Genomic DNA, 49,263 nt, shown 5'->3' with positions numbered 1-49,263 from the left:
GGATTCGAACCTCCGACCGCCTGGTTCGTAGCCAGGTACTCTATCCAGCTGAGCTACGCGTCCGGAATATCATGTTTTAGCACTTGAACAGTGCCTCTTTATTTAACCACTTAGAGAAAGTGGCGGACGCGGGAGGATTCGAACCTCCGACCGCCTGGTTCGTAGCCAGGTACTCTATCCAGCTGAGCTACGCGTCCGCGATATCATGTTTACACACCTGATCAGTGCCTCTTTATTTAACCACTTAGAGAAAGTGGCGGACGCGGGAGGATTCGAACCTCCGACCGCCTGGTTCGTAGCCAGGTACTCTATCCAGCTGAGCTACGCGTCCGGAATATCATGTTTAACACCTGATAAGTGTCTCTATATTTAACCACTTAGAGAAAGTGGCGGACGCGGGAGGATTCGAACCTCCGACCGCCTGGTTCGTAGCCAGGTACTCTATCCAGCTGAGCTACGCGTCCGGAATATCATGTTTTAACACCTGATAAGTGTCTCTTTATTTAACCACTTAGAGAAAGTGGCGGACGCGGGAGGATTCGAACCTCCGACCGCCTGGTTCGTAGCCAGGTACTCTATCCAGCTGAGCTACGCGTCCGGATTATCATGTTTTAGCACTTGAACAGTGCCTCTATATTTAACCACTTAGAGAAAGTGGCGGACGCGGGAGGATTCGAACCTCCGACCGCCTGGTTCGTAGCCAGGTACTCTATCCAGCTGAGCTACGCGTCCATACAAAGAAAACCATTAAATAATGGCGGAGGGGGAGGGATTCGAACCCTCGATAGGGCTACAAACCCTATACTCCCTTAGCAGGGGAGCGCCTTCAGCCACTCGGCCACCTCTCCGTCTTTGTGGGGCGTATAATATAGAACAGAAAAAATAAGTCAAACACTTTTCTTGTAAAAAATGACTATATGGTGACAGATTGAACACACTGTCTTTTTTTCTTACAAATTGCTCTATTCCTAGTCATTTCTGTAAGTTGTAGGGGTGGAAAACTTGCTCATTAGACGTTGTTTACGGTCAAATACCTCTTCAAGGTAGGAGTCCAAATAACCCAACTTTTGAAATTCGACAATACACTGTCTGCAGTATTCCCTTCTGGCAGCTTCATGCTTAATTTGTTCTTCATCTAATTCCGGCATAATTGTATGTTTTCTGATGATTTATTTAACAGATGTGTCGTAAATGCCCCGTCAGTATAGGAATGGGCCAAGAAATTGCCAACAAGCCTGATTAGAATATTTTGTATTTATTACGGATACATAAATGATAAGAGCCTGTTTTTGCATAAAAACAGAGATATTATTGAGAAATACCAAATTATTTTTGAGATATATCTCACATGGATAAAAGAAAAGCGCCTAATGGCGCTTTTCTTTCAATATGTTGTTAGTCCGCTTGCGGGCGCATATGCGGGAACAAAATAACATCTTTGATTGTTGGCGAGTCTGTGAACAGCATCACCAAACGGTCAATACCGATACCTTCACCTGCTGTTGGCGGTAAACCATACTCAAGCGCTTGAATGTAGTCAGCATCATAGTGCATCGCTTCGTCATCACCAGCATCTTTCTCTTCAACCTGACGAGTAAAACGCTCAGCTTGATCTTGAGCATCGTTTAACTCTGAGAAGCCATTCGCAAGTTCACGCCCACCTACGAAAAATTCGAAACGATCTGTAATGAATGGATTTTCATCATTACGACGTGCTAATGGAGATACTTCCCACGGATATTCAGTGATGAAAGTTGGCTGAATTAGTTTGTGTTCTGCAGTCTCTTCAAAGATCTCACACAAGAATTTACCAGCACCCCATACACACTTCTCAGGGATCTTAACATGCACTTTCTTCGCGTATGCTACTAGCTCATCAAAGTGGTTTTCAGGATCTTTAAAGATGTGAGCACTTTCTTCTGCATCTGGACCATACTTAATGATCGCATCTGCCATTGATAAACGCTCAAATTGCTTACCAAAGTCATATTCGATAGTTTCAACGACTTCACCTTCTGCATTCTTAACAGTGTTAGTAACTGTTGTCGTGCCAAGTACGTCTTGAGCAACCGTGCGTAACATATCTTCAGTTAAGTTCATGAGGTCTTTGTAATCAGCATAAGCTTGGTAGAACTCAATCATTGTGAATTCAGGATTGTGGCGTGTTGAAAGGCCTTCGTTACGGAAGTTACGGTTGATCTCAAATACACGGTCAAACCCACCTACAACCAAACGCTTAAGGTAAAGCTCAGGTGCGATACGCAGATACATATCAATGTCTAATGCATTGTGGTGCGTCACAAATGGGCGCGCTGTTGCACCACCAGGAATAACCTGAAGCATTGGTGTTTCAACTTCCATAAAGTCACGCTCAGCAAGGAAACGGCGAATACCTTCAATCACTTTTGAGCGAATACGGAATGTTTCACGCGTATCCATGTTGGTGATTAAGTCAACGTAACGCTGACGATACTTGGCTTCTTGATCAGTCAGACCATGAAACTTTTCAGGTAATGGACGAAGTGATTTGGTCAACAGTTCATACTGAACCATATCTACATATAGATCACCTTTGCCTGACTTGTGAAGTGGACCAGATACACCGATGATGTCGCCAATATCTAGTTGACCATACTTCTCTTTAAGTGCTTTCTGTACGTCCTTTGATGCATATGCTTGAATGCGACCTTTCATGTCTTGTAGAACAAGGAAAGGGCCACGCTTAGCAAGGATACGACCAGCTACCGATACCTGATGGTCTAATTCAACAAGCTCTTCTTTCGATTTATCACCAAACTTAGCCTGTAGATCAGCCGTATAGTCTTCACGGCGGAAGGTGTTCGGATGGCCATTGGCATCACAATTCTCGCGAATTGAGTCCAATTTTGCGCGACGCTCAGCAATGAGTTTGTTTTCGTCTTGGATTTGATCTGTCATTTTTTAGCTCTTAGTTTAGCTTGTTGATTAAAGGCCTGATTTCAGGCTAGCTTCGATAAATTTGTCTAGGTCACCGTCTAATACAGCTTGTGTATTGCGGTTTTCCACGCCAGTTCTTAAATCTTTGATTCTAGAATCATCTAGTACATAAGATCGGATCTGACTACCCCACCCGATGTCTGATTTTGCATCTTCCTGAGATTGTTTTTCAGCGTTTTGTTTTTTCATTTCAAGTTCAAACAACTTAGCTTTCAACTGCTTCATCGCTTGCGCTTTGTTTTTATGCTGAGAACGGTCGTTTTGGCACTGCACAACGGTATTCGTTGGTAAGTGAGTAATACGTACCGCAGATTCCGTACGGTTTACGTGCTGACCACCAGCCCCGGACGCGCGATATACGTCAATTCGTAAGTCTGCTGGGTTAATCTCAATTTCAATATTGTCGTCAATTTCAGGGTAAATAAATGCAGAGGCAAAAGAAGTGTGACGGCGGCCCGTCGAGTCAAATGGGCTCTTACGAACTAAACGGTGAACACCTGTTTCAGTGCGTAACCAGCCATAAGCATATTCACCAGAAACTCGCACTGTCGCGCCTTTGATACCGGCTACATCGCCATCGGTTGCCTCAACGATTTCGACCTTGAAGCCTTTCGCTTCCGCCCAGCGCAAATACATGCGTAGTAACATGTTACACCAATCTTGTGCTTCAGTACCGCCAGAGCCAGACTGTAAATCTATATAGGCATCGTTGGCATCTTGCTCACCTGAGAACATACGGCGGAATTCTAGTTTTTCTAGCTGCGCGACTAAACCTTCAACTTCCCCTTGTGCTTCAACAAAAGTGTCTTCATCTTCTGCTTCTACCGCAAGTTCTACTAGGCCTTCTGCGTCATCCGCACCAGCAACTAGGTTATCTATGGTTTCGACAATCACCTCAAGAGATGACTTTTCACGACCTAAAGCCTGTGCTTTTTCTGGCTCATTCCATACTGCTGGATCTTCAAGTTCGGCATTGACTTCCTCTAAACGCTCTTGTTTTAGAGCATAGTCAAAGATACCCCCGAAGAAGCTCAGTACGTTCGCGAATTTCCTTGATTTGATTAATCACAGGATTCACTTCAAACATCTACATTACTCCAATTTATGCCTTTACTACCTAGCCTGCACCCACTATTTTAATAGTCAATTTACGATGCGTGTTTAGGCAGGCTATCTAAACGGCCAATACTAACAAAATTTGCCGTCAGATATCAGCCCCAAAACAAGTTAATTTTGGGGTTTAACCGGATATCTTTCACTGTTTGTGCAAATGAACTGAATTACTCTTTGACAGCCTGAATTTCACGCACAATAAGTTGCAACGAAAACTTGCCCCTGAACTCATTGATATCCAATTGATATGCTACCTCAGCAAACTGTGCTGACATATTCGGCCAAGCCCTGAGGTCAACATTAAATGCAATGGCATCGACCAGTTTTCCCGTCGGGTGTTTTAATACAAGTTTTAAATGTTTTTCCGCGACGAGTCGCTGCTGCACTAGCTCAAAACGTTCACTGAATATCGGCTCAGGAAATTGTTGCCCCCACGGCCCAGCCGCTTGAAGCTGATTGGCAAATTCCATGTTAAAACACTCGCTAGGTAGTGCCCCATCTGTTAGCAAAACACTTTGTTTTAACTCTTCTGTGAGCTGTTTTTCGACTTCAGTTTCAAATGCGACTTTAAACTCTGCAAATTGAGCTTCATTGATGCTAAGGCCAGCAGCCATCGCATGACCACCAAACTTTAAAATTAACCCCGGTGATTGGGTATTAATACGCTCCAACAGATCTCGCATATGAATACCTTCTATTGACCGACAAGAGCCTTTTATTTGCCCCTCATCCCCTTGCGCAAATATCACTGCTGGTCGGTGATACTTTTCTTTTAGCCGACCCGCTAAGATCCCTATGACACCTTGGTGCCAGTCATCTTGAAACAAACATACGGCTGTTGGGATAGTTTGGGTCTTATAACTCAACCGCTCTAATACAGCTTGTGCTTCTTGTTGCATGCCCTGCTCAATCTCACGCCTTTCATGATTTAAACTATCTAATTCATTGGCAATTCGCCGGGCTTGATACTCATCTTTGGCCAATAAACACGCAATGCCCAAGCTCATATCATCTAATCGTCCGGCTGCATTCAATCGCGGCGCAAGCGAAAAACCAAAATCGCTGGCTGTTAAACGATTCATATTGCGATTGGATACCTCAATCAGCGCTTTAATACCTGGGCGCGTTTGGCCATTTTTAATGCGCGCTAAACCTTGGAATACCAAAGTACGATTGTTTGCATCTAAAGCAACAACATCTGCAACCGTACCCAAGGCGACTATATCGAGTAGGGAAGCTAAATTAGGTTCTTGTCGCTGTGTGTTTTGGAAGTACGATGTAGCCCTCAGATGATGGCGTAATGCGATCAACAAATAAAACGCCACACCCACTCCAGCTATTGATTTAGACGGAAACTCACAGTCATGGCGATTGGGGTTAATGATAGCGTCCGCATTTGGCAACTGCTCACCTTGCAAGTGGTGATCAGTCACAATCACAGCGATCCCCGCAGCTTTGACTATCTCAATCCCTGCAATACATGAAATACCATTGTCCACAGTAATGACGAGATCTGGCCCCAATTGCACAATTTGCTCCGCCAGTGCCGGACTCAAGCCATAGCCTAAACTAAACCTATCTGGCACCAAATAATCTACGTTGGCAAAACCAAACTCTGGCAATCCCTGCATCAGTACCGCGGTACTGGTCGCCCCATCCGCATCAAAATCACCGACAATAAGAATACGCTGCTGCGCATTGAGGGCAGAGGCCAGTATCTCACAAGCAACGGATATGTCTTTAAACAACTTAAAATCTAACAAGGTTGCTGCGCTGTTATTCAACTCATTGGCAGATTGCACACCTCGTGCAGCATAGAGCTGTTTGATTACTGGGTGGAGGCTATCAGGTAAGTAGCTGTCTTCAACGCGCGCCCGGGGCTGGATCTTGGTTTGCATAGAACTCTTCATTTAACTTTCTAATATATCAATGTACCGTTGCAAAGCGTTTTTGTAGCGTAAAACTTGCAGGCACAAAAAAAGGCCGAACGGCCTTTTTTTCGTAATGTGTCTATTATACGTAAAGCTTAAGACTTTGCATTTCTTTCTAAAGACGCTGCTAGCTCTGCTGCTGGCTGATAACCAGGAATGATTGTACCATCTTCAAGAATAATCGCTGGTGTGCCAGAAACACCGAACTTTTGACCTAACTGATAGTGTTCAGCAACAGGTGCACTACAGCCTTTTACATCCGCAACTGGGTTACCGGCTTTCGCCTCTGTCATTGCCGTTGCTGCATCTTTTGCACACCAAACATTCATTAAATCTTCATAACCTTGGCTTTGGATACCGCCACGTGGGAAAGCAAGATATTTAACCGTGATCCCAGCTTCTAGGTAGTCTTCTAGTTCGCGGTGAAGTTTACGACAGTAACCACAAGTGATATCTGTAAAAATCGTTACCTGATGCTTTTCATTTTCAGCTTTGTAGACAATCATTGAGTCTTCATATTGCTTTAAGCCTTCTTTGCGAACGCCACTCAATGCGTCTTCAGTCAGGTTTTTTCTGTTTGGAATGTCAATTAATGCGCCTTGCATTAAATAACGACCGTCAGGGCTTGAGTAAAAAACACCTCGGTCTGTGATCACGGTTTTTAACCCAGGGATCGGACTATCCGAAATGTCATTTACTGACAACCCTAATCCAGCTAACGACTGCTGAATTGGATTGATTGAAAAAACTCCCTCTTTTTCAGGTGCTTCATTTGCATACGCAGATGCACCAACCGCAAGCGCGGCTGCTAATAATAACTTTTTCATCTTTGTTCTCGTAAATTCGTTCTTCATTCACCAATAAGACCGTAAAACTGCAAAAAAATTCCATCAAGCCCTTGGATGGTGTTGTTCGTGCAGTGATTTTAATCGCTCACTAGCAACATGGGTATATATTTGTGTCGTTGACAAGTCACTATGACCCAACATCATTTGCACAACGCGTAAGTCCGCTCCATGATTCAGCAAATGTGTTGCAAATGCATGACGTAACGTATGTGGCGATAACGGAGACTTAACATCAGCCAACATAGCATAGTGTTTGATTCTATGCCAAAAAGTTTGCCGTGTCATACCTATGCCACGCTTTGAGGGAAACACAAAATCATTGGCATGCTTGACCATTTGTGGCCGACCAACTTTCAAAAACTGTTCAACCCAACGCAATGACTCTTGGCCCATCGGGACCATACGCTCCTTACCGCCTTTGCCTTTCACTAACACCACAGCTTGGCGTAAATTGATTTGCTCAATTCTCAGGCCAACCAGCTCTGTTACACGTAACCCCGTAGCATAAAGTAATTCCAGCATTGCTTTATCTCTCAGCCCCATGGCATCTTCCACATCCGGTGCAGCGAGCAATGCTTCCACTTCTTGTTCTGTGAGCGTTTTTGGCAAAGACTGTACTGTTTTAGGTTGTGCAATATTCACCAATGGGCTTTGGGCGATTTTTTTATGGTTCACCCAATATAAATAAAACCTTTTTAATGCGCTTATTGAGCGCGCAGTGCTCCTAGGTTTCAGCCCTAAATCAACCCGGTGGGCCAAGTATGCTTCAATATCTGCCACACTGACCGCCAAGATCTCTTGTCCATTGAGTTGTTTTTGTACAAAATCAGAAAACTTCTCTAGGTCATTCCTGTACGCAGCAATTGTATTATCACTCAACCCTTGCTCTAAAAATAGCGCATCTAAGAATAGTTCTATGGGATCAAAATGGTCATCTTCAAATTCGAGTATGGTTTCTTGTTCGTTCACGGGCTGCCTGTATCAATTGATTAAGCCTTAATGTAGACTGCCCCCATATAGTAACAGCCATTCGAGTGAAGAATAAAATGCAAATCGGGTTATTTTACGGTTCAACAACCTGTTATACAGAAATGGCCGCCGAAAAAATGCAAGACATCATAGGTAAAGACATGGTGTCACTGCACAATATCAAAGATGAACCATTGAAAAATGCAGAGCAATTCGACTTTTTGATTTTTGGTATCTCCACCTGGGACTTTGGTGAACTTCAAGAAGATTGGGAGTCTCAGTGGGATGATATCGAGAATGTCGAGCTAAGTGGCAAAACCATCGCGCTATTTGGCATGGGTGATCAACAAGGGTATGGCCAATGGTTTCAAGATGCGCTAGGCATGCTACATGATAAAATTTCACCTCAAGGTGTTAATTTTATTGGATATTGGCCAAATTCTGATGACTATGAATTTGAGGCATCTAAAGCTCTAACGGAGGATGGCAAACACTTTGTTGGACTCGCGCTGGACGAAGACAGTCAATATGATAAAAGTGACGAGCGCATTGCCACTTGGATTGAACAAGTGATGACAGAATACGCCAATACTCTTTAAATTATTGTTGAGCGGCAAAGCCCGCTCATTATATCTGCGGTAACCTAGCTGTTTTTACAGCTAACCTACAAAACATTGTACCGGCCAATACGCCGAGTAAATTTGCTAAAAAATCTAGTGGATCAAATGAACGGCTAGGGATAAATAGTTGGCTAGACTCCTCTACCACAACAAACAACAAGACAAATAAACTCCCTTGATAAACTCTCCAACCCAAAAATTGCCGAGTTTTAAACTTCCAAGCGGCACTCACTAATGAACTTAGTACCATAAATAAAACAAAGTGCCCTATTTTGTCTCCGTAGGGTAATCTTTGCACGAGTTCAAAAAAGATACTGTGGCCGCCAGTATTAGCCAAATAGACCATATAACAAATAAATGCTAAGAAACTTGTCGCAGCTATGACAACACAACGATATAGCACTCATTACTCCTTATTGGTTCCAAGACACGGTTCTTATCCACATTTTCATAGTCGGAAATCCCTTATCTGGACAACTCATTTGATATGCGTTTAACAGCGGATGTCCAATCCCACCACCGTGCTCAAAAGCGGTGATAAGACTTTCACTGGCTCCTCGGTACCCAGCTTCATGGAACACTATGTCCAACGAAAAGCCTAAATACTTCGCCGCCGCTACAGACCAAGCAGTGGCAGCCATTTCTTCACCCATCATTTGTTGCTTAGGACGACTATGCTGTAATCCCGTCTTATAAATATCACCATCTAGCAGGTGGCGTTCGGTAGGCTCACATACCGCGTAATGACCGGCTTCATGTAAAATATCTCCTGGGTAAGTCAGTTTATTAAGATCAATTTCTAGCCGGCCTTGCCGATGCTGCAATCCAGGCAAAAAAGTATCATCGCCTAAATTAGACAGTTTATATGGCAGGCCGATTTCGGTTAAAAAGCTCAGAATTACCTTTAGCTGTTGTGTACGCTCCATCTCACTCCTTATTTTTTAAACAGCTTGTTCGTATGCCTACTCCCTGCACTGCTTTACATTTTCAAATAAAAATCTCGACACAACTTTGTGTATAACTCACTGTACTGATTACTCATATCATAAATACACAGAGACTCTGTTTTTAGCGGCTCTGCATATTTTGACAGTTCGAACATCAAACGAGAGACCGGTTTTGTTGGCGTGGTATTTACCTCGCATTGACGAACTAAATATAAACCCTGACATTGCGCTTGTTCAATAAAAACCTGCGCACCATCATAGGGTAAGATAATCGCCAATCTCGCAGTTTCTGACGAAAGACGAAGAAAAGCCTCTATCAACTCTGAAAAACTTAAACTGTCGGTATGGCGTGCTGTATTTCTTTGTGTATTATTCCCTTTCAGGCTGTCTTGAAAATAGGGCGGATTGCTGATTATTAGGTCAAACTTCTTGCCATTTTCAAACCCCTGAACCGCCTGATGATATAACTTTATATCGGACCATGGTGACTGTTCAAAGTTGTGACGTGCATCTTTGATTGCGAGATCATCAATTTCAATCGCACTTACAGCCAAGCTTGGAGCTCGCTGTTTCACCATCAAACTCAACAGCCCAGTGCCGGCTCCGATATCTAATACCCTTTTTGTGCCACGAAGCGACACCCACGCGCCAAACATTATCCCGTCAGTTGAAACCTTCATTGCAGCATGGTTTTGGTCAATTTTAAATTGTTTAAATGCAAAGCTTGTCATATTGCACCTTTTAGAAAACGCCAAGCACAAGTATAATTCCGCTATTGTCCTTTATTTGTGATGCATTATGCAATTTTCTGAATTCGATCTTGATGGCAAGGTACTCTCTGCCATAAAAAAAATTGGTTATACAACCGCCACGAGCATTCAACAGTTGGCGATACCTGAAGCGCTCCTTGGACGTGATATTCTTGCATCGGCACCGACCGGAACGGGAAAAACCGCCGCATTTCTTATCCCAGCGATTCAGTATTTACTGGATTTTCCAAGAAAAGACCCAGGATTTGCACGCGTCCTAATTATGACGCCCACTCGAGAATTAGCCTATCAGGTTCATGATCAGTGCCAATCTCTTGCTGAAAACACCCATTTGCGAATTGGTGTTGTTACCGGTGGAATTAACTACGGCAGCCATAAAGAAATCTTTGAAAAGAACAATGATATTCTAATCGCTACACCAGGTCGGTTAATGGAATATTTAGAGACTGAAAACTTCCATGCGGACAATGTTGAACTGTTGGTGCTTGATGAAGCGGATCGTATGCTTGATATGGGCTTCAAAAAAGAAATGCTAAGGATCTGTGACGAAGCAAAGAACCGCCGTCAAAGCTTTTTATTCTCCGCAACCCTCGAGGGCGATAGCGTCGAACTTTTTGCCGAACGTATGCTTAACGATCCTGCACTCCTAGAAGCTGAGCCATCAAGAAAAGAAAAAGGTAAGATCCATCAATGGGCACACCTTGCCGATGACTACAAACATAAACTTGCCCTACTGACTCATTTACTAAAAAGTGAAGAAGTAGAAAAAGCCATCGTATTTGTCAAAACCCGTGAGCGTTTGGAACAGCTTATTGGTGAGCTATATGCAAATGAAGTCAAAACAACTTGGCTGCGTGGAGAAATGCCACAGGATAAGCGTATGACAGCCATGGCTAGTTTTCACAGTGGCAGAACCAATATTTTGGTTGCAACGGATGTCGCTGCCCGTGGTATTGACGTGGCTGATATTACCCACGTAATTAACTTTGATATGCCGCGCACTGCCGACATATACGTACATCGCATTGGCAGAACAGGCCGTGCTGGTAAAAAAGGTACTGCCATCTCACTTGTTGAAGCCCATGACGTCGAAATGCTTGGTAAAGTGGAGCGCTATACGGATCAGAAACTTAAGCGAAGAACGATTGAAGGGCTGGAGCCAAAGCACAAAGAAGCCAAGCCACCGAAAAAGAAAAAAGACGCAGCAAAAATAAAAGCAAAGAAAAAAGCCGCTAAAGCAAAAAGTAAAAAGAAGAAATAAAACATAAGCCCCGTATCACCGGGGCTTTTTATTTCTAACAATCATTACGCTAGCAATGCGTTATACAACTTAGCCTCGGATATGGGCAAAAGATAAGGTTGGGAAACCTGAAACACACGAAGAGCTGTCATCCGGTACCCAAATTGATACTTTCTTTTGTGTCGCCTGAGCGGCTAACAATATAGCGAGAATAGCGTCTGCATTTTTTATTTTTGATGTATCCCAGCGAATTGAGTCCAAATGCCTGCTAGGGCAATTGTTTGAACTAGGAATTGCAGAGCTATTATTTACCTTTGGAATATAGATATAGCAAATATTATTATTTACGTGACATCCAACATGAGTAACTTGAGTATCAATTTGTTTTGCAAACGTGATTTTAGAAAATAAGACAACAAGTAAAAAAAGACTAACTCTAAACATTTTTTATCCTTCGTTAATTTAAAGCGCGCATTATATTAAATAATAAAGAAGCAGCAAGTAGCCTACCCTCTTTGATGGCGTCATTTGTACAATATCTAGATCAAAACTATAATTTAATGAGTTTATTTATATAATTAAGCAGCAACATGGAAGAAAATCAGAAAATAGCCCTTGAACAATATTTAGCTGAGTTACGTTTAATTGTAGATCTTCGCCTAACAGCACAATATCCGTACTTTTCAGATAAGCCCTACCCGCTTGGTCGCTGTAAAGAGATCCGAAATGCAATGTTGGAACTACTTCAATCGCGTCTCGCGATGCCATCTTTATCGGCCCCCCTGCAAATATTGAAAAATGAATTAAACCTTGGGCAAACATTAAAACCAGCTTGGGGATCCCTCAGAGATGAGTATTTTCAAAACGCTATTTTGCTAGGTGATTGGTATATTGATACAGCCAATGATACCGTGAACCCAAACAAGCCCCGTGTTGAAATCGTCAAACTTGAACACAGTGGATTCAGCGCCATTTCAAGCTTTGAGCAATTTTGCCTAATTGCGAGAAAATACTGGCAAGTTACGATTTATAAAAACGACATCTATCCGGCTTTAGCTCCGTATATACCACTGGTATGCGTAAACAGTTTAGGGACCAGTTGGCTCGCGGCTGCCAATGACGACATGATTGCATTGGCGAGAAAGTCTTGTTTTGTACTGAGTGAACGTATACTAAATGAATTACCCAGCACACCGATATCCTTAAAACAGCATTGGTATCAGCGGTATTCTGACAAAACAGCGCATCTATTGAGTGACACGGCGCACAGTGCCGCTGAATTTTGCCAGCTGTACAGGGAGCGACACAAAGAGAGTGACTTGCTCTTCCGGGATGAGGTAGTTAAAGCCTATTTGCTAGTGGCACAGGGGGTGTATGTCGCTTAAACCAAATTGACACCATCAGCGCCAATATCAAAATCGGTGCAGACCCTATATTGAGTGCTTGCCATCCAATAGTACTCTCGATCCACCCGGCAAACAAAGATGACAACGCAACCATACTAAATACGAAAAATTCGTTTGCTGCTTGTGACTTAGCGCGCTCATGTGGAAAATATGTTTGGCTAACTAGCGATGTAGCACTGATAAACATAAAATTCCAACCGACACCTAAGAGCAACATTGCAACTAAAAAGTGCCACTGACTCTCTCCTGTTAAGTTAATCAAGGTACACGTAAACATCAAAATACAGCCGCCAATGATCATTGTGATAGAACCGTAGCGTTCAATAAGTTTGCCAGTAAAAAAAGACGGCAAAAACATGCCTAAAACATGCCACTCAATAACCATAGCCAGCTCAGCCAGATCGAAACCATGACGGTGCATGGCTAGTGGTGTCGCTGTCATTAACAAATTCATGACAGAGTAACTCACCATACCGATAAATGCAGCTACAGCGAACTGAGGCTGAGTAATGATACTCTTAATTGCTCTTGGCTTTTGTTGAGTGTGTTGTGTTGACACCTCGTCAAAGCTCACGAGTTGTAACAAAACTAGCGCGATAACATAAATGCCACTCAAAGCCAGAAATGAATTTGCATAGTTAATTTCAGGTAGATAATTATTTACCCAAACAGCTAAATTTGGTCCTAGTACTGCTGCAATCGCGCCACTTGCCATAATCATCGAGATTGCCCGGGCAGGTTTATCGCTAGCTTCGATCGCAGCAAAACGATACAAAGTCGCAAAGCCAATACCGATGCCAATCAAGAAAGTTGCTAAACAAAAGAGATAAAACTGACTACTCAAGAGGGCCCCAAATCCCATCACAGCCCCAGATATACCGATAAGATTGCCAATGCTGAAACCTAACTTTCGGCCAGTTTTAGCCATTACCAAAGATGCTGGTACAGTTGTGAGCAACAACCCAAACATTTGCGTTGCAACTGGCAGGGTTGTCAATGACGCTGACGAGCTTAACATTTGGCCCACTAAAGCACAGATGGTGACTAACAAAATATTCCCAGTCGTCATCAGTCCTTGGCAGCAAGCTAGTAAGAAAACATTTTTGTTCAAGGCATACTGCCTGTGAACTTTATAAATCGGACCAAATTACTAATATACTTCTACGTCGGGGTGCGGAGTAACTTCACAGATTGATTCTGCTTGGCATTGCTGTGCACATGGTTGTGTAAGTCCATCTTCTTTACATATGCTAAGGCACTCTTGCTGTTTATGTTGACATGAAATTTCACCACTGGAGTTTAAAATTGACACTCGTGTACCACATCCTTGTAATAATATAAAAAGCCCAATAGCTACTATTTTTTTCATGCCTGCTCTTCTCTTAAAAATACCGGCTCATTGGCTTTAGTTGTCGCTTCTTCGCTAAAGTAATAACCGGAAGTGTTAAATTCCTTTAATGACTCGATATCATTTATTTTATTTTCCATAATATATCTTGCCATCATTCCTCGTGCTTTTTTAGCATAAAAACTGATCACTTTATACTGACCATTCTTGCAGTCTTTAAATACTGGCGTGATAATATCTGCTTTCAGCGCCTTTTTATCAACTGCTTTAAAATACTCATTAGAAGCAAGGTTAACAAGCTGCTTTGAATCTGACTCTGCCAGAGCTTCATTAAGCTTATCTGCAATAATGCTGCCCCAAAACTCATAGAGGTTTTTCCCTCGTGAATTGGCAAGCTTAGTACCCATTTCTAAACGGTATGCTTGCATAAGATCCAAAGGTCTCAACAGCCCATACAAGCCAGATAAAATCCGTAAATGCTGCTGCGTATGCTCCAAAACATTTTGCGGTAAGCTGGTGGCATCTAAACCTGCGTATACATCACCATTAAATGCAAAAATGGCTTGTCTTGCATTATCAATGGTAAAAGGCTGTGACCACTCGGCAAATCTCGCCGCATTTAAACCAGCCAGTTTATCGCTGATTTTCATTAAACTGCCGATTTCTTGAGGACTTAAATCACGACATACTGAAATTAATGCTTCTGAATGCGTCAATAACTCAGGTAGGGTGTGTTGCGTTGTTGGCACGCTAGAGTCGTAATCGAGATTTTTTGCGGGTGAAATTACCGTGATCATTGATAGCCTATTGACTTAAATATTGATTAATGTCAATTTCAACACTATCCACAGTTGATCGCAAGCGTAAAATCTTCCGCCTTCAGTTGCTCAGTCACGTAACCACTAGGTAATAGACAGCACCTTACTGTGGGTAAACATAACTCGCCTTATTATAAAAATGACCAAAACCGGCTAGGACAAAACCATATGATATAAGTCATGCGGACATTTGACCTATAAAAGCTGATCACGGTATTGCAACATAAGGTGTGTAATTTTATTTATAGCTGCAAATATAGGAATGAGGACAGCATGACTTCAGCATTAGATAGGCTAAAACAGCATTCGTCGATTGTTGCCGATACTGGCGACATCGAAGCGATCCGTAAACACCAACCGGAAGACGCAACAACTAATCCATCACTTTTACTTAAAGCAGCACAAACGCCTGCCTATCAGCCGTTTCTAAAACAAGCGTTAGATTACGCAAAATCTCATGAGCAAGACGAGCAAAAGCAAGTTGAGTTGGCCTGTGATTATTTCGCTGTATTAATTGGCAAAGAAATCGCAAGCATTGTTCCGGGTTATATTTCAACAGAGGTTGATGCTCGTTTGTCATTCGATACACAGGCAACCATTGCAAAGGCACAACAACTGCTAGCACTATATGAAGAGCAAGGTGTAAGCAAAGACAAAATCCTCATCAAGATAGCTTCAACTTGGGAAGGTATTAAAGCAGCTGAAGAGTTAGAAAAGCAGGGCGTTAAATGTAACTTAACACTGCTATTTAGCCAAGCTCAGGCACGCGCATGCGCGGACGCAAATGTATTTCTTATCTCACCATTTGTTGGCCGTATTCTTGACTGGCACGTTGCCCATGGTGTTGATAAGCCAACTGATCCGCTAGACGACCCAGGTGTACAATCTGTTCGTACCATTTACGATTTCTACAAACGCCACGGTTATAAAACAGTCGTAATGGGTGCAAGCTTCCGTAACACTGGAGAAATCGTTGCACTGACTGGGTGTGATAAACTGACAATCAGCCCAGCTCTATTAGAAGAGCTTGGTGAATTACCTGCAACCGAAGACTACTTGCTGGAAAATGCCCAAGCTAGCGCTGAGAAGCCAGCTCCATTAACTGAGAGTGAGTTCCGCTGGTTACATAACCAAGATGCAATGGCTACTGAAAAACTCGCAGAGGGTATAAGAGCATTTGCGCATGCTCAGGAAATTTTAGAGTCAGAAGTGACCAAATTATAATTTGGTTAAAATGTAAAAAAGCGCCAAAGGCGCTTTTTTTATTGCTCTACAGCATGCCGCAGATTATCGACGCATGCTTAAGTTTGTAATCTTAGTCACATCGTTACCACACCACCTGATTGTACCACCAGAAGTGAATACACTCCCCGCAGCTTTGCCTGTCGTTACCATGGTCATTGCCATGCTATACAAACGGTTGTACTGGGCTTCAGAAAAGGCTGTGCTGTCTAGTAGGTATAGCTTACCACCAGCTGAAATCGCAAAGTTTTCACCACAGTGAAAAACAAGATCTATTGACTTGCCAGATGGGTTAGCCATAGCGTTAAGAGAAGCGAACAAAAGAGAAGAGGCTAGTATTGCTTTTTTCATAAATATTTCCATTACTTATTTATTTTTGAGGCACTATAGTACCCTAACCAGAGCCACGTTTCATTCAAAAACTGCAATATTTCCTCAATCGATTTCTGTAATTAAACTGTCACCTTGTTTTCACTTTAAATACATATTAGTGTTTTATTTTTCTACTGTCTGTGGTATACCAGCATTACTCAAGTGTGTTTTTCGTGCAAATGGGGTAATGCTAAAACACATGTTTTGAGGTTAGTACATCAATAGGAGATATTCATGGATAGCCTAGACGATATGATAGAAGTAATAGAAAGTCCGGAACCAAAAAAGAAAGCCTCATCGAAGGGGAAAAAAAGAAAGTGGCGTGAAATAGAAGCGCTTAAAGACCGACAACGCCTTCGTAAGGAATTGGAAGAACTAGACATATTCGCAGACAGCGTCGATTTAGACGAACTCGATTTTATATAACAAAAAGGCTCTATAAATTAGAGCCTTTTGTTTGTCTGACCGTATGCACTGGCATGCGAAAGCATGCCAGTAACTTGATTATACTTGCCAGTTAATGGGGCTTTTACCCATTGACTCTAGTAGTTTGTTGGTTTTAGAGAAATGTTGACAACCAAAGAATCCTCTGTGAGCGGATAGAGGAGATGGATGTGGCGCATGCAATACATGATGGCGCGACTCATCAATTGCCTTTCCTTTTTTCTGGGCATGTGCGCCCCATAAAAGAAATACAACGCCTTCACAATGCTCATTAAGCTGTGCTATCACCACATCGGTAAAGCGCTCCCACCCTAAATGTTTATGCGAATGTGCTTGACCCTGCTCTACGGTCAATACCGTATTTAGCAACAATACCCCTTGCTTTGCCCAAGGCAATAAATAGCCGTGATCGGGTATCGTAAACCCAGTGATATCTGTTGCCAACTCTTTGTACATGTTAGCAAGAGAAGGCGGTGCCTTAACACCGGGCAATACTGAAAAACATAACCCGTGAGCTTGGTTGGGGCCATGGTAAGGGTCTTGGCCCAGTATTACCACTTTAACCTCATTGAGTTCTGTCACTTTAAAAGCTTCAAACACCTGCGCTTGTGGCGGATAGACAACAACACCTTCGTTGCGTCTTTGTGCAACATAGGTCATCGTATCTTGAAAATAAGGCTGCTGTTTTTCTGCTCCCAACAATTCTTGCCATGTTGTCATGTTCGTTTTCCGTAGTAAGTTCGTGATGCGTGCAGTTTATCACACATATCTTTCACTCCTGTCAGCATTCGAGTGCTAAAGCGGTGCAGCAAATCTGCATCGACTTCAATATACTGCTTGTGCTTAACCGCTGGAATTTCAGTCCATAGCTGCCAGTCGACTTTTTGTGGCTGCTTTTTTGCCCGCTCATTTGGAATGATAATGACTTGTGGATGCTTCGCGATGACATTCTCAAGACTTATTTGAGGGTACTCTGTTGTCGCATTAGCAAAGACATTACGCACCTTACATGTTGATAACGTTTGGTGTATCCACGTATTACCATTGATCGTCATCATAGGTGACGGCCATAATTGATAAAAGACGTCCAGTGACGACATGTTTTTGTACTTTTCAACAAGAGTATGATAATCGGAAAGAAACTTATCGGCTTTCAACTTAGCTTGCGCCTCTCGCCCTGTCAGTTTTCCTAACTTCATTAACTCCCTCGGAACCTGATGAATATCTTTTGCCACACTATAAACAACTGGGATGCCTAGTGATTTTAGTTTCTCGATATCCCCTTCTTTGTTGCCACTTTGCCATACAATCACCAGATCAGGCTTAAGCGCCAAGACTTTTTCTAGCTGAATACCATGAAACCCACCAATGCGAGGGATTTTTTTTGCAGCCTCTGGATAATCTGCATATTCAACAGTACCCACTATTTTACTTCCAGCACCGATTGCATAGAGGTTTTCAACGATATGCGGTGCCAATGCGACTATACGGTTAAACACTTTTTCCGATTGTGCCTGCGTATTATTTGAGTACAGCAGCACAAATATAGATAGCATAAAAACCTGTTTGAGCATCAGTAGTCGAACCCTTTTTGTGCTTGAATTCCCGCTTCAAAAGCATGCTTAACATTCCTGACTTCACTTACCGTATCGGCCAATTCGGTCAAGCGGCGGTGTGCTCCTCTACCCGTAATGATCACTGATTGCATTTTAGGCCTGTTATTCAATGCCTCAATCACTTCATCCAAGTCTAAGTAGTCATAGCTCACCATATAAGTTAGCTCATCTAATAATACCAAGTTAATTTCATCATCCTGAAGCCAAGCCTTCGCTTGTTGCCACGTCGCTTGCGCAGCTTGCGTATCTGTATCTCTATTTTGAGTCTCCCAAGTAAAGCCTGTTTTCATAACAGCAAACGGCACGCCTGCACTTTCCAATAAATTGCGTTCACCACATTCCCAAGTACCCTTGATAAATTGTACTACCGCTGCTTTCATTCCGTGGCCGACACAACGCGCCACTGTACCAAAGCCAGATGTCGACTTACCTTTCCCGTTCCCGGTGATCACTTGAAGAATACCTTGCTCAATTGTGGCCTGTGCGACTTTTTGATCAACTTGCTCTTTAACTTTTTGTTGTCTCTCTTTGTGCTTTTCTTGTTTTTTGTCTGTCATACTTGACTCCTATACGTCGAGTGCAAAAATCTTGTCTATATTTAGATGCTGCTCACAAATATCAGCTAGTTTTTCCAATTGTGCTTCGCGGTGTTTCGCCAAATCAAACCCACTACAATCAAATTTACCATTGCTGGCCCACTGCAAAATTGCGGTACTGGTATCGGGGTTATCAAACAAACCATGCAAGTAAGTACCTGCTATCAAATTATCTTCGGAAATAAAGCCATCCGTAGCCGCACCTAACGGGTGTTCGACGAAAGCTAAAAATGGCCGCTTAAGTGCTTCCCCCTCACTCTGACCACAGTGAATTTCATACCCTGATATATCAACTTTCCCGTTGTTTAATAAACAATGTCCTGACACATTGGTCAGTTGCTTCGTTTCTTTCAATTCGGTGGTTAAGGCGGCTAAACCAAGCGCCATAGTAAACTTTTGTGACGACTCGATATTGAGCGGATCTACTATTTTTTGCCCGAGCATCTGCAAGCCGCCGCAAATTCCTAATACTTTTCCTTGATACCTCAAGTGACGCTTAATTTCCTGATCCCACCCTTCACTACACAAAAAAGCCAAATCACTAGTGACATTTTTACTACCTGGAATGATGATGAGATCAACGTTTCCGATTTTTTCTCCATGGCGAACATATCTCAAATCCACCTTGGGGTTTAGCCTAAGACTATCAAAGTCGGTATGATTACTAATATGAGGCAATAGTAAAACAGCAATATTCAAACTGGCGTTCTCTGTTCGATTTTCTATTGTTACCGCATCTTCTGCATCTAAGGCTAAATCATGTAGATAAGGCAAAACACCCAATACTGGTTTACCAGTATACTCCTCTAGCCAATCTAAGCCGGATTGTAGTAACCCGATATCACCCCTAAATCGATTGATAACAAAACCTTGCACCAACGCCTGCTCTTGTTCACTTAACAGTGCTAAAGTACCAACTAGATGTGCGAATACACCTCCTTTATCGATATCAGCAATGATAATAACTGGACAATTTACTTCACACGCAAACCCCATATTGGCGATATCATTTTCTCTGAGGTTGATTTCTGCCGGACTTCCCGCTCCCTCTACCAAACAGAGCTGATAAGACTGGCCCAACCTTTGGTGAGACGCCAATACGGCCTGCATAGCAACCCCTTTATAATCCTGATACCCAGCCGCTTCCATATTAGTCAGTGCATGACCATGCACAATGACCTGTGCACCAGTGTCCGAGTTAGGCTTTAGCAAAATTGGATTAAAGTCGACACTTAATGGGACTTTTGCAGCCATGGCTTGGAGCGCCTGTGCTCGCCCGATCTCTCCTCCGCAAGGAGTAACCGCACTATTAAGCGCCATATTTTGCGGCTTAAACGGGGCGACTTGCATGCCCTTTCTTGCAGCCAAACGGCATAAACCAGCCACCAAAGTGCTTTTACCTGCATCAGAGGTAGTCCCCTGAACCATTATTGTTTTCATTTTAAACCACGTTTTAAATTTAATGCCAAACCCGCCATCACAAAGTCCACTTGATCGGCAATGCCCGCAACTTCTTGATTCAAACGCCCCGACTCATCGACAAATTGTCGACTTAATTCACCCAAAGGTACGATGCCATGACCCACTTCATTACTCACAAGTATCACGCTTCCAGAAGTCGCTAACAACGCGTCAATCAGGTGCTTTTTTTGTGTTTGATATTCCGACCACTCAACCTCACACAAGCCGTATGTCAACCAGAGTGTTAAGCAATCTACAAGTACGCATTGCGAAGGTTTTAATTGAGCGATAATGGGCGCTATGTGCCAAGGGCACTCAATGACTTGCCAGCAGGGGTCTCTATTGGCTTTATGATGCATAATTCTGCATGCCATTTCTTCATCTTTACCCTGAGCCGTTGCCAGATAAATCAGCTCTTGAACATTGCCTGAAGCCAACCAGCTTTGTGCTCGGAGCTCCGCCATCGAACTTTTTCCAGAACGAGCACCGCCAAGGATGAATTCTACGCGTCTAGTCATAAAAAGCTCACCACGCAATAAGTATAAATGGCAATTTCCGAAACCTGCTGCGCTGCACCTAAACAATCTCCTGTGTACCCACCAAGTTGATGTTTAAACCATAGCTGACATAACCCGCGTGTCACCCACAAAGTGGCAATGAGAGTAACAATTTGCCAGATAGACATCAGAGACAGCAGATAAGTCAGAAATAACACCACGCCCCCTGTGACATACAAAATTGTGCGACATTGAGCATTTAAGCTTTTTGCAATCGGCTTTACTTTACTTTGTGAATCAAGCTGAACGTAGGGTAGTTTACCAATTAAGCTCGTTGCACTAACCCGACTCAGGGTCTGTGCAAGCACGACACTGCACAACAGTGCCGATAAGTTTTCGCTCAGTGCAAGCATGAGCTGAAATTTACTGAGCAGCAATATTAGTAACGCCACACTACCATAGGTACCCAGACGACTATCTTTCATAATGTCGAGTTTTTGTTGCCTACTCCACCCACCGCCAAAACCGTCCCAAACGTCCGCAAATCCATCCTCATGAAATGCGCCAGTAAGGAGTAAACTCGCACCAAGTGTAAATACAATGACTACACCAAATGGCAAGAATAATGACATAGCCCAAAGAAGTAATGCCATCAACACACCGATACACAAACCCACACAAGCAAAATACCTAGTAGCTCGATTGATGTGCTCATCACTCACGGGGCCACTTAGTTTGATTGGCACGCGAGTGAGAAAAACAACTGCAAGTTTAAATAGGGAGAGTTGTCTCATATCATTTTACAACTTGAGTTACTTGCGCGTCTGAAAAGCTCGCCATCTCATTATAAATTGCGAGTGAACTTTGAATTATCGGCAGAGCAAGTGCTGCACCACTGCCCTCACCCAATCGCATATCTAAATGCAATAATGGCTCGACCTCTAAATAGTCCAACATTTTCCTATGCCCTTGCTCGTTTGAGCAATGGGCGAATATCATATATTGCTTGCAATGTGGTTCCATCGCAATTGCCAGTATGGCTGCAGCCGTAGCGATATAACCATCAATCACAACTGGTTTTTTTGCTTCAGCGGCGGCCAATATTGCGCCAACTATATGAACAATTTCAAACCCACCAACAGACAGTAAAACCTCTTCGGGTTTGGTGCTATCGAGCTTGTGCTTTGCTAACGCCTGCTCCACTAAACGTTGCTTCTTATCGACAACCTCCTGACAGACTCCTGTCCCCTGCCCAACAGTCTGTGAGGGAGGCAGTCCAGACATAGCTGAAAATATCGCAGCAGCCGAGGTTGTGTTACCTATCCCCATTTCTCCAAATGCAAAAAGATTGCTGCCGCGCTGTATGTCAGATTCAACCAGCCGCTTGGCGCTCACAAACCCAGCTTCTACTTGGGCCAAGCTCATAGCACGTCGATGGTGGAATGGCGCTGTTATTGTACCGAGTCGGCTATCGACGACATTGCTCATTGGCACTGGTGTTAGAATTCCGCAATCAACAATGTTTAAATGCCACCCTAACTGACGAGCTAAAACACAAATAGCGGCCCCACCGCTTGCAAAGTTAGCAACCATTTGACCGGTGACTTCGCTAGGCGCTATCGAGACACCTTCTTTCGCTATACCATGATCGCCTGCAAACACACTGATGCTTGGCTCTTTAATTGCAAACTGCATTGACGAAAGAGACCGCTCTCCAATACCTTGGGCGTAAATCAAAACCAGTTGTTTTGCTAGCGCTTCTAGTTTACCCAAAGAGCCTTTGGGTTTGGTCTTCATATCCATTTTTTGCTGAATGTAATTGCTGTGCGTTAAATCCAAAGGTGAGATCATTTTAAGCCTCATTAAATACTTGCGGTGCGTTTTCGGAACATAAGCAGAGAAAGAAAAAATACGCTACCAATTGCTGCAGTGATAACGCCAATGGGTAACTCTTGATTTTCAATGATGATACGCGCTACGACATCAACCCACAGCATCAGTAACCCACCGCTTAAAGCGGTAACTATCATACCGAGTACACGAGCTTGAGAAATGAAAAAACGCACAATATGGGGGATCATTAACCCGACAAATCCGACACCACCACACGCTGCAACTAACACAGCAGTCAACAAAGAACTTACCAGTAACATACCCAAGCGTAATCGGTGAACATTGACCCCCAGCGTAACAGCACTTTCGTCACCCAAAAGCAACGCATTTAAATGTCGTCTAAAGCAAATTACAATCACCAACCCACTTATTACGACAATCGAAGGTAGCCACATCCAAACCCAATCAGCCCGACTAAAGCTGCCTAGGCTCCAAAATATAATGGCGCTAACCGCTTGGGGGTCACTCCAATACAGAAGCAAACTAGTGAACGCATTAAACAAGAAAGACAGCGCAACGCCAGCAAGTAGCATATTTTCTATTTGTGCGGTTCCTTTATGGTAAGCAATCAAAAGCAGTAAACTCATTGCGCATATACTGCCAAGTAATGCCGCCCCTGACATAGCTAACCCACTTTGTATCCCAAACAAGGTGAGTAATAAAACCACACCAAACGAAGCACCTGAAGAAATGCCAAAAAGATATGGATCAGCAAGAGGATTACGAGTGACTGTTTGTAAAATCAGTCCTGCTGTCGCCAACCCCGCACCAGCCAAAAATGCGAGAATGGCTCTCGGAAGCCTGAGCTCTATAACGATTTTTTGCGCTAGTTGTGTGTTGTCATACGACCAGAGTGCTAACCATACATCGTAAAAGTCAACTTGCACGGCCCCAATGCTCAAACTACAAACGAAGCTAAACAAACAAGCCAACAACAGGACACTGCTTGCGGCAAACCTCATGGCTGACTCCTTGGTATGCCCCTAATAATTGCAGGTTGCTGATATTGATAACGAATATGGGGAATAACATGCTCACGCTTAGCACACTGCTGTAACGTTACATCCGCATTGACACCAAAAACCTGTGCGAGCATTGATGATGAGACTACATTTTGTGGAGAACCGTGCGCAACCAACTTTCCTTTATCTACAACCAAAATTGAATCACATATCGCAGCAGCGAGATTCAAATCATGGAAGGAAGCCACTACCGTGATCCCCAATGATTTTGCCAATGCCATAATTTCAATTTGATATTTCACATCTAAATGACTGGTCGGCTCATCCATCAGTAACAAACTTGGGCTTTGCACAATTGCTCTTGCAATCATGACACGCTGTTTCTCACCACCTGACAACGATTCGTAAGATTGCTTCTGTTTATGAGTCAGCCCCACTTTTGATAGCGCTTCTTGAATGGCCTGTTTATCGCGCAGAGATACACTCGCAAATAGACTTTTATGAGGCGTCAAACCCATCGCGACTACATCAAACACCCCTAGATTAAACTGACTAGGGATCTCTTGCAGCACAGCCGCGACTTTGCGTGCGTAATCTTGCCGATTAAACTCCGCGATATTTTTACCATCTATCTTAATGGCACCAGATGTTGGTTCCTGAAAGCGGTATAGACATCGTAGCAATGAGGATTTTCCAGCTCCATTTGGACCTATTAACCCAAGAAACCGACCCTGTTCTATGGAAAAACTCATGTCAGTTAAAATGGATTTATTATTGATAACTAGGTGTAGGTTACTAACTGATACTTGTGCTGCCGCCATAATTCCTCTTCTTCGGGCACACATCACTACAGCTTGCAATACAAATGAAACATGTGGATGTAACTTAAGTGCGCCCGCTTAAGCTGTTATCTCAACCTTGGTATCTGGCTTTGTGCGGCTAGTCAAACTGACGCACTCACAGTTGCGGGGACAGCTGAGGGTTTACACCTCATTCCCAAGCGATGTCGAAATAATTTTGTGTATTATGAAGTCTAGATGGCTAAAACACAACTTTAGGCCATGCCTTGCCAACTTCATCATAAAAAACGGTTACTTTAACCACGCAGCCATAGCCAACCTCAAAACAATTTAAATGACTTGAGACACCTTTGGGCAGCTCGAGCCAAAGTGCTAGCAACTGCTTTATCACCCCACCATGGGTCACTACCAGGACGGTATCATCTGTGCGATCTGCAGTAAATGTTTGCCACCACGATGCGATTCTATTATTGAAGGTGATCATTGATTCCCCTTCCGGAACTGCGATATCCCACGGGTTTTGCCAAAATTCACCAATACTTGGGTCGGTAGCATTTTGCCACAACCAATCATAGCTTTTACCGTCCCAGAGCCCAAAATCCATCTCTTGTAACTCACTTTTTATCGATAGGGCGAGTCCGGATTTTTCAGCATATGCTTGTGCAGGCGCCAAACAACGAAGTTTTGGAGAACTGATCACTCTATCAGGCTTGGGAAGAGAGTCAAAAATAGTAAGCAATTGCTGATGGCTAGTACTGGTCAGCGGTGAGTCAGTCTTACCCAACAGCATGCCCGACTGGGTTGTTTCGGTATGACGAATAAAATAAAGAGTTTGAATCATCTGATCAAACAGACAATAAAAACGCAGGATCCCCTGCGTTTTTAAATCGATTTACAAAATTTGATTTTCGCGCCAAGACTGTTCTTTCGCCAAGCGCTTTTTACGCTTGTCACATGGGTCATCACAATCACAAATTTTGTCGATACCCATTGAACCTAGGCCACCACAGCTGCTTGCCATTGATTTTTTCTGAACTATTACACCCACAGCCATAGCTGCAGCAATCAATACAAGTAATCCAAAGGTAAGAATAAATAGTGACATAGGCAAAGGCCCCTCAATAAACTAGCTTGGTCAACATCCAAGCAACTGACGGTATACTTTCGATATTATATATCTAAATCTGCCAAAGTTGAATGAATTTACCACACTAAAAGCAATGATATTTAGCCTAATTCACTGATTACTTTTTTACATCTAAATACGGTTCAAAAGCAGTACTTGAAAATGTCTCTAGCCCAGCATCGGTTTTACTAATCAAATATACTGGCAGATTATGTTCTTCAGCATATGCTCTTGCTCGTTGCGTTCCCATCACAGTGAGCGCTGTAGCCAGCCCATCGGCTGTCATTGCAGATGGATGCAACACCGTCACAGACACCAAGTCATGACGTACAGGCTTACCTGTACCTGGGTCAATTAAATGCGTAAATACTTCCCCGTCCATTTCGTAGAAAATTCGATAATCCCCAGATGTCGCGATGGCATTATTACCTGGCTCTACAACACGGTGAATTTGACGTTGCCCTGCAGGCGCATCCGGTTTTTCGATGGCGATACGCCATGGTACACCTTCCGGCTTACTGCCCGAAATTCGAAGTTCACCGCCGATCTCTACCATATAATTTGAAAACCCTTTTTTCTCGATTAACTCAGCGACTTTGTCAATGCCGTAACCTTTAGCCGTAGCTGAAAATGACAGCTCTAAATGAGGCAAAGTTTTAGCAAGACCTTCTGAGGTGAGCTGAAGTTTATTCACCCCGATGTTTGCCTGCATAGCTTCAATTTCTGATTGTAATGGCCTTTTGGTAGGTCTTTTATCCGGACCGAAGCCCCATAAATCAATCAGTGGGCCCATTGTCACATCTAAGGTTTTAGTCGACTCCCCTAAACGAATAGACTCAGCGACAACCGTTCGAAAGTCACCGCTGATTGGCATCACTGTATTTGCGTCGAGGCGGTTAAATCGGTTAATTTCAGAGTCCGGGATATATGTCGACATAGATTGGTTAACAGCAACCAAGGTTTCATCGACTTCTTTTTTAAAACGGTCCGCTTCTAATGCTATTGGACCAGGGAAAACTTTAATATTGTAGGTCGTCCCCATAGTTTTGCCGTTTATTTCAACCGGCTTTTGCTGAGATTGCTGTTGCCCACAAGCGGACAAGAAAACCACTAAAAAAATAACAGAGAATAAAGAGCCAAGTTTTTGCATCTACTTTTTAGTCCTTAAAACGTATAAAAAAACCCCTAGGGAATGCCCTAGGGGTTTAATCTTATTAAATACGACATTTCATCATATCTAATTACCTAATTAACCACCGAAGTCATCAAGTAGGATGTTTTCGTCTTCAACACCAAGATCTTTCAGCATGTTGATAACAGCCGCGTTCATCATCGGTGGACCACACATGTAGAACTCACAATCTTCAGGCGCTTCATGGTCCTTCAGATAGTTTTCTAGTAATACGTTGTGGATGAAGCCTGTGTAACCTTCCCAGTTGTCCTCTGGTTGAGGATCTGAAAGCGCTACGTGCCATTCAAAGTTGTCGTTGTCAGCTGCTAGGCCGTCAAAGTCTTCTACGTAGAACATCTCACGCTTAGAACGTGCACCGTACCAGAAAGACATCTTACGGTCTGAGTTAAGACGCTTAAGCTGGTCGAAGATGTGTGAACGCATTGGTGCCATACCTGCACCACCACCAACGAATACCATTTCTGCATCAGTTTCTTTCGCGAAGAATTCACCGAATGGACCAGAGATAGTGACTTTATCACCTTCTTTTAGTGACCAGATGTACGATGACATCTTACCACAAGGTAGGCTTAGGTTATTTGGCGGCGGAGTTGCAATACGTACGTTAAGCATAATGATGCCAAACTCTTCTGGGTAGTTAGCCATTGAGTATGCACGAATTGTTTCGTCATCGACCTTAGACTCAAGGTTGAAGAAACCGAAACGCTCCCAGTCACCACGATATTCGTCAGGAATATCGAAGTCAGCGTATTTAACGTGGTGAGCTGGCGCTTCAATCTGGATATAACCACCTGCACGGAAAGGTACAACCTCACCCTCAGGGATACCAAGCTTAAGCTCTTTGATGAATGTCGCTTTGTTATCGTTAGAGATAACTGTACATTCCCACTTCTTAACACCGAAGATAGACTCTTCTACTTCGATTTCCATGTCAGTCTTAACAGCAACCTGACACGCTAGACGACAACCTTCACGCGCTTCACCTTTAGTAATGTGGTCAAGCTCTGTAGGAAGGATATCACCACCACCAGAATGAACATGTACGCGACACTGGCCACAAGAACCACCACCACCACATGCTGATGAAATGAAGATACCTGCATCAGCTAGTGAGCCTAGTAGCTTACCACCTGGTGCTGAAGTAATTGCTTTGTCAGCATCGCCATTGATGCCAATCGTGATGTCACCGCTTGGTACAAGCTTCGATTTCGCTGCGATGATGACTAGCACCAAGATCACAACGATAGCGATGAACATACTTACGCCTAATACAATCGTTTCCATCGTATAGTTTCCTCGCTAATTAAAGTGAAATACCAGAGAATGACAAGAAGCCAAAGCCCATGAGACCTACAGTGATAAAGGTAATACCTAAACCACGAAGACCGTCAGGAATATCAGCATACTTCATCTTCTCACGAAGACCTGCTAGCAATACAATTGCAAGCGCCCAACCCACACCAGAACCGACGCCGAATACGACTGATTCTGCTAGGTTGTAGTTACGCTCAACCATGAATGCTACCGCACCGAAAATCGCACAGTTTACAGTGATAAGAGGCAAGAAAATACCAAGCGCGTTATATAGCGCAGGGAAGAACTTGTCCAAAGTCATCTCTAGGATCTGTACTAGTGCAGCAATTACACCGATGAAAGTCAGGAATTTCAGGAAGCTCAAGTCAGCTTCAGGGAAACCAAGCCACTCTAGCGCACCTGGTGCAAGTACTGCGTGATAAACAATGTTGTTTACCGGTACAGCCACACCTAGTACAAAGATTACAGCAACACCAAGACCAAACGAGGTCGTTACTTTCTTAGATACCGCAAGGAATGTACACATACCTAAGAAGAAAGATAGCGCTAAGTTTTCAATGAAAACAGCTTTTACAAATAAGCTAAGATAATGTTCCATCTTTCTCCCCTTATGCCTTCGCTTCTACTTGGTCTTTCTTATAAGTACGTAGTACCCAAATGAAGAAACCAACTAAGAAGAATGAACTGAATGGCATAATTAATAGACCCATTGGCTGGTACCAACCACCGTCAGCAACAAGTGGAAGAATTTCAACACCAAATAGTGCACCTGCACCGAATAGTTCACGAACAAAACCAATTGTAAGTAGAACTACAGAGTAACCAAGACCGTTACCGATACCGTCTAAGAAAGACATAAGCGGTGGCGACTTCATAGCATATGCTTCAGCACGGCCCATTACGATACAGTTGGTAATAATTAGACCAACGAATACGGTAAGTTCTTTAGCTGTTGCATAAACAAATGCTTGAAGTGTTTGGTCAACAACGATTACCAACGATGCGATAATCGTCATTTGAACGATGATACGTACACTTGACGGAATGTGATTACGGATCAACGAGATAAATAAGCTTGAAAACGCAGTTACCACAGTCAAAGCTAGTGACATGATAAGCGCATTTTTAAGGCTTGAAGTAACCGCTAGCGCAGAACAAATACCCAATACTTGCAGAGCAATCGGGTTGTTTGCGAAGACTGGTCCTAACAAGACTTCCTTCATTTCTTTTGCATTAGCCATTAGTTCAATGCCCCTTCACGTACTTTCGCTAGGAATGGACCAAACGCTTTATCGCCTGTCCAGAACTTGAATGTGTTTTCAACACCATTCGACGTCAGTGTTGCACCAGAGATGCCATCAACTTTGTTTACATCGCTGCCAGCAGTGCCTTTTACGATATCAACCGGTAGTTGTTTGCCTTCCCAAGTAGCTGTCCACTTAGGGTTCTGGATTTCTCCACCAAGACCAGCAGTTTCGTTATGCTGATAGAAGTTGATAGCTTTAATGGTTTTTGTATCAAGTTCAAGTGCGATGAAACCATACATGATGCCCCAAAGACCGTAACCTTGAATAGGAAGGATCACTGATTCAACCTGACCATTGCTGTCTTTAGCAAGGTATACAGGAGACTCATGAGTCATACGAAGTACACCAGCTAAGTCTTCTTCTTTTGGAAGTGCAAAGCTTCGCTCCGCATCAAACTTAGTCATTGTAAAATCGAATGAGTTAGGATCAGTTTCAACAAACTCACCTGATTTAAAGTCAACAACGCGTGCATCAATTACTTCATTGTATTTTTGAGCAACGTTTTCAACGTCTTTAAAACCAGCTGCAGCTAGAATGTTACGCTGAACGTCTTCAATTTTGTTAGCTTGCTGTAGTGGGCGTAATTGTACTGCCGCAAAAGATACGACGATTGCACACACTAAACATAGACCAACAACAACGCCTAACGTTTTGCCGATAGTTTCATTGTTACTAGACACGTGCCAATCTCCTCTTCACATTAGACTGCACTACAAAGTGGTCGAATAGTGGTGCGAATAGGTTAGCGAATAGAATTGCTAACATCATACCCTCTGGGTATGCCGGGTTAACAACACGGATAAGTACAACCATAACACCAATTAATGCACCGTATGCCCATTTGCCTTTGTCAGTGAAAGACGCTGAAACAGGGTCTGTCGCCATAAAGAACATACCAAATGCAAAACCACCAAGTACTAAGTGCCAATGCCAAGGCATAGCAAATGTTGGGTTCGTATCTGAACCAATCACGTTCAAAAGTGTAGCCATCACAACCATACCTAGGAAAGTACCTAGTACGATACGCCATGACGCGATACGAACATACATTAAGAACAAGCCACCAATTGCCAGTGCTAGCGTAGACGTTTCACCCACTGAACCTTGGATAAAGCCGTAGAACGCATTCCACCACAACTGCATGTTGCTGTAATCTAGTGAACCAATCGCTGCTTGACCTAGGTATGTAGCACCAGAGAACGAATCTACTGCTGTCCATACTGTGTCACCAGAGATATCACCTGGGTATGCGAAGAATAGGAACGCACGACCAGCTAGTGCAGGGTTAAGGAAGTTACGGCCTGTACCACCGAATACTTCTTTAGCTACTACAACACCAAATGTGATACCTAGAGCAACTTGCCATAAAGGAATAGTTGCAGGCAGGATCAATGCAAATAAAACAGACGTTACGAAGAAACCTTCGTTTACTTCATGCTTACGAACTGACGCGAATAATACTTCCCAGAAACCACCTACAATGAACACAGTTCCGTAAATAGGCAGGAAGAAACACGCACCATAAAACATTTTCGCTGCCCAGCCGGAAGTTGCTGTCAGCTCACCACCTAATGCTTGGAAAATACCAGCTTGCCAAGTAGTTGCGATGTCAAAACCATTACCAATAGCGATTGCAGCTTGGTGACCGATGTTGAACATACCGAAGAACATAGCCGGGAACGTCGCCATCCATACCAAGATCATGATACGTTTTAGGTCGATGTTATCACGCACGTGCGTGCCGCCTTTGTTTACATAACCAGGAGTATAAAACACAGTTGCAATGGCTTCGTAAAGCGCATACCACTTCTCGTGTTTTCCACCTGGTTCAAAGTGAGGTTCAATGTCTTCTAAAAATTTCTTTAAGGCCATTTTTAACCTTCCTTCTCGATAGTAGTCAGGCAATCACGTAGGATTAAGCCGTAGTCGTACTTGCCTGGACAAACGAAGGTACACAATGCTAAATCTTCTTCGTCAAGCTCAAGCGCACCTAAAGAGACAGCGCTATCTAGATCGCCAGCGATCAGATCACGAAGTAATAGCGTTGGTAGGATATCCAGAGGCATTACACGTTCGTAGTTGCCGATTGGCACCATCGCACGCTTAGAACCACCAGTAGACGTTGTAAACTTAAACAAACGGCTAGGTGCTAAGTGTGAAATGAATGTACGTGTAACTGAGAATTTGTTACTACCTGGCGCAATCCAGCCAAATAGCTCTTTCTCACGACCTTCAAGAAGAACTGAAACCTGTACGTGGTAACGACCTAGGAAAGCATGAGGGCCGGTTGCTGTTTTACCAGCTAACACAGAGCCAGAAATGACTCGGTTATCACCGTCTTCAAGTTCACCAGATACTAAATCTGTTAACGACGCACCAACTTGAGTTTTAACTAAACGAGGATTCTTTACGCGAGGACCTGCTAAAGAAACAACTCGGTCAGTGTAGATCTCGCCAGTAAGGAACAGCTTACCAAACGCAATAACGTCCTGGTAACCTAAGTGCCAAACTTGCTTGTCCGCACCAACTGCATCTAAGTTATGGATATGAGTACCCACTAAGCCTGCTGGGTGTACACCCGCGAACTCATGTACTTCTACTTGTGATAGCGAAGAGCTTGGTACTTTACTACCAGACTGCTTACACACAAATACTTTACCATCAGTTAGACGTGAAACTACAGCTAGACCTGCTTCAAACGCTTCAACGTTTTCAGCAATGATCACAGCAGGATCCGCAGCTAATGGGTTAGTATCGATGGCTGTCACGAAGATTGAGCTCGGCGTTGCACTTGGTACTGCAACACGGCTAAATGGACGTGCACGTAGCGCTGGCCATTGACCAGATTCAATAAGCACTTCTTTCACTTTTTCACGATCTAAGTTGCTTAATTCAGCAGCTGCGACCTTTTCAAAAGTGATTTGCTCATTGCCTTGTACTTCAATCACGACAGATTGAAGAACACGCTTAGCACCACGGTTGATTTCTTTAACTACACCAGAGGCTGGCGCAGTAAACTTGACGCCAGGATTCTTTTTGTCTTCAAAAAGAATTTGGCCTTTTTTGACTTGGTCATCCACGCGAACATGCATGGTTGGACGCATACCGATAAACTCTTCACCAAGCACAGCTACGCGTTTGATGGCAGCGCCATCATGAATAGCTTGCTGTGGTGCGCCCTCTATGGGTAAGTCCAGACCTTTTTTTATGTTGATCATACGCACTTGCATTACATTAACGGAAAGAAATTGAAAAATCTTTAGTTATCACGGCCGCTATCTCATCATGTTTTCAGTATCAAAAAGAACCCGCCTAGTCAAAAGAGACTTGACAAAAGCCAAATCAACCAAAAACAAGCGTCGTGATATATAGTCCTCACATATTTCCGCAATTTTAACATTAATCGCCCTGACTATGCGAGTAGAATTATCAAATTAATACGACTTAACAATGGTTTTAGCTCAGTTCAGCTAATTGCGATTAATTCAATATAGACCAAAGTGGTATTGAATGAGAAAAAGATGAAAGGGGTTTGTGGGGTAATCTCGATAGAGGTGAGGCTCGGGCGCCTCACCTTGCGGTTAAGTTTTATACTAAATTGTTGATTTCAACAACAGTATTTACATCCGCGTCATAGTCAACGCCATCAACGCCAAAACCAAATAATTTTAGGAATTCGTTATGGTAGCCTTCGTAATCAGTCATTGAATCAATGGTGTCGGTATCCACAGTGTCCCAAATGTGTTGAATACGCGCCTGCACACCTTCTTCCAGCTCTTTATAGTTCTGGAACAGGTGACCACCTTCATCGAATCTTGGCGTGCCACTGTAAAGGTTTTCATTGAAAAGACCATGGATTTGCTCGATTGTACCTTCGTAAGTACCGTCTTCTTTAGTAACCTTAAATAAAGCTGAGATATATAGTGGCATGATCGGAATTGCCGAACTAGCCTGAGTTACTACCGCGTTAAGAGAAGAGACATAAGCTTCACCATGTAGATCCGCCGTCGATGCTTTGATTGCCGCAGCAGCTCTATCTAAGTCTTCTTTTGCCTTGCCAATAGTAGCGTGGCCATAAATTGGCCAAGTTAGCTCTTTACCAATGTAAGTATATGCAGTCGTTTTAAAGTTATCTGCAAGTACATCGGCTTGCTTCAGCGCATCTAACCAAAGCTCCCAGTCTTCACCACCCATTACTTTTACTGTGTTAGCTATTTCATCTTCGTTGGCAGCTTCTACACTCACTTCATCAATAACACGCTTAGATGTGTTTAAGTTTTTTGTTGTGATCGCTTCGCCAATTGGCTTAAGTACAGAGCTGTGAGTTTCGCCTGTTTTTGGATCTGTACGGCGAGGAGATGCAAGGCTATAGATGATTAGGTCTACTTTACCCATTTCAGCTTTAATCGTCTCGATAGCTTGCTCTTTGAGCTCAGTAGAAAATGCATCCCCATTGATGTTTTTTGACCACAGCCCTGCTTTGTCAGCAGCATTTTGAAACGCAGCCGTATTATACCAGCCCGCTGAGGCTGTTCTTTTCTCTGTACCTTCTTTTTCGAAGAAAATACCTAGCGTTTTTGCACCAGAGCCAAATGCAGCAGTAATTCGAGACGCAAGACCGTAACCAGTAGAAGCACCAATGACTAGTACATTTTTAGGGCCATCTTTTAACTCGCCTTGTTGCTTAACAAAAGCGATTTGTTCTTCTACATGAGCAGCACAACCTGCTGGATGAGCATTTGTACAGATAAAACCACGGATCTTCGGCTTAATTACCATTATATTTCCTACTAAATTTTGAATTTGTTTCAAGTATTTAGGCCCACCTCTTACGGTATAAAATCAAGAATATAAAAAGGTGGAGCCAGAAAAATTGCGTTATAGTGTAATCTCTGATGACCTAAATACAGGTCTGATCAGCTAATTATCAAGTTTTGAGCCACCTAAACAAGTTGGCGATGCCGGGACATGTTCGGATTGCTCTCTAAATTCCTCAGGCGTATAAGCATGAATCGCTAGCGCGTGAATTTCATTCGCTAACTCAGACTTGAGCACTTCATTTATACGTCTGTGACGTGGCAATAGGCGCAGCCCCGCAAATTCATCGCTCACAACAATCACTTTAAAATGTGATTCTGTCCCGCGGCTGTGCATATGGCTTTCATTAATCACCTCAAGATGTGTGCAATCAATGGCATCTTTGAGTTTTGTGTGTATATGTTCCTGCATAGACATGGGTATACTCTTTACTTTCATATTGTTAAACATCGCATACTATACGCCGATAATACCGATTAACCAACCGTTCTGAACGTCAGATTTATCCGCCCTTGTGTAACTTTTGTTTGCTTGGGCAAGCTGTGCTCATAATCTCGCTGGCTTTCTCCGGACATCAGCAAGCAACTTCCTGTTTCGAGCATAATTGACGTCACTTCTCTGGTTTGCCTGTGACGAATTTTAAACATTCTGGGCGCTCCCAAAGACACTGACACTATCAGAGGCGATGCACCTAACTCTTTTTCATCATCACTGTGCCAACCCATTGTATCCAACCCATCACGGTACCAATTAAGTAAAAGCGCATTGAATTCGTTTGCGTATTGGCGCTGTAACCTTTGCCGCATAGCCGACAATGCAGGTAGCCATGCCACATTATCCAATGACTTTCCGGAATAACCATAACGAACCTCTCGGTCGGCAATGAAACACTGCAATCGTGGGATACGATGATATTTGCCGTATACCTGAATTTGAGGCTGCTGCCATGGAATGCTGTCAACCAAGTGATCATATAACGCAAGGCTCTTATTAAAAGAGATAACATTAGGAAAATAAGCAAAGCCCTCAGGCAAACATTCTTTGTTCAGCTGTGACATGATATTATGCACTCACATTTTTAGTGAAAAATATAGAACTATGACAACCGACGCGGTCTTGGCTAATCACCCATTTACTCTACATCGATTTCCCTTAGAACAAAAAAATCGCAGCCTACAGGCATGGGATTCCGCTGACGAATATCTACTTGACTATATCAGTGAGGAATACCAAAGCGTTCGCAATATTTTGGTATTAAATGACAGTTTCGGAGCTCTTAGCTGTGCCATTTCAACGCTTTATCAGCAAGATGAGCAGTTACCCTGCATTCATTTTGTCAACGACTCATTTGTCAGTACAGCAGCATGTCGACACAACCTTAAAGAGAACGAACTGCCACTCACACATATCTCTTTTTTAGATAGTTTAGAGACGCTGCCACATGCTGTAGACTTAATTGTGTTGAAAATACCTAAAAATGCAGGTTATTTACAACACCAGTTGGCGCAACTAAGTCATTTGCCAGCCGACATCCCTGTTATTGCAGCAGGTAAAGCGAAAGAAATACACACTTCTACGTTGAAATCCTTTAATCACTTTCTATCTGAGCCAAAAACAAGCCTCGCGGTTAAAAAATCTCGATTAATTTTTTCGAGCACAACGAACAAGCCTGTAAATAGCAAGTTTCCTGTGTCATGGCCTCTAGAAAGTACAGAAATGACATTGATTAATCACGCAAATGTCTTTTCACGCGATTCTCTAGACATCGGTGCTCGCTTTTTTATTAACTACTTACCAGCTGGAAAAAAGCCACTCAATATTATTGATTTAGGCTGCGGAAACGGGGTCATTGGGTTACAGACATTAAAGCGAATGCCAAATGCAAAAGTCACTTTTGTTGACGAGTCTGCGATGGCTGTTGCCAGCGCACAACAAAATGTACAGCACAACTTGCCTGAAAGGCTGAGCCATTGCCAATTTACCCACAACGACTGCTTAACTGACTTTGCACCTAATAGTACTGATTTGGTTTTGTGCAATCCACCTTTTCATCAAGCTCAAGCCATCACTGATCACATCGCATGGCAAATGTTCTTACAAGCCAAATACACTCTGAGAAATGGCGGTGAACTCAGAATAATCGGAAATCGCCACCTAGATTACCAAGATAAGTTGCAGCGCCTTTTTGGTAATTGTAAGGTACTGGGCAATAATAAAAAGTTTACTGTATTAAGTGTAATAAAAAGGAGCTAATCATGGCCAAAACTCTCTACTCCGTCGCAACTGCTGGGTTACTGACTATTTTATCAGGCTGCGCAGCTGCGCCAAAAGCGGTGATCATGAGTCCTGAATACTCTGCTGGCCAACTTGTTCAGCTCAACACCCCACTTACAGTTAATGTCGTTGATTTAAGAACTTCCAAGTTCACTGTAAAAGTCCTCGATACTGAGCCCGCAGTTTACCTGCCAGATGCCAACTTACCAGTAACCGTGTCAGCTGTGCTAGAACAAGCGTTAACTGCTAACAATGCCAACGTAGTACCAGAAGCAAAGACAAACTTAACCCTGGAAATCCACCGCTTTTTAGCCGTGGTCTCAGAGTCCTACAGCAAACATGAAAGCAATGCAGAGGCGGAGTTTAAAGTTTCTGTCTCTAAAGGGGGCAATACATTTACCAAGTCTTACACTGGAACCCGCACTCTATCTGGGTCTTTAAAACACGACCAAGCTAAAGTCGAAGGGCAGTTAAATACTCTCGCAGAACAACTAGTCATGCATATAATGGAAGATAAAGAACTAACTGACTTCATCTCACAATAAGAACAAGGAAGCACTGACATGATCCGTACATTTGTATTTGCATTAATAATCGTTTCAACCAGTTTTGCCCACGCAGCAAACAAAGAAGGACGATTTGTACAAAAAGATAACTTATTTCCTAGAGTTCAAGTCAACACCTCTCTCGGTAAGATCGTAATTGATCTTGACCGATCTCGCGCGCCTTTAACTGTGAATAACTTTTTGACGTACGTCGTCAATGGCGACTACAAAGGCTCCGTGTTTCATCGTGTTGAACGCGATGAAGTAAACGAAAAGGATTTTGTGATCCAAGGTGGGGGTTACGATAAAGACTATGATGGCATGTTCGAACGCAAACCCATTTTCAATGAAAGTGGCAATGGTTTAAAAAATGAGATGTATTCAGTCGCGATGGCATATCAAGACAACAAACCTCATTCGGGCACTCGCCAGTTTTTCTTTAATATGGATGACAATAATCATTTAAACCCGGGTCGAGGATGGGGCTTTGCTGTATTCGGTAATGTGACAGAAGGTTATGAAACTTTGGATAAAATCATGCAAGTAGAAACCGGTTATAACAAAAAGCTTGGTTACTCATTTATTCCTAAAACTGCGGTGATTATTTACAGCATTGAAATTCTGCCAGTTGAAGAGCTCTAACTTAAATTATGATGACAACAGCAAGCATTGCACAATATCTGAGTTACTATAGAGATAAGCGACTACTAACTGTTTTTGCTTTTGGCATGAGCCAGGGGTTTCCTTGGGTTCTTATCGGCTCGGTAATGTCTGCTTGGCTCAAAGATGAAGGCCTTAGTCGCAGCTTAATTGGGTTATTTGGCATTGTATTTAGCGCCTACACGATTAATTTTTTGTGGTCGCCTTTAGTTGACCGCTTAACTCTCCCTCTCATAGGTAAAAAGCTCGGTCAAAGAAGGAGTTGGATTTTTTTAGGGCAGCTTGTCATCACGCTGAGTGCAGCTTGCTTGGCCTTTGTCGACCTAAAAAACAGCTTATTTTACGCCGCGTTGCTGTGCTTTGTAATCGCGCTGTTTGCCGCAACACATGATATTGCAATTGATGGCTATCGAATTGACGTTCTACCACAATCTGAAAGTGAAAAGTCGACAGCCGCAGCAGCTATGGCAACGTCAGGGTGGTGGACTGGCTATGCACTACTTGGGGCCATCCCATTTTTCGCAGCGGATCTACCCAATGTGAGTTGGCCTGACATATACCTACTATTGGCTGTAATAATGGCACTACTGTCAGTTGTCACAATATTGGCAAAAGAGCCCGATTCTCATCGCGATACAGCGCAGGCCCAGATACAAAAAGCATACGAACAGAAATTATCTCAGCTCGGTCATTCTCGCGCGAATAAGCTCCTTGCATGGCTAGGAGTCACGCTCGTTGCCCCCTTTGTTAGTTTTTTCAAAAAAAATGGTGTTAAAACGGCGCTTGCACTATTAACTTTTATCTTTTTGTTTAAGATTGGTGAAGCTTTTCTAGCCCGCATGTCGATTGTTTTCTACAAAGAAGTGGGGTTTAGCAATACCCAAATTGCGCAGTATTCAAAACTTGGAACAGGCCTTATTACCATCATTTTTGCCTTTTTAGGGAGCATCTTTAACCATAAATATGGCATTGTAAAAGGACTTTTCATCAGTGGCATTGCAATGGCTGCGTCCAATTTGATTTTCTCTTGGATAGCCATAGCTGGACCAAAGGAGTCACTATATGCACTGGCAATTGTTGTCGATGGCTTTACACAAGCATGGTCACTCGTTGCCATGGTCGCATTTATTTCAATGCTCTGTGACAGAACATTCAGCGCAACACATTACGCTTTACTTGCCTCTTTGGGTAGTTTAGGCCGAACTGTATTATCTAGTTATAGCGGAGTAGTCATTGATGATTGGCTAGGCGGGAACTGGGCTGTATTTTTTGTCATCACAGCACTCATGGTTATCCCTTCGTTGCTGTTTCTCTATTTTATAAGGCACAAACTGTATGCCATTGAAGCTGCATATAAACAGCAAGACTAAGGTGCATTTCCCTGCACCTTGTTTTCTTAATCCCGTTGCAGGTTAAAGCTCTTCTTTATTAATTAAAGACAAGCCTTCATACGGGTCAACTTCCAACGCTTCACAGTAACGTAAGAATTCAATTACATCCAAACGGCGCTCTTGGTTTTCAATCTTTCCAATGAAAGAATGTGGCGTTCCTAAAACTTGAGCTAGGCTACGCATTGTATGACCTTTCTCATGACGCTTTGATTTCAACCATTTTGTTAACTTTCCGTTTTCTTCCGAAGAAACCGTTTTACCCATCATAAATAAACATCTCCTACTCGATGATTAATCTCAACTGGCCTTGTGAAATTTGCCCGTCTCACTCGGCTGTATAATGTAGCTTAAATTATTTCGCTAGAGGCCTTACAGGCCTTGCACATTTCCTGTATCGACAACAGGGTTGTTCCTATGTACCCAATTAGGTATAGACTATCTTAACGCTAAATCCTAATAAAATTTCAAAAAACTATATTCGTTTTTTTCATGTAGGGTACAAGGTACACTTTAACAAAAATTTTATATCTTGTACCAGTATTTGAAATAATTTATTTTTCTTTAAAAAATAAGTATTTACAGCTAATCTTAAAAATAACGTAAAAAAAGGGCTTCAGAATGATCCGAATTTTATTTTTATTGCCACTGGCTTTATGCTTTGGATGGTATTACTTCTTGCGGGTTAATAATATACCTATCAAGCAAGGAAAACGTGGTTTTATCTATATTCTTCTCTTTTCAGCATTTATCTTGGGCTTTTTTGTTCTGATGATCCATGTCACCAACCCGACATAAAAAAGCCATGCAATTGCATGGCTTTATTCATGTTTAACTTGGCTCAACTAGACGCTAAAGCTTGCACCACAACCGCAAGTAGTCGTCGCATTCGGGTTATTTACAAAAAAGCGTGCGCCTTCTAATCCCTCAGTGTAATCGACTATCCCATCAACCAAATATTGAATACTCATAGGGTCAACCACCATGACCACACCGTTTTTTTCAATTTCCAAATCGCCTGGATTAACTTTTTCATCAAACGTGAAGCCATATTGAAACCCAGAGCATCCTCCGCCAGTTACGTATACGCGAAGCTTTAATTCAGGATTTTCCTCTTCAGCAATCAACTCTTTTACGCGCGCAGCCGCTGCATCGCTAAACTTTATCGGTAACTCTTCTGACATGTGCGTTCGACCCTTGTACAATAATTAGCGGAATTATCTAATACCCGACTATTTTAATCAAGTATCTCTGAGCGCTGCACGGCGCGTAGTTGCTAAATTAACATCCCCCTCGGTGGAATATCATAAAGCAAATTTATAGCAGGGACTTAGCATTAATCTTTTGATAAAATAAAGAGATAATTTCAATCTCAAGCGATGAACTATGACACTTGACCAAGTTAGACGGCGCCTTGCACAACCTCGAACATCAGCACAACTATGTCTGCTTGGCGTTTGTGCAGGTTTAATTGCTGCCGTATTAATAATCTTATTCAGATTAATGATCGAGTTAGTTCAGTCTGCATTCCTAGATAGTCATGATGACTTTACTTCTCTTGCCGAACATCAAAGACTTTTATTACCCGTCGGCGCGGCTCTAGTCATCGCCCTTTTTGCTAATTTAACTGGGTTTAAGCACTATCGACTTGGTATTCCCTTTGTCATTAACCGTATCAAACTTCATTATGGTCATATGCCAATCTGGAACTCCGTAAACCAATTCTTTGGCGGCGGTATTGCGCTCATTTGCGGTTTTTCAGTTGGTCGTGAAGGGCCTTCTGTACATATGGGCGCAACTGGCGCAAGTGTCCTTACAGAACGTCTTCACTTACCTCACAACGCTGCGAGAACACTAGCAGGCTGTGGCGTAGCAGCAGGCATTGCAGCGTCATTCAATACCCCATTAGCCGCTGTTATATTTGTTATGGAAGTTGTACTGAGAGAATACAAAATTCATATTTTCGTTCCTATTATGCTTGCAGCTGTCACAGGCGCACTGGCTACACAATTTGTATTTGGCAATGTTTCTGAGCTCTCTCTAATTCAAATTGAAATGTTAAGCTTCTGGCACTACCCATACCTTATCCTTTGTGGTTTTGCGCTTGGCGCAGTTGCTTTTGCGTTTAATCAAAACCTCATGCTCATTATTAAAACCTTCAAACCAATCAGTATGTTTCCTCGCTTGCTACTCGCAGGACTCATTGCTGGCCTAATTGGATACTTAGTTCCCGAAGCAATGGGCTCTGGCATGAGCGCTATTAAGCTAGCTATCGAAACGCCAGACGACTTACAGCTACTTACCACAATTTTTATCGCCAAGTTACTCGCCACGTTATTTGCCATTGGCCTTGGTATTCCTGGCGGGTTGATTGGCCCGGTAATCGGACTTGGCGTTGTGATGGGTACCTTGATGGCATTTTTTGCTCAATTTATCTCTCCCGATGTAAACGTCGCTGGCACATATGGCGTACTTGGTATGGCAGGGTTATTAGCAGCAACATTACACGCTCCATTGGCTGCATTGACTGCTGTGATGGAGCTAACTTCCAATCCACAGATTGTTGTTCCAGCTATGCTCGTTATTTCAACAGCTTATGTGACAGCACTGCAAGTGTTTGGCAACCGTTCTATTTTTATTCAGCAGCTTGATTTCCAAGGCCTACCCTACCAAGTTTCTCCAGCGAAAGAAGCGTTACAAAAAGTGGGGATCGTAGAGGAAATGGAAGAAGACTTTAAGCTGCTTTACTCAAGCGATAAAAACCAAATTAAAGACACTCTTTCGGCCGTTGACAGCCAAACACCTCTCATTATCTATGATGAACAAAAGGGCTACCGCCTCGCAGAATACGACTTGACGCTGGTATCAGACGACAGCGCAACCGTTAAATATATCCCACTTCAAGGCCTGAGTACTCAGGCTACACTTGCAGAAGCATTTGAAATCTTGAAAGATAAACGTTCTGGTGCGGTGTATGTTTACAACCAAAAAGACAGTCTCCAGATCATGGGCGTGGTGCGTTGGGATAAATTACGGCATATTCTAACAATGAGAAACAGTTTACTTTAACTAAAAATAAGGGGCACTATGAGCGCTTTGCTGATTTACAAAGCTTTGCACATCTTTTTTATGGTCGCGTGGTTTGCTGGCATTTTCTACTTGCCTCGGCTATTTATCTATCACACCATGACTGAAGAAAAAGCATGCTCTGCCATGCTCAAAATTATGGAGCGACGACTGCTATACTTCGTGACGCCTTTTGCAGTGCTCACCACCATTTTTGGTGTGCTGACTATTGTTGAATACGGCAGGGAGTGGTTTAAATACAATTTATGGCTTCACTATAAGCTGGTCTTTGTGATCATTCTTTATATTTATCATGCCTATTGTTTCAAACTGTTGGCAGACTTTAAGCACGACCGAAATATTCGCAGTACACGTTTTTATCGCTTTTTTAACGAGTTTCCAGTGTTCTTGCTGTTACCCATCATATTGCTCGCAGTCTTAAAACCATTTTTTTAATACAAATATGACGGTATCCTGCCGTCATACTCTCCTGTTGACGTTCAATTATGCTATCATATCGTTCCAGTAACCTGCTGTTGCCAAGGTTATCTCGGTTAGGAGCGCACCCTTGCCTCCTGTTGTCAATCTGTGATTAGGAATCGCCGCATGCTAAGTTTCCAAGGTGAAAACATCCTTTCTGTCAATCAACTCGATAGAGAAGCCATTGAATTAATTTTTGACGTCGCCAAGCGCATGGAGCCGTATGCCAAAAAGCATAAACGTACTCAAGTGCTTGAAGGTGCCGTACTCGCAAATTTATTCTTTGAACCTAGTACCCGTACACGTGTCAGTTTTGGTACTGCATTTAACTTATTAGGTGGCCTAGTAAGAGAAACCACCGGCATGCAAAGCTCCGCCTTAGCAAAAGGTGAGTCACTATATGATACTGCCCGTGTTATCTCTGCCTATGCTGACGCGGTTGCCATGCGCCATCCAGATGCAGGCAGTGTCGCAGAGTTTGCGACAGGCTCTGATGTGCCGGTACTCAATGGCGGTGATGGCCCGAACGAACACCCAACCCAAGCACTATTAGATCTATTGACAATCGACCGTGAACTCAGCCGTTTCGATCGCACAGTCGACGGTATGCATATCGCTTTAGTCGGTGATTTGAAGTATGGTCGCACCGTACACTCATTGTCCAAACTACTGTGCCATTATAAAAATATTAAATTCTCTATGGTTGCACCTGATGGTTTGCAAATGCCTGACTACGTGCTCGACGCGGTCTCTAATGCAGGTCATCAAATTGAACTTGTTTCTCAAATGGAAGGTAACCTCGCAGCGGATATCGTCTACCAAACACGTATTCAAGAAGAGCGTTTTCCATCGCAAGAAGAAGCCAATAAATATCGTGGCGGATTTAGAATTAGCCAAGCAATTTACGATGCGCACTGTAAACCTGAGTCTGTATTGATGCACCCACTTCCAAGAGATAGCCGCAGTGACGCCAATGAGCTAGACAACGATTTAAACAGTAACGATAACTTAGCCATCTTCAGACAAGTGCAAAACGGTGTACTGATCCGAATGGCACTTTTCGCACTAACACTGGGTGTAGAAAATAAAGTACAACAGTATGAAACAAACGTACCTTGGTTCAGCAGAAAACGTCAAAGTTAATCAAGAAGGACACATTATGACAATTAGCCAAGATTTATTTGAGCGTGCACAAGCTTCCATCCCAGGCGGTGTAAACTCACCAGTAAGAGCGTTTAACGGCGTTGGCGGCACACCTTTGTTTATTACAAAAGCAGAAGGCCCTTTCACCTTTGATGCTGACGATAACCGTTACATCGACTATGTTGGCTCGTGGGGGCCAATGATACTTGGCCACAATCATCCAGCTATCAAACAAGCGGTGTTAGACGCTGTTGAAAATGGCTTAAGCTATGGTGCGCCAACCGAGACCGAAATCTTGATGGCTGAAAAAGTCAAAGAGTTGGTTCCATCAATTGAAACTGTGCGTATGGTCAGTTCAGGTACCGAAGCAACCATGAGTGCTATACGTCTTGCTCGTGGCTATACAGGCAGAGATAAAATCCTTAAGTTTGAGGGTTGCTATCATGGTCATGCTGACTCTTTGCTAGTAAAAGCGGGTTCTGGAGCGCTCACCATGGGCGTTCCCAATTCACCAGGCATTCCTGAAGACTTTGCCAAACATACACTGACGGTATCGTTTAACAATATGGATGAAGTCAAAGCGATCTTTGCCGAGTATAAAGACGAAATCGCATGCATCATCGTCGAGCCAGTTGCTGGTAACATGAACTGCATCCCTCCTGTTGAGGGCTTTTTAGAAGGTCTTCGTGCAATTTGTGATGAACACAAGTCAGTACTTATTTTCGATGAAGTAATGACAGGTTTCCGCGTTGCCCTTGGTGGTGCTCAAGCATACTACAACATCGAGCCTGATCTGACGTGCCTAGGCAAGGTCATCGGCGGTGGGATGCCAGTAGGTGCTTTTGGTGGTAAACGTGAGATCATGGATTACATTGCACCTGTTGGCCCTGTATATCAAGCTGGCACCTTATCTGGTAACCCAATTGCGATGGCGGCAGGCTTAAAAGCTCTAGAGCTTCTCTCTGAGCCTGGTCTACACGATGCATTGGAAGCAAAAAGCAAAGCCTTATGCGCCGGTTTCCAAGCTGCGGCTGATAAACATGGTATTGAGCTTACGACCAACTATGCCGGTGGCATGTTTGGCTTTTTCTTTACTTCAGCACAGCGTGTCGATAGCTACCAGCAAGCAACAGAATGTGACTTGGAGAAATTCAAACGCTTCTTTCACTTAATGTTAGACGAAGGCGTATACCTTGCGCCATCTGCGTTTGAAGCAGGTTTTGTCAGCACAATGCATGGCGATAAAGATATCGAAAACACAATATCTGCCGCAGATCGCGCATTTGCAAAGCTAAAAGCAAAATAAGTAGCACAAAATGCCAACTTAGTTTGGTTGTTAAGTGCATAAGAAAAAGCCCATTAAGGGCTTTTTTTTCATATTGAAAAAAAATTTCTGTTTCTTTGAACTATTCTTTGTCTTAATAAGGTCTCTATTTCGTGACTCAATAACAAAGATTTAAATTATGACAGGACTCAGATCGCTATGTAGCCCCGCCATCTCATTTATGGCTCAGTTAAAATATAAAACAAAAATCAGTCTGGTATTCGGTATTTTACTATTGCCTTTGGCACTAAGTCTGTTTTTTTTAAATTCAACTTTGACTCACTCAATTGAAGTCAGCCAACAACAGCAGCAAGGTCTGAACCTCTACCCTAAACTGCTAGAAAACATTATTAATAACCGCCAGAAAGATAATCAAAGGCTGCTCTCCCAAAATGGCTTTTCAGTCAATGCAAAGGCATCTAACACACCGTTAGAGCAAGTATCCATTGCCTCTAAGTTAGCTATTGATAACGATTTAAGTCGCTCATACTTAAATCGCTCTTTGGTGGAGTCTCTCCCCAAAGTTGTATATCAGATAAACAATATCGCAGAGCAGGCCAATGCCATAATTAGCAGAGGCCGTTTTACGCCAGACTCATTTATCGCGCTATCCAACCTCAACAAAGCTCTGCCCATAGTAAAAGCTCAGCTGTTAGATAAACTAGAAGTTGCCACGCAAGAAAGCCCTTTTGTTAAGCAGCAGCTTTCTGGCCAAATTGACGCACTCAATAATGCTTTAGACCAATACCAGCATGCAATTAGAACAAAATTGCTCGAGCCAGATGATATTGAGCTGACGGCCAGCGCTTTTGCCAGCAATCACAGAAATGTACAACGAAAAACTCAAGATTTAATTGAAGCCGCGCTACCCACATTAAAAACCTTACTACAGGAGAAGCTCAGTACGGAACAAACGATACGAAACCTTGTTGCTTCAGCATCCCTACTGAGTCTGTTTGTCGCTCTCTATCTAATGCTAGGTTTTTATTTTGCCGTTGTTGATACCATTTCTGAGTTTTCGGTGTCCGCACAAAAAGCAGCACAGGGCGACTTACGTGCTAGGGCTGTATCCCGTGGAGATGATGAGTTAAATGATATCGTCGCACAATATAACCGGGTGTTAGATGCCTTTACTGAATTATTAGCTGATGTGCACAACACCACCAGCGACCTGCATCATGCTACCGACAAGCTAAGTCACATAAGCCAAGACACCCGCCATGATGTCGCCCAACAACAAATTAAAATTTCCGGTATTCATAATGCCCTTTCCGATATGGCCAATGCCGCAGATTCAGTAGAAACCTCAGCACAACACGCGACTGAGCTGGCTAGTGCCGCCGCTCAACAAGTTAAACAGGGCAGTGTGAATACGACTGAACTCGCTCAACATATGACTGTGTTACAGCGCGAGTTTGAAGAAAGTAGACAAGCGTTAGACAAACTTGCTCAAGACAGCCAAAACATCAGCAAGGTAAGCTTGGGGATCAGTGAAATTGCTGAACAGACAAATTTACTGGCTCTCAATGCGGCCATAGAAGCTGCACGAGCGGGAGAACAAGGTAGAGGGTTTGCAGTTGTTGCAGATGAAGTGCGCACACTTGCCAAACGCACCCAACAACAAACTGAGGAAATCCATTCGATTATCAAATCATTGCAAAGCGCCTCGAACAATACTCAGCAAAAAATGCTGAGTAGCGTTGAAAAAATGGAGCGAGGGGTCAGTGCAGCTAATGAGACTAATCAAATATTAAGTGCTGCGGAGCAAAGCATGACAGATATCGATCAACAAGGACATGTCATTCGAGAGCTAGTTCAGCAGCAAACACAAGCAACACAGCAAGCGCTTTCTGAATCCAGCGAAATTAGCGATCTTGCTGAACATACCTTGGGTTCGGCGGAAGCGACACAAGATGACGCCCATCAGCTCAGCAGCATGGCAGCTAATTTAAAGTCTGCCATGAGTCAGTTTAGAACATAAGATCTATTTGCAACTTGGGCGCGGGTTAAATAGCTCCGCCCGTAGAGGCAACTGGATAGTTGGCCCGCAGTGTGGTGCAGCTTGCTTACCGGTTGCTTTACTAACAAACGCCCACTTAACTCCTGCAGGCCGCTCGTCCACAATAGCCTGCGGATTCAGAGGTTTCAAATAGCGAATATAAAGCTCTAGTGCGCCTCTTCCACCAGTCAGCTTTGCTGGTTTATTATCATCTCGGCCGATCCAAGTTACCGTAACGGTATTGTGGTCGAATCCGGTAAACCAGCTGTCTCTCAAATCATTACTTGTCCCTGTTTTACCCGCCAACTGAATCGACGGAAAGTGCTTATTAAGACGCTTGCCAGTACCACTTTTGGTTACTCTTTTTAAGCCATATTTCGTCATGTACACAGACACTGGATCAAACCTTTGCTCTTGCTCTGGTTGGTGTTTGTAGAGCGTTTTTCCACTGGCGTTTGTGATCGCAGAAATACTGGTCAATTCACTATAGCGTCCATCGGCAGCCAGTGTTGTGTACATTTGAGCAACATCAAAACTAGAAAGCTCCACAGCCCCTAGCAGCATTGAAGGGTAAGTCGGAATATCACTTTTTATCCCCAGCTCAGTCATAGTATCTGCGACTTTATGTACCCCAACGTCCAACCCAAGGTTTACTGCTGGTATGTTTAAACTTTTGCTGAACGCTTCGTAAAGAGGCACCTGACCACGAAACTCATGATCGAAATTCTCTGGAGACCAAGTCTTGCCTGATGCATCAGTAACTTGCAATGGCGAGTCATCGACCAAAGTGCCCAGATTATAGTCTCTTTGCAGTGCCGTTAAGTAAATTGCTGGCTTGACCAAAGAGCCGACACTGCGTCTCGTATCCAACACACGATTAAAACCAGAAAAACGCATTTGTCTGCCTGCCACCAATGCAGACACTCCGGATTTTTCCGCATTTACAGATAACATCGCAACTTCCAGTCCGGAAGTGCCAAAACGGCGCTCTAAATAAGGCAAGCCAGAGGTGATAGCCTCTTCCATCGCACTTTGTTTTTGCAATTCAAAATACGTGAATATCCTCACACCTGCGTGAATAATATCATCATTTGGCACTAAGCCTTTCAGCTCTCGATTTACCAACTCCAGATAACCCGGATAAGACTGCAATAAACTTTCTTTTAGCGGCTGAATCTCAATTTTACGCTCTAGTGACTGACGGTATTCAGTGGTTGTAATGATGCCATTTTCTGCCATCAGTCTAAGTACCAGATCTCGACGCTCCATAGACCGCTCTTGGTACCTTCGCGGGTTGTAATAAGAAGGCCCTTTGACCATCGCAACCAACAACGCAATTTGGTCGAACTCTAACTCATCTACAGGCTTAGCGAAGTAAAACTCCGAAGCCAGCCCCATACCATGTACACCTTGGTTGTATGCTTGACCCAAATAAACTTCATTGAGGTAAGCTTCCAATATTTCATCTTTGCTATATCGGTAGTCCAAGATCAACGCGATAAAAGCTTCATTGATTTTGCGTACAATTGAACGTTCACGGGTCAGGTAGAAGTTTTTAGCCAACTGCTGAGTGAGCGTACTGCCCCCCTGCACTGTCCTTCCCGCTCGAATATTGCTGTAAAGGGCGCGCATTATTGACCATACGGATACTCCGTGGTGTTCGTAAAAATTGCGATCTTCGACGGCCAATAGCGCTTGTTTGAGTACATTAGGAAATTTTTCTAACGGAACAAACTCGCGGTCTTGATTGGTCTCATT

The 49,263-nt window shown here is 43.2% G+C and carries 53 protein-coding genes, 6 tRNA genes and 1 riboswitch (1 of these 60 cut by a window edge); of the genes, 15 read left to right on the top strand and 44 right to left on the bottom strand.

The genetic code is table 11. The annotated features are described in order from the left end of the window. Positions 1-120: 120 nt before the first annotated feature. The 12 genes from J8M00_RS23000 to xerD all read right to left on the bottom strand — a co-directional run bounded on the left by J8M00_RS23000 (position 121) and on the right by xerD (position 7,837). Positions 121-197, bottom strand: a tRNA-Arg gene (locus J8M00_RS23000). A 57-nt stretch (positions 198-254) separates the two neighbouring features. Beyond that, positions 255-331: transfer RNA gene (locus J8M00_RS22995), tRNA-Arg, on the bottom strand. A 56-nt stretch (positions 332-387) separates the two neighbouring features. After that, positions 388-464, bottom strand: a tRNA-Arg gene (locus tag J8M00_RS22990). 57 nt (positions 465-521) lie between these two features. Further along, positions 522-598: transfer RNA gene (locus J8M00_RS22985), tRNA-Arg, on the bottom strand. 57 nt (positions 599-655) lie between these two features. Then, a tRNA-Arg gene (locus tag J8M00_RS22980) sits at positions 656-732 on the bottom strand. 23 nt (positions 733-755) lie between these two features. Further along, positions 756-848 (bottom strand) — tRNA-Ser (locus J8M00_RS22975). 120 nt (positions 849-968) lie between these two features. Then, positions 969-1,148 (bottom strand): hypothetical protein, encoded by a 180-nt coding sequence (locus J8M00_RS22970; RefSeq protein ID WP_211012787.1) that lies wholly within the window; start codon positions 1,146-1,148, stop codon positions 969-971. A gap of 247 nt (positions 1,149-1,395) precedes the next feature. After that, positions 1,396-2,937, bottom strand: coding sequence for a lysine--tRNA ligase (gene lysS, locus J8M00_RS22965; RefSeq protein ID WP_211012786.1), 1,542 nt, complete (start codon positions 2,935-2,937; stop codon positions 1,396-1,398). A 27-nt stretch (positions 2,938-2,964) separates the two neighbouring features. After that, positions 2,965-4,063 (bottom strand): peptide chain release factor 2 gene (gene prfB / locus J8M00_RS22960; protein ID WP_155250764.1). Its coding sequence is split into 2 segments (ribosomal slippage): positions 2,965-3,987 and positions 3,989-4,063, totalling 1,098 coding nucleotides; the frame shifts between segments, so codons are not numbered across the junction. A gap of 193 nt (positions 4,064-4,256) precedes the next feature. Next, positions 4,257-5,987 (bottom strand): single-stranded-DNA-specific exonuclease RecJ, encoded by a 1,731-nt coding sequence (recJ, locus tag J8M00_RS22955; protein WP_211012796.1) that lies wholly within the window; start codon positions 5,985-5,987, stop codon positions 4,257-4,259. Positions 5,988-6,115: 128 nt separating this feature from the next. After that, positions 6,116-6,847 carry a bifunctional protein-disulfide isomerase/oxidoreductase DsbC gene (dsbC, locus tag J8M00_RS22950; protein WP_211012785.1) on the bottom strand — a complete coding sequence of 244 codons (732 nt, stop codon included), beginning with the start codon at positions 6,845-6,847 and terminating at the stop codon, positions 6,116-6,118. Positions 6,848-6,910: 63 nt separating this feature from the next. After that, complete coding sequence (xerD, locus tag J8M00_RS22945; protein WP_211012784.1) at positions 6,911-7,837, bottom strand: site-specific tyrosine recombinase XerD; 927 nt, start codon at positions 7,835-7,837, stop codon at positions 6,911-6,913. Between the two features lie 77 nt (positions 7,838-7,914). On the opposite strand from xerD, the gene fldB reads away from it, so the two are divergent. Next, entirely contained in the window at positions 7,915-8,436 is a 522-nt protein-coding gene (gene fldB / locus J8M00_RS22940; RefSeq protein WP_211012783.1) for a flavodoxin FldB, read from the top strand. A 28-nt stretch (positions 8,437-8,464) separates the two neighbouring features. On the opposite strand, the gene J8M00_RS22935 is transcribed toward fldB, so the two are convergent. From J8M00_RS22935 to J8M00_RS22925, 3 genes are read right to left on the bottom strand one after another with little or no spacing between them, the layout of a single operon-like run. Next, a complete protein-coding gene (locus J8M00_RS22935; protein WP_348772565.1) occupies positions 8,465-8,860 on the bottom strand; it encodes a VanZ family protein in 396 nt (131 codons plus the stop codon). Between the two features lie 10 nt (positions 8,861-8,870). Continuing rightward, complete coding sequence (locus tag J8M00_RS22930) at positions 8,871-9,383, bottom strand: hypothetical protein (protein ID WP_211012782.1); 513 nt, start codon at positions 9,381-9,383, stop codon at positions 8,871-8,873. A gap of 53 nt (positions 9,384-9,436) precedes the next feature. Beyond that, complete coding sequence (locus tag J8M00_RS22925) at positions 9,437-10,135, bottom strand: tRNA1(Val) (adenine(37)-N6)-methyltransferase (RefSeq protein WP_211012781.1); 699 nt, start codon at positions 10,133-10,135, stop codon at positions 9,437-9,439. A 67-nt stretch (positions 10,136-10,202) separates the two neighbouring features. On the opposite strand from J8M00_RS22925, the gene srmB reads away from it, so the two are divergent. Further along, positions 10,203-11,435, top strand: a complete 1,233-nt coding sequence (srmB, locus tag J8M00_RS22920; RefSeq protein ID WP_211012780.1) for an ATP-dependent RNA helicase SrmB — start codon at positions 10,203-10,205, stop codon at positions 11,433-11,435. A gap of 69 nt (positions 11,436-11,504) precedes the next feature. Here the strand turns inward: srmB and J8M00_RS22915 are convergent, their stop codons facing one another. Then, entirely contained in the window at positions 11,505-11,858 is a 354-nt protein-coding gene (locus J8M00_RS22915) for a hypothetical protein (protein WP_211012779.1), read from the bottom strand. A 146-nt stretch (positions 11,859-12,004) separates the two neighbouring features. On the opposite strand from J8M00_RS22915, the gene J8M00_RS22910 reads away from it, so the two are divergent. Then, complete coding sequence (locus J8M00_RS22910) at positions 12,005-12,799, top strand: hypothetical protein (protein WP_211012778.1); 795 nt, start codon at positions 12,005-12,007, stop codon at positions 12,797-12,799. On the opposite strand, the gene J8M00_RS22905 is transcribed toward J8M00_RS22910, so the two are convergent. The 3 genes from J8M00_RS22905 to yaaA are packed head-to-tail and all read right to left on the bottom strand — an operon-like array spanning position 12,756 to position 14,965. Then, positions 12,756-13,931: an MFS transporter gene (locus J8M00_RS22905; protein WP_211012777.1), complete on the bottom strand. Its 1,176-nt coding sequence runs from the start codon at positions 13,929-13,931 to the stop codon at positions 12,756-12,758. The two genes, J8M00_RS22910 and J8M00_RS22905, sit on opposite strands and share 44 nt — an antisense overlap. Positions 13,932-13,970: 39 nt before the next feature. Then, a complete protein-coding gene (locus J8M00_RS22900) occupies positions 13,971-14,189 on the bottom strand; it encodes a hypothetical protein (RefSeq protein ID WP_211012776.1) in 219 nt (72 codons plus the stop codon). After that, positions 14,186-14,965, bottom strand: coding sequence for a peroxide stress protein YaaA (gene yaaA, locus J8M00_RS22895; RefSeq protein ID WP_211012775.1), 780 nt, complete (start codon positions 14,963-14,965; stop codon positions 14,186-14,188). The genes J8M00_RS22900 and yaaA overlap by 4 nt, the downstream gene beginning before the upstream one ends. Before the next feature lie 294 nt (positions 14,966-15,259). Here yaaA and tal point away from each other — a divergent pair, with 294 nt between their 5' ends. Further along, positions 15,260-16,210 carry a transaldolase gene (gene tal, locus J8M00_RS22890; RefSeq protein WP_211012774.1) on the top strand — a complete coding sequence of 317 codons (951 nt, stop codon included), beginning with the start codon at positions 15,260-15,262 and terminating at the stop codon, positions 16,208-16,210. A 63-nt stretch (positions 16,211-16,273) separates the two neighbouring features. Here the strand turns inward: tal and J8M00_RS22885 are convergent, their stop codons facing one another. Further along, a complete protein-coding gene (locus J8M00_RS22885; RefSeq protein ID WP_211012773.1) occupies positions 16,274-16,579 on the bottom strand; it encodes a hypothetical protein in 306 nt (101 codons plus the stop codon). A 255-nt stretch (positions 16,580-16,834) separates the two neighbouring features. Here J8M00_RS22885 and J8M00_RS22880 point away from each other — a divergent pair, with 255 nt between their 5' ends. Then, positions 16,835-17,026: a DUF3545 family protein gene (locus J8M00_RS22880; protein WP_211012772.1), complete on the top strand. Its 192-nt coding sequence runs from the start codon at positions 16,835-16,837 to the stop codon at positions 17,024-17,026. Between the two features lie 78 nt (positions 17,027-17,104). Here J8M00_RS22880 and ung read toward each other — a convergent pair whose 3' ends face one another. The 21 genes from ung to J8M00_RS22775 form a co-directional block, all read right to left on the bottom strand. Next, a complete protein-coding gene (gene ung, locus J8M00_RS22875; protein WP_211012771.1) occupies positions 17,105-17,764 on the bottom strand; it encodes a uracil-DNA glycosylase in 660 nt (219 codons plus the stop codon). Continuing rightward, complete coding sequence (locus J8M00_RS22870; protein WP_211012770.1) at positions 17,761-18,618, bottom strand: cobalamin-binding protein; 858 nt, start codon at positions 18,616-18,618, stop codon at positions 17,761-17,763. The genes ung and J8M00_RS22870 overlap by 4 nt, the downstream gene beginning before the upstream one ends. Next, positions 18,618-19,217, bottom strand: coding sequence for a cob(I)yrinic acid a,c-diamide adenosyltransferase (gene cobO / locus J8M00_RS22865; protein ID WP_211012769.1), 600 nt, complete (start codon positions 19,215-19,217; stop codon positions 18,618-18,620). The genes J8M00_RS22870 and cobO overlap by 1 nt, the downstream gene beginning before the upstream one ends. Positions 19,218-19,226: 9 nt before the next feature. Beyond that, on the bottom strand, positions 19,227-20,696 hold the full coding sequence (locus tag J8M00_RS22860; protein WP_211012768.1) for a cobyric acid synthase: 1,470 nt from the start codon (positions 20,694-20,696) through the stop codon (positions 19,227-19,229). Then, positions 20,693-21,235, bottom strand: a complete 543-nt coding sequence (gene cobU / locus J8M00_RS22855; RefSeq protein WP_211012767.1) for a bifunctional adenosylcobinamide kinase/adenosylcobinamide-phosphate guanylyltransferase — start codon at positions 21,233-21,235, stop codon at positions 20,693-20,695. Before cobU ends, J8M00_RS22860 begins: the two co-directional genes overlap by 4 nt. After that, entirely contained in the window at positions 21,232-22,008 is a 777-nt protein-coding gene (locus J8M00_RS22850; RefSeq protein WP_211012766.1) for an adenosylcobinamide-GDP ribazoletransferase, read from the bottom strand. The genes cobU and J8M00_RS22850 overlap by 4 nt, the downstream gene beginning before the upstream one ends. A gap of 1 nt (position 22,009) precedes the next feature. Continuing rightward, positions 22,010-23,065 (bottom strand): nicotinate-nucleotide--dimethylbenzimidazole phosphoribosyltransferase, encoded by a 1,056-nt coding sequence (gene cobT, locus J8M00_RS22845; protein ID WP_211012765.1) that lies wholly within the window; start codon positions 23,063-23,065, stop codon positions 22,010-22,012. An 11-nt stretch (positions 23,066-23,076) separates the two neighbouring features. Further along, on the bottom strand, positions 23,077-24,069 hold the full coding sequence (locus J8M00_RS22840; RefSeq protein WP_211012764.1) for a FecCD family ABC transporter permease: 993 nt from the start codon (positions 24,067-24,069) through the stop codon (positions 23,077-23,079). Beyond that, entirely contained in the window at positions 24,066-24,890 is an 825-nt protein-coding gene (locus tag J8M00_RS22835) for an ABC transporter ATP-binding protein (RefSeq protein WP_211012763.1), read from the bottom strand. Before J8M00_RS22835 ends, J8M00_RS22840 begins: the two co-directional genes overlap by 4 nt. A gap of 81 nt (positions 24,891-24,971) precedes the next feature. Further along, positions 24,972-25,116: riboswitch (cobalamin riboswitch) on the bottom strand. Next, the gene (locus tag J8M00_RS22830) at positions 25,111-25,710 is read right to left on the bottom strand and encodes a histidine phosphatase family protein (protein WP_211012762.1); all 600 of its coding nucleotides are present in this window, start codon (positions 25,708-25,710) and stop codon (positions 25,111-25,113) included. (Overlaps the previous riboswitch by 6 nt.) 51 nt (positions 25,711-25,761) lie before the next feature. Beyond that, complete coding sequence (gene nqrM / locus J8M00_RS22825; protein WP_023399569.1) at positions 25,762-25,974, bottom strand: (Na+)-NQR maturation NqrM; 213 nt, start codon at positions 25,972-25,974, stop codon at positions 25,762-25,764. Positions 25,975-26,113: 139 nt separating this feature from the next. Continuing rightward, complete coding sequence (locus tag J8M00_RS22820; protein ID WP_211012761.1) at positions 26,114-27,145, bottom strand: FAD:protein FMN transferase; 1,032 nt, start codon at positions 27,143-27,145, stop codon at positions 26,114-26,116. Positions 27,146-27,244: 99 nt separating this feature from the next. After that, positions 27,245-28,471 (bottom strand): NADH:ubiquinone reductase (Na(+)-transporting) subunit F, encoded by a 1,227-nt coding sequence (gene nqrF, locus J8M00_RS22815; protein WP_211012760.1) that lies wholly within the window; start codon positions 28,469-28,471, stop codon positions 27,245-27,247. Positions 28,472-28,490: 19 nt separating this feature from the next. Beyond that, positions 28,491-29,099 (bottom strand): NADH:ubiquinone reductase (Na(+)-transporting) subunit E, encoded by a 609-nt coding sequence (nqrE, locus tag J8M00_RS22810; RefSeq protein WP_023399566.1) that lies wholly within the window; start codon positions 29,097-29,099, stop codon positions 28,491-28,493. Between the two features lie 10 nt (positions 29,100-29,109). Then, complete coding sequence (locus J8M00_RS22805; protein ID WP_023399565.1) at positions 29,110-29,742, bottom strand: NADH:ubiquinone reductase (Na(+)-transporting) subunit D; 633 nt, start codon at positions 29,740-29,742, stop codon at positions 29,110-29,112. After that, positions 29,742-30,488, bottom strand: coding sequence for a Na(+)-translocating NADH-quinone reductase subunit C (locus J8M00_RS22800; RefSeq protein ID WP_211012759.1), 747 nt, complete (start codon positions 30,486-30,488; stop codon positions 29,742-29,744). The genes J8M00_RS22805 and J8M00_RS22800 overlap by 1 nt, the downstream gene beginning before the upstream one ends. Next, positions 30,481-31,680, bottom strand: coding sequence for an NADH:ubiquinone reductase (Na(+)-transporting) subunit B (locus J8M00_RS22795; protein ID WP_211012758.1), 1,200 nt, complete (start codon positions 31,678-31,680; stop codon positions 30,481-30,483). Before J8M00_RS22795 ends, J8M00_RS22800 begins: the two co-directional genes overlap by 8 nt. A 2-nt stretch (positions 31,681-31,682) precedes the next feature. Continuing rightward, on the bottom strand, positions 31,683-33,026 hold the full coding sequence (locus tag J8M00_RS22790) for a Na(+)-translocating NADH-quinone reductase subunit A (protein WP_211012757.1): 1,344 nt from the start codon (positions 33,024-33,026) through the stop codon (positions 31,683-31,685). A gap of 370 nt (positions 33,027-33,396) precedes the next feature. Next, positions 33,397-34,587 carry an enoyl-ACP reductase FabV gene (fabV, locus tag J8M00_RS22785; protein WP_211012756.1) on the bottom strand — a complete coding sequence of 397 codons (1,191 nt, stop codon included), beginning with the start codon at positions 34,585-34,587 and terminating at the stop codon, positions 33,397-33,399. A gap of 141 nt (positions 34,588-34,728) precedes the next feature. Then, positions 34,729-35,043, bottom strand: a complete 315-nt coding sequence (locus J8M00_RS22780) for a BolA family protein (RefSeq protein WP_211012755.1) — start codon at positions 35,041-35,043, stop codon at positions 34,729-34,731. Between the two features lie 59 nt (positions 35,044-35,102). Further along, a complete protein-coding gene (locus J8M00_RS22775; RefSeq protein WP_211012754.1) occupies positions 35,103-35,684 on the bottom strand; it encodes an alpha-ketoglutarate-dependent dioxygenase AlkB family protein in 582 nt (193 codons plus the stop codon). Positions 35,685-35,724: 40 nt separating this feature from the next. Here J8M00_RS22775 and J8M00_RS22770 point away from each other — a divergent pair, with 40 nt between their 5' ends. The 4 genes from J8M00_RS22770 to J8M00_RS22755 are packed head-to-tail and all read left to right on the top strand — an operon-like array spanning position 35,725 to position 39,475. Then, the gene (locus tag J8M00_RS22770) at positions 35,725-36,879 is read left to right on the top strand and encodes a methyltransferase (RefSeq protein WP_211012753.1); all 1,155 of its coding nucleotides are present in this window, start codon (positions 35,725-35,727) and stop codon (positions 36,877-36,879) included. A 2-nt stretch (positions 36,880-36,881) separates the two neighbouring features. After that, positions 36,882-37,445: a YajG family lipoprotein gene (locus tag J8M00_RS22765; protein ID WP_211012752.1), complete on the top strand. Its 564-nt coding sequence runs from the start codon at positions 36,882-36,884 to the stop codon at positions 37,443-37,445. A gap of 18 nt (positions 37,446-37,463) precedes the next feature. Next, on the top strand, positions 37,464-38,087 hold the full coding sequence (locus tag J8M00_RS22760; RefSeq protein ID WP_211012751.1) for a peptidylprolyl isomerase: 624 nt from the start codon (positions 37,464-37,466) through the stop codon (positions 38,085-38,087). Positions 38,088-38,095: 8 nt separating this feature from the next. Continuing rightward, on the top strand, positions 38,096-39,475 hold the full coding sequence (locus J8M00_RS22755; RefSeq protein ID WP_211012750.1) for an AmpG family muropeptide MFS transporter: 1,380 nt from the start codon (positions 38,096-38,098) through the stop codon (positions 39,473-39,475). Positions 39,476-39,517: 42 nt separating this feature from the next. Here J8M00_RS22755 and J8M00_RS22750 read toward each other — a convergent pair whose 3' ends face one another. Next, a complete protein-coding gene (locus J8M00_RS22750) occupies positions 39,518-39,763 on the bottom strand; it encodes a helix-turn-helix domain-containing protein (protein ID WP_023399554.1) in 246 nt (81 codons plus the stop codon). A 351-nt stretch (positions 39,764-40,114) separates the two neighbouring features. On the opposite strand from J8M00_RS22750, the gene J8M00_RS22745 reads away from it, so the two are divergent. After that, positions 40,115-40,291 carry a hypothetical protein gene (locus J8M00_RS22745; protein ID WP_211012749.1) on the top strand — a complete coding sequence of 59 codons (177 nt, stop codon included), beginning with the start codon at positions 40,115-40,117 and terminating at the stop codon, positions 40,289-40,291. A gap of 47 nt (positions 40,292-40,338) precedes the next feature. Here the strand turns inward: J8M00_RS22745 and erpA are convergent, their stop codons facing one another. Beyond that, positions 40,339-40,677, bottom strand: coding sequence for an iron-sulfur cluster insertion protein ErpA (erpA, locus tag J8M00_RS22740; RefSeq protein WP_023399553.1), 339 nt, complete (start codon positions 40,675-40,677; stop codon positions 40,339-40,341). Positions 40,678-40,879: 202 nt separating this feature from the next. On the opposite strand from erpA, the gene J8M00_RS22735 reads away from it, so the two are divergent. From J8M00_RS22735 to J8M00_RS22715, 5 genes are all read left to right on the top strand, one after another. Beyond that, positions 40,880-42,562 (top strand): chloride channel protein, encoded by a 1,683-nt coding sequence (locus J8M00_RS22735; protein ID WP_211012748.1) that lies wholly within the window; start codon positions 40,880-40,882, stop codon positions 42,560-42,562. An 18-nt stretch (positions 42,563-42,580) separates the two neighbouring features. Next, positions 42,581-43,015 (top strand): CopD family protein, encoded by a 435-nt coding sequence (locus J8M00_RS22730; RefSeq protein ID WP_211012747.1) that lies wholly within the window; start codon positions 42,581-42,583, stop codon positions 43,013-43,015. A gap of 150 nt (positions 43,016-43,165) precedes the next feature. Then, complete coding sequence (locus J8M00_RS22725; protein ID WP_039611702.1) at positions 43,166-44,182, top strand: aspartate carbamoyltransferase; 1,017 nt, start codon at positions 43,166-43,168, stop codon at positions 44,180-44,182. Between the two features lie 16 nt (positions 44,183-44,198). Next, complete coding sequence (gene hemL, locus J8M00_RS22720; protein WP_211012794.1) at positions 44,199-45,488, top strand: glutamate-1-semialdehyde 2,1-aminomutase; 1,290 nt, start codon at positions 44,199-44,201, stop codon at positions 45,486-45,488. A gap of 157 nt (positions 45,489-45,645) precedes the next feature. Then, entirely contained in the window at positions 45,646-47,487 is a 1,842-nt protein-coding gene (locus J8M00_RS22715) for a methyl-accepting chemotaxis protein (RefSeq protein ID WP_211012746.1), read from the top strand. Between the two features lie 3 nt (positions 47,488-47,490). On the opposite strand, the gene mrcB is transcribed toward J8M00_RS22715, so the two are convergent. Further along, positions 47,491-49,263, bottom strand: partial view of a penicillin-binding protein 1B gene (mrcB, locus tag J8M00_RS22710; protein ID WP_432652289.1) — the 3' portion only. 474 nt of this gene lie beyond the right edge of the window; 1,773 of the gene's 2,247 nt are visible here — the last part of the coding sequence; its start codon lies beyond the right edge, outside the window; the stop codon is at positions 47,491-47,493.

This window comes from Pseudoalteromonas luteoviolacea (genome assembly GCF_018100925.1).
Classification (GTDB): domain Bacteria; phylum Pseudomonadota; class Gammaproteobacteria; order Enterobacterales; family Alteromonadaceae; genus Pseudoalteromonas; species Pseudoalteromonas obscura.
The sequence above is the reverse complement of the archived record's forward strand: the minus strand, read 5'-3'. Positions and strand labels throughout refer to the sequence as shown.

Coding starts and splice junctions, on each gene's coding strand:
- J8M00_RS22970 (WP_211012787.1), bottom strand. CDS start 1,148: ATGCCGGAATTAGATGAAGAACAAATTAAGCATGAAGCTGCCAGAAGG.
- lysS (WP_211012786.1), bottom strand. CDS start 2,937: ATGACAGATCAAATCCAAGACGAAAACAAACTCATTGCTGAGCGTCGC.
- recJ (WP_211012796.1), bottom strand. CDS start 5,987: ATGCAAACCAAGATCCAGCCCCGGGCGCGCGTTGAAGACAGCTACTTA.
- dsbC (WP_211012785.1), bottom strand. CDS start 6,847: ATGAAAAAGTTATTATTAGCAGCCGCGCTTGCGGTTGGTGCATCTGCG.
- fldB (WP_211012783.1), top strand. CDS start 7,915: ATGCAAATCGGGTTATTTTACGGTTCAACAACCTGTTATACAGAAATG.
- J8M00_RS22930 (WP_211012782.1), bottom strand. CDS start 9,383: ATGGAGCGTACACAACAGCTAAAGGTAATTCTGAGCTTTTTAACCGAA.
- J8M00_RS22925 (WP_211012781.1), bottom strand. CDS start 10,135: ATGACAAGCTTTGCATTTAAACAATTTAAAATTGACCAAAACCATGCT.
- srmB (WP_211012780.1), top strand. CDS start 10,203: ATGCAATTTTCTGAATTCGATCTTGATGGCAAGGTACTCTCTGCCATA.
- J8M00_RS22915 (WP_211012779.1), bottom strand. CDS start 11,858: ATGTTTAGAGTTAGTCTTTTTTTACTTGTTGTCTTATTTTCTAAAATC.
- J8M00_RS22910 (WP_211012778.1), top strand. CDS start 12,005: ATGGAAGAAAATCAGAAAATAGCCCTTGAACAATATTTAGCTGAGTTA.
- J8M00_RS22900 (WP_211012776.1), bottom strand. CDS start 14,189: ATGAAAAAAATAGTAGCTATTGGGCTTTTTATATTATTACAAGGATGT.
- yaaA (WP_211012775.1), bottom strand. CDS start 14,965: ATGATCACGGTAATTTCACCCGCAAAAAATCTCGATTACGACTCTAGC.
- tal (WP_211012774.1), top strand. CDS start 15,260: ATGACTTCAGCATTAGATAGGCTAAAACAGCATTCGTCGATTGTTGCC.
- J8M00_RS22885 (WP_211012773.1), bottom strand. CDS start 16,579: ATGAAAAAAGCAATACTAGCCTCTTCTCTTTTGTTCGCTTCTCTTAAC.
- J8M00_RS22880 (WP_211012772.1), top strand. CDS start 16,835: ATGGATAGCCTAGACGATATGATAGAAGTAATAGAAAGTCCGGAACCA.
- ung (WP_211012771.1), bottom strand. CDS start 17,764: ATGACAACATGGCAAGAATTGTTGGGAGCAGAAAAACAGCAGCCTTAT.
- J8M00_RS22870 (WP_211012770.1), bottom strand. CDS start 18,618: ATGCTCAAACAGGTTTTTATGCTATCTATATTTGTGCTGCTGTACTCA.
- cobO (WP_211012769.1), bottom strand. CDS start 19,217: ATGACAGACAAAAAACAAGAAAAGCACAAAGAGAGACAACAAAAAGTT.
- J8M00_RS22860 (WP_211012768.1), bottom strand. CDS start 20,696: ATGAAAACAATAATGGTTCAGGGGACTACCTCTGATGCAGGTAAAAGC.
- cobU (WP_211012767.1), bottom strand. CDS start 21,235: ATGACTAGACGCGTAGAATTCATCCTTGGCGGTGCTCGTTCTGGAAAA.
- J8M00_RS22850 (WP_211012766.1), bottom strand. CDS start 22,008: ATGAGACAACTCTCCCTATTTAAACTTGCAGTTGTTTTTCTCACTCGC.
- cobT (WP_211012765.1), bottom strand. CDS start 23,065: ATGATCTCACCTTTGGATTTAACGCACAGCAATTACATTCAGCAAAAA.
- J8M00_RS22840 (WP_211012764.1), bottom strand. CDS start 24,069: ATGAGGTTTGCCGCAAGCAGTGTCCTGTTGTTGGCTTGTTTGTTTAGC.
- J8M00_RS22835 (WP_211012763.1), bottom strand. CDS start 24,890: ATGGCGGCAGCACAAGTATCAGTTAGTAACCTACACCTAGTTATCAAT.
- J8M00_RS22830 (WP_211012762.1), bottom strand. CDS start 25,710: ATGATTCAAACTCTTTATTTTATTCGTCATACCGAAACAACCCAGTCG.
- nqrM (WP_023399569.1), bottom strand. CDS start 25,974: ATGTCACTATTTATTCTTACCTTTGGATTACTTGTATTGATTGCTGCA.
- J8M00_RS22820 (WP_211012761.1), bottom strand. CDS start 27,145: ATGCAAAAACTTGGCTCTTTATTCTCTGTTATTTTTTTAGTGGTTTTC.
- nqrF (WP_211012760.1), bottom strand. CDS start 28,471: ATGGAAACGATTGTATTAGGCGTAAGTATGTTCATCGCTATCGTTGTG.
- nqrE (WP_023399566.1), bottom strand. CDS start 29,099: ATGGAACATTATCTTAGCTTATTTGTAAAAGCTGTTTTCATTGAAAAC.
- J8M00_RS22805 (WP_023399565.1), bottom strand. CDS start 29,742: ATGGCTAATGCAAAAGAAATGAAGGAAGTCTTGTTAGGACCAGTCTTC.
- J8M00_RS22795 (WP_211012758.1), bottom strand. CDS start 31,680: ATGGCCTTAAAGAAATTTTTAGAAGACATTGAACCTCACTTTGAACCA.
- J8M00_RS22790 (WP_211012757.1), bottom strand. CDS start 33,026: ATGATCAACATAAAAAAAGGTCTGGACTTACCCATAGAGGGCGCACCA.
- fabV (WP_211012756.1), bottom strand. CDS start 34,587: ATGGTAATTAAGCCGAAGATCCGTGGTTTTATCTGTACAAATGCTCAT.
- J8M00_RS22780 (WP_211012755.1), bottom strand. CDS start 35,043: ATGTCTATGCAGGAACATATACACACAAAACTCAAAGATGCCATTGAT.
- J8M00_RS22775 (WP_211012754.1), bottom strand. CDS start 35,684: ATGTCACAGCTGAACAAAGAATGTTTGCCTGAGGGCTTTGCTTATTTT.
- J8M00_RS22770 (WP_211012753.1), top strand. CDS start 35,725: ATGACAACCGACGCGGTCTTGGCTAATCACCCATTTACTCTACATCGA.
- J8M00_RS22765 (WP_211012752.1), top strand. CDS start 36,882: ATGGCCAAAACTCTCTACTCCGTCGCAACTGCTGGGTTACTGACTATT.
- J8M00_RS22760 (WP_211012751.1), top strand. CDS start 37,464: ATGATCCGTACATTTGTATTTGCATTAATAATCGTTTCAACCAGTTTT.
- J8M00_RS22755 (WP_211012750.1), top strand. CDS start 38,096: ATGATGACAACAGCAAGCATTGCACAATATCTGAGTTACTATAGAGAT.
- J8M00_RS22750 (WP_023399554.1), bottom strand. CDS start 39,763: ATGATGGGTAAAACGGTTTCTTCGGAAGAAAACGGAAAGTTAACAAAA.
- J8M00_RS22745 (WP_211012749.1), top strand. CDS start 40,115: ATGATCCGAATTTTATTTTTATTGCCACTGGCTTTATGCTTTGGATGG.
- erpA (WP_023399553.1), bottom strand. CDS start 40,677: ATGTCAGAAGAGTTACCGATAAAGTTTAGCGATGCAGCGGCTGCGCGC.
- J8M00_RS22735 (WP_211012748.1), top strand. CDS start 40,880: ATGACACTTGACCAAGTTAGACGGCGCCTTGCACAACCTCGAACATCA.
- J8M00_RS22730 (WP_211012747.1), top strand. CDS start 42,581: ATGAGCGCTTTGCTGATTTACAAAGCTTTGCACATCTTTTTTATGGTC.
- J8M00_RS22725 (WP_039611702.1), top strand. CDS start 43,166: ATGCTAAGTTTCCAAGGTGAAAACATCCTTTCTGTCAATCAACTCGAT.
- hemL (WP_211012794.1), top strand. CDS start 44,199: ATGACAATTAGCCAAGATTTATTTGAGCGTGCACAAGCTTCCATCCCA.
- J8M00_RS22715 (WP_211012746.1), top strand. CDS start 45,646: ATGACAGGACTCAGATCGCTATGTAGCCCCGCCATCTCATTTATGGCT.